Origin of the sequence: Candidatus Tisiphia endosymbiont of Neophilaenus lineatus (genome assembly GCF_964264975.1) — a bacterium.
In the GTDB taxonomy this organism is placed as follows: Bacteria; Pseudomonadota; Alphaproteobacteria; order Rickettsiales; family Rickettsiaceae; genus Tisiphia.
Map to the genome: position 1 here is coordinate 859636 of NZ_OZ183649.1, position 56681 is coordinate 916316.

Below are 56681 nucleotides of genomic sequence, written 5' to 3' on the forward strand. Positions count from 1 at the left end.
CGAGTTCTAAGAAGTTCATAAAATTCTAATGGAATTCTCATAAACTTAAAATAAAGGTGAATATGATTGTAGAGAAGCAGTAGCTAAGAGGTATTAATAAATTATCGTTTATTGATAACTCTTTTGAGTAGAATTCACTAATAGTAGCAACTATAGAACTAATGATGATAACAGTAAAACTAGTGTGATAGCCGATGAAAAAATACACTAATATGCTAATAAAAATTGCAGAAATTAGAAAGGCAATAGAACCTTCCAATGACTTGCCATTTTTTAGAGGCGTACCTATTTTTGTACCCACTAGTGCAGCAAGACAATCAGCTATTATCAATATAAGCCAAGATGAAATTGCTAAACCTTTTGAAAATAAAAGAGCAGTTAAGAAAAATCCAACTACCATAAAACTGCTACCACTTAGTCTGAATAAACCACTCTGTTCTTCAGGTCTCATAAACTTTCCAAGAAATTTATCTGTAAATTTCTTAACATATAAATTATAATGCCTTGTAATATCTATATATAATACACATATTATAAGTAGAAATAATAGTGTAGTAACAACTAATTTAGATGAAAATAAATAAAAAAGTGGTATAATCAAGCTGTATAAGTGGAAAGTTTTACGTTGTATTTCAAAATTAAAGAGTTTAGTTTGCATAATAACCTAAAAGGCCTATTTGACAAAGTTTGACACAACAAATATACTAGAAAACTTAACTTAGACAAGACATATTATTATGGCAGATTTTCCTATTACACATAAAGGGTTTGATAGTTTAGAAAAAGAAATTAAACATCTTAAACACATAGAACGACCAAAAGTAATTGAAGCTATAGCAACAGCTAGAGATTTTGGAGATTTATCTGAGAATGCAGAATACCATGCAGCCCGGGAAAAACAAAGTTTTATTGAAGGTCGCATTGTGGATCTTGAAGATAAAATAGCAAGAGCTAAAATTATTGATACCTCAAAACTCTCTGGTGATACCATAAAATTTGGGGCATTAGTTAAGTTGATCGATGATGAAACAGAGGAAATAGTTATATATCATATTGTTGGAGAGTATGAAGCAGATATAACCAAAAAGAGGGTATCCATAGTATCGCCAATTGCTAAGGCTCTCATCGGTAAAGGGGTCGGAGATATAGTAGAAGTCACCACTCCTAAAGGTTCAAAATCTTATGAGGTTTTAGAAGTGTCCTATCAAGAATTAGTAGATATTTAAGATAATAACTATTAGTGCTAGCTTATACCAATTGCAATAATTAACACGGTGTTAATTATTGCAATTAGTATAAATTCTTAGAAGAGCTTTCTTGCAGTATTCAAGGCAACCGACATATAGCTTTACTAACGGATAATGCAGGTTGGCACACAGCCAAAAAACTAACTGTGCCAAGCAATATCACTTTGATACCGCTTCCGCCCTATGCACCGGAACTTAATGCAATGGAACAAGTTTGGGAATGGATTAAAAATCATTTCTTGTCTAACCAATGTTATGGTGTATATGAAGATATCGTTACTATGGCTTGTTACGCTTGGAATCAACTTGCTCATAATGTAGATTTAGTAAAATCAATTATGTATAGAGATTGGATAAATACACCGTGTTAATTATTGCAATTGGTATTATTTATATGTTATAACCTGAATTCGATGTAACAAGTTACATCGAATTCAGTATTGTATATAGAAACAATCAGGTTTGAAGCGGTTCTACTCGATAATCAAGTTTTTTAGAATTATTAAAAAATACGTCATTGCGAGGAGGCACTTTGGTGGCAACGAAGCAATCCACAAAAAATATAATAAGTAATTTGGATTGCAGTGTCGCCACTAAAGTGGCTTCTCGCAATGACGTTTGACTAAAAGTTGTATACATCTTACTAATTTTGTGTACATTGCCTAGGTTAACGGGGTGTTACCCCTATGGAAACTTTTTAAGAGCTTAAAAAAAATGATTAAAAATGAAATATTATCTTACCCAGAAGTAAAAAGTTTGAATGGCCAATGTAAAAAGCTTGTTGTGTTGTTACATGGGCTTGGTTCAGATGGGCATGACTTAATAAGCTTAGTTCCCTTTATATCTAAGGAATTGCTAGATTGTCATTTTATTGCGCCGCATGGAGTTGAAGAATTTGATAATGCACCGTATGGTAGACAATGGTTTAGTCTAAATGATCGTACTCCTCATGTAATAGGGGAATTAGTTGCTAAAAATAGTGGTTTAGTTACAAAGATAATTCAAAAAAAACAAGCAGAACTAAATTTAACTAATAAAGATACTATCATAATTGGTTTTTCACAAGGCACTATGATGGGACTATATTTAAATTTGGTACAAAAAGAGCCTTTTGCTTGTGTGGTAGGCTTTTCTGGTAAATTAATCGCCCCACTAGAATGTATCAATAAAACTACGCCAGTTTGCGTAATACATGGCGAATTAGATGATGTGGTTGATGTAAATAGCATGGACGAGATAATAGAATATTTACAGAAATATAATATTGCTTATAGTAACTACAAGATACCAAATCTTATGCATTCTATTGATGATAGGGGACTACAATTTGCCGTCAAGTTTATAAATACTAAAGCACAGTAAATTGTAATACGACGTTTTTTTAAGTACTTAATCCCAAGGAGTTTAGCAGATGTTTTACTCTTAGGTAAGTAGCTTAAAACTTCAAATCATTTGAGTATATATGATTAGCTTATTATTGAATTTTTTATATATATTAAGAGTGGTAAGCAAGCAGCAAATACTTACTTATTCTGGTACAATAAGATTACCATCTAAGTTAAAAATTCTTGGCTGGATGATAACCATAGTAGTGTATCCAATTGGTTTATTTAAAACACCAAAAGATGATTTTGGTATAAGGTTAACCGATTGTTTTAAAAAATTAGGTCCTGTCTATATAAAATTTGGTCAAACTCTTTCCACAAGACCGGATCTTATAGGAGTTAAGATTGCCCATTATTTGCAGTCTCTTCAAGATAAGTTGCCACCTTTTAGTAGTAGTATAGCACGAAAGATTATTGATGAGTCTTTTGGTCAAAGTACCGATGAGTTATTCTCCGTCTTTGAGGATATACCAATTGCAGCAGCTTCGATTTCTCAAGTACACAGAGCTAAGTTGAAGTCTGGTGAATTCGTTGCAGTAAAAATATTACGTCCGAGAATTCATCATATATATAATAAGGATATTAAGCTTTTATATATTTTTGCTAAACTAGTAGCAAGAATATTTATAAAATTTAAAAGATTGCGACCAGTAGCGGTAATAGATGTATTTAATACTACTATGAAATTTGAGCTTGATCTACGTTTAGAAGCAGCAGCAGCTTCAGAACTCTCTGATAATCTGCAAAATGATGTTGATATATATATTCCTAAAGTTTATTGGCAACTGACTCATGAATATATAATAACCACAGAATGGGTAGATGGAATATCAATTTATGCTCGAGATAAGCTTATAGAGCAGGGCTTAGATCTAACTAAAATAGCTCAAAGATTTGCTACAATATTTTTTAATCAAGTATATAGAGATGGTTTCTTTCATGCAGATTTACATCCTGGCAATATTTTAGTTAGGTCGGATGGTAACATAGTGTTACTAGATTTTGGTATTATGGGTAGGTTATCTGATAAAGATAGAATGGCAATTGCTGAAAGCCTGTTTGGTTTTTTAAGTAGGAACTATAAGTTAGTAGCACTTGTCCATCTTAGGGCTGGTTATATTCCTCAGAATACCGATCTTGATCTTTTTGCTCAGGCGTGCAGAGCAGTGAGTGAACCGATTATAGGATATGCCGTTAAAAATATTTCCATAGGTAGGTTACTTGCACAATTATTTAAAATTACCGAAGATTTTGGCATGGAGGTACAACCACAATTGCTATTATTACAGAAAACTATAGTAGTAGTAGAAGGAGTAGGACAACAGCTTGATCCAGAAATTAACGTATGGCAGCTGATAGAACCATGGATCAAGAAATGGGCGGCTAAGAATCTTAGCCCAGAGGCAAAAATTCTTAGAATTCTAAAGCATGTTGTAGTGGAAATATTGGAGAGATTTAATAAATGAAAATAGTAACCTGGAATATTAATTCGGTACGCTTGCGACTTAGTTTGCTCAAAAAGCTAATTGATGAACATCAGCCTGATATTATATCTCTGCAGGAGATTAAAACAATTAATGAACTATTTCCTTACCAAGCTATTAATGATATGGGTTACCAGCATATATATTGTTCAGGAGAGAAGTCTTATAATGGAGTAGCAATTTTATCAAAATTTCCTTTTACCAATAAATTCATTCTTGAATTATATAATAGTGATAAAAGGCATTTAGCAGTAGAAGTTTTAGGTATTGAGATCCATAATTTTTATGTACCGGCTGGTGGTGATATAGCTGATGTGAATGTTAATGAAAAATTTAAACATAAATTGGCATACGTAAAATTAATACAAGAATGGTTAACCAATAATCGGAGTAAAGATAGTAAGATTATCATAACGGGAGACCTAAATATTGCCCCTCATGAGCATGATGTATGGTCTAGCCGTCAATTGCGTAATGTTGTCAGCCATACAGACATAGAGCGTTCAACTCTGTTGGAATTACAGGCTTCCTTAGGTTTTATCGATAGTAGCCGCTATTTCATACCGTATAATGAAAAATGTTATACTTGGTGGAGTTATAGAAATATAGACTGGCAAAAATCTAATCGGGGACGTAGATTAGATCATATTTGGACTAGTTCTAACTTACAAGATAAGATGCTATCTGTTAGCTCCTTATCAGAAGCTAGGAATTGGCTTATGCCCTCTGATCATGTACCTTATTTTTTAACATTGGGTAGTTGTGTGGGGGTAAAAACGGCACCGTCAAGTTAAGAGAAATGTAAATTAAGTATTGAGCAAATGTAGGGAATAATTTATAGATTATCAGTGACAATTGTTACCTAAATTTCAGTGCTATGTGTATTATTCAATCCCCAAAGAGACATCGTTTTCCAGTAATCATTATTAGCCATGCAGTATGGTTATATCATCGATTCAATAATAGTTACAGAGATGTACAAGAACAGATGGCCTATCGAGGTATTATTTTAAGTCATGAGACAGTAAGATTTTGGTGCAATAAATTTGCGGTTTATTTTCAAGATGTTATCAGAAAGCGAGAGAGGAAACCAACTGATAAATGGCATTTAGATGAGATGAATATTAAGATTCAAGTCGAGGTATTGATATTATGGAGAGCTGTTGACTCTGAGGGGCATGAATTAGAAGTATTACTGCAGAAGCGTCGTAACAAAAAATCAGCTATTCGTTTTTTATCAAAATTATTGGGTCATTATCCAGCTCCAAGAGTAATTGTTACTGATAAGCTCAGAAGTTACATTAAGCCGATTAAGCTTATGTGCCCTAAAACTGAGCATCGCACTCATAAAAGACTAAATAATCGTGTTGAGAATGCTCATCAACCAACTAGGCGCAACGAGAAGATATTAATTAAATTTAAGCATCCTAATTCAGCCCACTGTAAATTATCACTGATGGGAAAAGTCAGAAATATATTTGCCGTAAATGTTGGAAGATATAGTAAAACAGCAATTGAGCAAAGAATTGCATTTGCATCAGCTAAATCCATTTGGGACGAAGCCACTCAAAGACTTCTTGCTGCCTGAAATCTAAAAATATAGCTCTTTTTGATACTATTTTACTTAACTTGACGGTGCCTGTAGATTTAGTAAAATCAATTATGTATAGAGATTGGATAAATACACCGTGTTAATTATTACAATTGGTATTATTTTATAGTCCCATTATATTATCTATTCTTTCCCAAGGAAAATCTTGATCTTCCCGTCCAAAATGCCCATATGATGCTGTTTTAAGATAAATTGGATTATATAAAGATAGTTTTTTTATAATACCGCCTAGGCTCAAATCAAAATTATTCTTTATTAATTCAATTATTGCTGATTCACTCATGTTGCTAGTCCCAAACGTTTCAATACTTATAGAAACTGGCTGGGCAACTCCAATAGCATAAGAAATTTGAATCTCACAACGCTGTGCAACACCTGCTGCTACAATATTTTTTGCTAGATATCTTGCTGCATAAGATGCAGATCTATCGATTTTTGTTGGATCCTTACCAGAAAAACATCCGCCACCGTGGCGTGCTATTCCACCGTAAGTGTCAACTATTATTTTTCTTCCTGTAAGTCCACAGTCTCCCAAAGGTCCTCCAATTACAAACCTTCCTGTTGGGTTCACAAGATATTTAGTATTTTTATCAATCCATTCATCTGGTAACACAGGCTTAATGATTTCTTCAATTACTGCTTCTACTAAATCAGCATGAGAGATATTAGGGTGATGCTGCGTAGAAAGCACAACGGTGTCTATACCAACTGGTTTATTCTCAACATATTTAAAAGTGACTTGGCTTTTAGCATCTGGTCTTAACCAAGGCAAGATGCCCTTTTTTCTGAGTTCAGCTTGTCTCATAACTAATTTATGAGCATAGATAATTGGTGCAGGCATAAATGTAGGAGTCTCATTCGTTGCGTACCCAAACACCAAACCTTGATCACCAGTACCTATTTCATGATCTTCACGATTATCTACACCTAATGCAATATCCGGAGATTGATTACTTATTGAAGTAATCACACTACAAGAGTCTGCGTCAAAACCTATATCAGAGCTAGTATAGCCTATCTCTCTTATAATATTGCGTACTATTTGATCAATGTTAACCCAAGCATCTGTTGTGATTTCTCCAGCTATAAATACTAGTCCAGTCTTTATAAGTGTTTCGCATGCTACCCGACTCTTTTTTGGATACTCCTTAAGAATTGCATCCAGTATAGCATCTGAAATTTGGTCAGCCATTTTATCTGGATGTCCCTCAGAGACAGACTCAGAAGTAAATAAATGATAATTTGTCATAATATTATTTCCTAAAAGTTAGTATTGAACATTAAGATTGAATATTAAGGAGTTATAGAGTAAGTATTACAAATTGTGAAGTTTAAGTATATAATGGACTAGGTTCTGTTGACAAAAATTTTAACGTAACCATATTAAAGTTCCTTTACTGCTATCAGAGTACTATGAGTCAGTCCGACTTCCATTGTATCATCCTTTAATTCTTGCTCTTAACAGCTTGTTTTAAAGTACTCACTTGCGTAAGAATACAATGGATCTCCTAGGTTCAGGTAAATTCCATCTTGTAGCGTGTCATGGTCTGTGACTCCGGTAGAGCAATAGTTGCTCGCCTTATCGCAACTACACATCCTGTTTTCCATGAAATGAAGCATGTCAACCTCTACGATATCGCATATTTCGGAGCTTATATCCTTCACTTACGTTACAACCCACTACATCCCTCCTCTCAGCTTCACATAATTCGTTACCTCCATATATGTGAAATTTGGTTCTACGCTGTTGGCTAAACTTTACGTAGGTTGGATTTTCACCAACTGTAATACCAATTGCAATAATTAACACGGTGTATTTATCCAATCTCTATACATAATTGATTTTACTAAATCTACATTATGAGCAAGTTGATTCCAAGCGTAACAAGCCATAGTAACGATATCTTCATATACACCATAACATTGGTTAGACAAGAAATGATTTTTAATCCATTCCCAAACTTGTTCCATTGCATTAAGTTCCGGTGCATAGGGCGGAAGCGGTATCAAAGTGATATTGCTTGGCACAGTTAGTTTTTTGGCTGTGTGCCAACCTGCATTATCCGTTAGTAAAGCTATATGTCGGTTGCCTTGAATACTGCGAGAAAGCTCTTCTAAGAATTTATTCATTGCCTGTGTGTTTGCATATGGTAAAATTAATGCACAAGCTTCTCCTGTCTCATGGCAAGCAGCTCCGTAAATATATGTTGAAATAAATTGCTGTTGCCGAACTTTACGGGGTCTAGTGCCACGCTTAGCCCATATACGAGTTAAGCTACCTTGTTGCCCAACTCTAGTTTCATCCTGAGACCATATATCAACTTTACATCTATCGATATTTTTTGCTAATAATTTTGTTAACATGTCTGGAAAGTTTTTTTATATCTATTTTGAGTCTCTTGATTTGACTTTGGATGCATTGAACGAGAAGTAATCCAGCTAAAACCAAGGCGGTGCATAGTATTGTAGACTGTTTTTAAAGCACATTTAGCACCATATTCCTCAACTAACATGATATGTAGCTCCTTTCCAGTTATATACCCACCAGTTTTACTTTCACTGAGCGTATTGATTTTATCAAAAATAGCAGACTCTTGTATACTGTTAATCTTCCTAGGGGCACCGCTTCTTTGTGATTCAAATAATCCTTCAAAACCATGATTCCTAAATCTTCTGAGCCATGATTGCACAGTTTTCCAGTGTGACTTCACTATTTCAGATATGGCTTTAAAAGATTTGCCTAATTGAAGGTGATACATCGCCAATAAACGTATACGATTTCGACCATGCGGCTCATGTTTCATCATTTTTATAAAATCATGACCTTCAAAACCTTGCGGTAATATTAACCTAGCTATTTGAGTACCTATTTATCAGTTAAAAACCCATTTTATAACACCGTGTTCATTATTGCAATTAGTATAAATTATTCGAGTATACTGCAAAAACTTGAAGAGTTGGTAAACCAATTTTCAAGTTTTTGGGTAAAAAATAACCTAAATTTCTCTAGCACTAACCCATTGATAGGAGCTGCGATCACTAAACACTTGTCGTAAGAATTGGTTATTCAGAGCATGACTAGTTTTATAACCCGTGATGTCAGCTATTAGATGACCTCCTGTAGTATATAAATCTCCGAACAGATCGAGCAGTTTGTGCCGTACAAATTCATCTTTATATCTAAGTCCATCGTGGTTTATTATAATATCTTGATCTATACCTATAGCGTTATCGAGAGATGCACCACGTGCTAAGCCCTTGCTTTTTAAATATTCAAGTTCATGGATAAATCCAAAAGTTCTAGCATCAGCAATGTTATTCTTGAAAGACTCATTCTCTAAGAAGACTAAATTTTGCTTGCCAATAGCTTTGCTAGCAAAATCTATTGTCATATCAACTGTCATGCTATGAGCAGGGTTAGCTACTAACTCGCAATCTCTGTGAATTGCCCTAATTTCTTTTAAGATTTTTAGGTATTTCTTTGGAGCATTTTGTAATTGTCTACCAGCACATTCTATCATAAAGACGAATGGTTTACTGCTACCATCCATTATCGGGATTTCAGGACCATCGATTTCAATTATTAAATTATCGATTCCACATCCCCAAAGAGCTGCCATTAAATGTTCTATAGTTGAAACATAAATATTATGTTCATTTTTTATGGTAGTAGATAAAGAAGTTTCTGAAACATTTAAACAACTAGCTTGAATAAAATTTATCTCTTGCCTTACATCAGTTCTGACAAAAACAATACCGGTATTTTCTACAGCTGGTCTTAAAGTCATCTGAGTAATGTTACCGGAATGAACGCCTACACCATAACAACTTACTGGGTTTAGTATTGATACTTGCATTGGTTAATTTTGCTAACATTTTAGAAATTCAACTTATTTTAATGCCTTAAACAATTACATGCAAGTTACATTATGTTACAAAATATTTCATCAATCTATATACTGCTCGTAAATGAAGAGTTGATAGACGATAGAATTAAAATCATGGTAGTAGTGTGACTAGTTGTACGTGAGCATGCGAATCCGTGATATTTTCAAAAAACAATTCGTAGGAACAGAAGAGTATACCTTACTCTGTTGAATCTGGAAGTCTGTTCTTCAGTATAAAAGGTAGTTGTAGTAAAAAGAAAATGATCGTTATAGGTATTGCTCCAAATATTTTAAATATAACCCATGTAGATTCTGCAAAATTACGCCATATTATTTCATTTAACACTGCCATAAACAGTAAAAAACCAGCAGATCTATAGCTTAAAATATTCCAGTTCTTATCTTCAAGTTGGACAAAATGATTAAACATATATTTCAAAAAGGCCTTATTTCTTATGGCACTGATAAAAAATGTACTACTAAAAATTACATATAGAATAGTTGGTTTGATTTTGATATACATAGAGTTACCACTAATCAAAACTATACTAGCTGAGACTAACAACACTCCAGAAGATACTAAGGAGGATTTGGAAACTTTGCCTTCTATAAGATAACACAGACTAATACAAATAATTGAAGTAATAAGTATATATAACGTCGCACTTTGTATACTACCGCCATAAAAATAGCCAATAAAAAAAGCTATAAGCGGAGCAACTTCTGATAAAAAATTAATCATAAATAGTTTTATTTCTCTGTTACTACTTTTGTGTGTCTGATTTTTATTTGTATTAAGATATTAATTAAACCTAGAGTGCAAACATAAAAAACAACTTGTAATCCGTTAGGTCTAGCAATATATCCAGTAATCATTTTTAGGAATTTACCATAGATACTTCTGTCAGAAATGAGCCAAGAGCTATCCCAAAGCTGGTCGGATAAAATAGTAATAATCCCTGAAGAACTCAATATACCAGCAGCTTCTGCTGCAAAACCACTAGCAACAAGCATTAATAAAATGGAAGATATACGAAATATATATTGTTGGTTTACTATTTTTATTAAACCTAAATAGATAATGACACCCAAAGTTAGACCACTGACTATACCAATAATTAATCCTAATAGATAGCTATTACTGTCAATAATTTCGACTGAAGAAATACTATAAACTAATATAATAATTTCCATTCCTTCTCGAAGAATAGTTGCCGCAACAATCAGTACGAGCATTATATAACTACTATCACCGCTACTAATTTTTACAGACAAATCATTAAGATTTTGTTTTATCTTAATACCATAACCTTGCATCCATACTATAGTCCAACCAATTAATGCAACTGTTAACAAAATAACTCCAGAGTTAAATATCTCATCACCTAGACCACTAAATGCTACGGTTATACTACGAGTAAAGAAAGCGAATAATGCAGCAGAAACTGTACCAAGCATGACTCCAGCAATTATATAAATTCTAGATTTTTCTAATTGTTTTGTCACAGCAAGTATTACACCAAGCAACAAAGCTATTTCTAGGAATTCCCTGAATACCACTAATGCTATTTTAAACATCTAAACCTAAATAAATTTAATTAACAATAAGAGCCCCTTGTGCTGTCTCTTGATGAAAGTCTCCAAAAAAATCATATTTACCCGGGGCTAAAGGGGCAAGGATGATATTTATAGAGTCATTTGGCATAACAATCTTTTCGCGGTGCAGATCATGACTCTCAAACTCTTCTACTGTACTATCTTGGTTGTGGATAGTAAAACGAATCTTCTTACCACTTTCTACTCTAATAATATTTGGCTCAAATCTATGATTCTTTATAACCGTTACAATTTCTACTATATTAGTATCTACATCATTCTTAGATGTGCTTTTATGATTAATTGCAAAAATTATTACACCCACCACTAGAATAATACCTCCAAAAAATTGAAGTATAGTTTTTTTTTCCATAGTTTTAACTTGAAAGCTTTATTAAAGTTACAAAATACACCAATACAATCATAGCTACAAGCACATATAACAGAGTGTAGTTTTTTTGTTTTTTATGATCCTTCATTTTTTTGGGTAAATTCATAAGCACCCTCCCTATATTATACAAATTATACAATATATTAGATTTCCACTAAGTCATCAAGAATCAAATATTTTTTATAACAATACTTTGTTTCTCCTCTAACCAATTAATGATTAAACTGAACAAGATTCTAGAATTAGCTAGCTAACTCTGATAGTTTGTACAATTAGTATAAAGTTGATATATGGTCTCAGGATGAAACTAGAGTTGGGCAACAAGGTAGCTTAACTCGTATATGGGCTAAGCGTGGCACTAGACCCCGTAAAGTTCGGCAACAGCAATTTATTTCAACATATATTTACGGAGCTGCTTGCCATGAGACAGGAGAAGCTTGTGCATTAATTTTTTACCATATGCAAACACACAGGCAATGAATAAATTCTTAGAAGAGCTTTCTCGCAGTATTCAAGGCAACCGACATATAGCTTTACTAACGGATAATGCAGGTTGGCACACAGCCAAAAAACTAACTGTGCCAAGCAATATCACTTTGATACCGCTTCCGCCCTATGCACCGGAACTTAATGCAATGGAACAAGTTTGGGAATGGATTAAAAATCATTTCTTGTCTAACCAATGTTATGGTGTATATGAAGATATCGTTACTATGGCTTGTTACGCTTGGAATCAACTTGCTCATAATGTAGATTTAGTAAAATCAATTATGTATAGAGATTGGATAAATACACCGTGTTCATTATTGCAATTGGTATTAGTTGATGGATATGATATTTCACAGGTAACGGAAGAGTCGCTAAGAAGCAATATTTCAGTAATCCTGCAAGATATTACAATGTTTCATCGTTCTATTTTAGAAAATTTGCAGCTAGCTAAATATGATGCTACTTTACCAGAGATTGAAGAAGCATGTAAAAAAGCTAGAATACATGATGATATTCTACGAATGCCCAATGGTTACCATTCAATAGTTGGTGAACGAGGGGTAAAAGTAAGTGGAGGACAACGGCAACGGATTACAATTGCTAGGGCTATTTTAAAAAATGCACCAATCCTTATTTTAGATGAAGCAACATCGGCACTTGATTCACCAACCGAGGCTCTAATTCAAAAATCTATTGATGAAGTTTTGGAGACCAGTAATGCTACAACTATAGTCGTTGCTCACCGTTTATCAACATTGCTGCATATGGATCGTATTTTAGTATTCAAGCATGGCAAAATTGTGGAAGACGGTACTCATGCTATGTTAATCGCTAAAGGAGGGCTATATAAAACTCTTTGGGATGCACAATATAGAGGATTTTTGCCAGATGATAAAAATAAGAAAGCATGAAAATATAGAGTAACAAATATATACTCAAATCATTTGGATATATTGTAAAACTTTTGTGTTTCAAGGGAACAAATACTATTGGAATAATTTTATGCCAAATAGTATCTGCAGGTTTTGTGGTAGAAATACAAAATATACCTGAAATAAATGCACGATAACCGTAGGCATTATCAGGTAATATTGATATACTTTTTGGCATTAGAACCATCGTTTTTTAAAATCCTAATGCATTGTTTGTATTTGGAATTAATAAATTTGATTTTACAGGAATTTCTTTCAATAACACCCCAGAAGGAAAAGGAGTTCTTAGTAGTAATGTACCAACATGTGGTATTTGGCCTTTTATTTTTAAATCATAATTTTCATCAGAATCATTAACTAATTGTGTAATAAGATGTGTATAAGGAAAATCTTTTTCTTTACACTCTTTAAAGTCTTCAATATATATTGTACCAATAATATTTTTCTCTTCTTTCCCATGAGTAGCAATTACATTTGCAACCAACATATAGAGTCGTTCTACTAGTTTTTCTTCATCTGCTTCTCCTAACTGTATTAATTTTTTCCTAGCAATCTCCCTAGACCACATCAAGTCAGGAATGTCATCTATAGAGTCAGGAAAGCCTGTACTTTGCATGTCATACTTATATACAAAGAACCAAAAAGCCTCTGCAGCAAGTTGTTCTATCAACATAGTGTTAATAATCATATTATTTCTCTATATTTGTTTATCAGAACCTGTTTACTTATGTTATAGACTTAACATAGATAGTGCAAGAAGAAATCATATCAATAGTAGAAAAAACAAATACAGCTACGTATTTGACTCATAGTTAACAACTTAATTTGTCCTATAGTTCCTAATAGAATTCGCTCCTTCTAGGAAACAAATCACTCAATCCTGTTTCTTCAATTGTGAACTTGATAGCAGTGCTTCAAGTGTAAGTTCCTAAGAAACTTATTATTAATCAATTCTTAAAAACATAACAATTGTTATTGTATTCCTATTCATTATTTTTTATAGTCTACATATTTCAGCGGATCAACAGCTATCTTTCCCTCGCGAATAGCAAAATGTAGCTGAGGATATTTAGCATCTCCAGTACTCCCTACATGTCCTATTATCTTGCCTTGTGAAATTGTTGCTCCCTTTTGAATAAGTAGGTCTTGCAAATGAGCATAAGCAACATAAAGGTCGCTATTATCTAACTTTATTATTAATAAATTACCAAACTTTGTATCATTACCTGCAAACACTACTTGACCTGTTGCAATAGATTCTACAGCAGTTCCTTCGTCTGCAGCAATATTAATCCCCTTGCTTTTTCCCTTAGATGTTTGCTCACCAAATTTGATAGTAATTTTACCATCGATTGGTTTGATAAATTTGGGGGTATTAATTGGTACAGCATTTTCTGCTTCTCTTATAGCACTTTTTCTTATGGATATTTCTTGGTTTTTTTTATTTAATAGCTCAGTACTAACTTTTATCATGATAATTTGAGATTTGTTAAGATGATATGGTTCAGACATGTTATTTAGCTCAGCTAATTCTTCAACCTTCTGACCATAATCATTTGCTATTGATACTAATGTTTCTCCTTGTTGCACCTCGTGGTAGATTAGCTTACTATCATTTGGTTTCACTTTTGGAACTATTATTACATCGTCTCGATTTTCAGTTTCTACGGCATTACGATCTTTTAAGAAAGCAGTTGGAGCGTCAAAATCTTTTTCTTTCTCATCAATTTCTCTACTTATTATTTCATCTTCATCGCTTTCTAATATGTTCTTATTCTCGGAATATGCTGTAGTTAGTGAATTGATGGTTGTAGACTTTTTGGTAAAATCCTTTCCATGATTATACTCAATAGGGGCTGGAGGTTGTGTGCTACATCCAGAAATCAAAAAGACTATAAAATAGACAAAAACTATATTACTCTTCATAACTTACCAAAAAATTTGCAACTTTATTATGCAATAAACTAACTGTAATATAGAATCAAGTCTAGTATTTTTTTATCAAAATTAAGTAATTATGAAAACTTACGATCTTATAATAGCCAGTGATCACTCTGGATGGCACCGTCAAGTTAAGTAAAATAGTATCAAAAAGAGCTATATTTTTAGATTTCAGGCAGCAAGAAGTCTTTGAGTGGCTTCGTCCAAAATGGATTTAGCTGATGCAAATGCAATTCTTTGCTCAATTGCTGTTTTACTATATCTTCCAACATTTACGGCAAATATATTTCTGACTTTTCCCATCAGTGATAATTTACAGTGGGCTGAATTAGGATGCTTAAATTTAATTAATATCTTCTCGTTGCGCCTAGTTGGTTGATGAGCATTCTCAACACGATTATTTAGTCTTTTATGAGTGCGATGCTCAGTTTTAGGGCACATAAGCTTAATCGGCTTAATGTAACTTCTGAGCTTATCAGTAACAATTACTCTTGGAGCTGGATAATGACCCAATAATTTTGATAAAAAACGAATAGCTGATTTTTTGTTACGACGCTTCTGCAGTAATACTTCTAATTCATGCCCCTCAGAGTCAACAGCTCTCCATAATATAAATACCTCGACTTGAATCTTAATATTCATCTCATCTAAATGCCATTTATCAGTTGGTTTCCTCTCTCGCTTTCTGATAACATCTTGAAAATAAACCGCAAATTTATTGCACCAAAATCTTACTGTCTCATGACTTAAAATAATACCTCGATAGGCCATCTGTTCTTGTACATCTCTGTAACTATTATTGAATCGATGATATAACCATACTGCATGGCTAATAATGCTTACTGGAAAACGATGTCTCTTTGGGGATTGAATAATACACATAGCACTGAAATTTAGGTAACAATTGTCACTGATAATAATCTATAAATTATTCCCTACATTTGCTCAATACTTAATTTACATTTCTCTTAACTTGACGGTGCCGTAAATACTACTAATATAAGTAAAAATATCATGACATTTTTCTTAATAACCTAAGAACATTTAATTTATCAAATTTAATTTATAAAAAGTTAAGACTTAATTTTATAGACACTATAAAATACATATTTTGTCATCAAGATAATTCAGGTTACCCCAGCATTCAGGATAAGAATTAACTAACTCTTATCCCAAATTCGCGTAGGTTATATTATTCTATATTTTTATTGCCCTGACCATCAAGGCCTTTAGTTCCATTCAGCTTTGCATTAACTAAAGATAGTTTACTAACAAAGGCTTTAATGAAATTAACATTTGTTAAATCAGTATCATTAAAATTTGTATTATAAAGTTTGGCAGATTCTAATTTGCTACCGATAAGCGATGATTTACTAAAATCTGTGTTATTTAGATTTGCCATAGTTAAGTCAGTATTTTGTAATATACAACTCTGAAGCTTAGAATTAGATAAATCTACCCTTTTAAGAACAGAACCTGAAAAAATAGTTTGATTAAATACAAGATCTAGTAAATTTAAATCTTGTAAATTCATATTTGATAAGTCTTTTACCTGCTCTAAATCTTTTACAGAATATATAATATTTGTTAACTTAAGCTTATCAAAGTCTTGACTATTTAATACAATATTTCTATTAAAATCTGAATTAACAAAATTACTATCTTTATATCTCACATTATTTAGTTGAGAATTTATAATTGATGAATTATCAAAGGTTACTTCTGACAACTCTGAATTTATGATAGCCATTTGATAAAAATTACTATCAACAAATTTGGTACTATTTAAAACAGTATTCTGCATAAGCACTTTAGTAAAATTCACCTTATTAAATTGAGTATTAGAGAAATTAGAGTTTATTAACTCACTATTAGTCAAATCAGAATTAATAATAGTTGCTTGTTTGACATAGCTATTATTCAGTAATATACCAGTAAGATTACTATTCTCAATATCGCTATTAACAATGTTAATTTTATTTAACTTAAGCAAAATGCTACTGCAATTCTTTATTGATAGATCCTTTATGCTAGTGTTATTAAAGTGAGTATTATCCATAATACTCTTTTGAATTTGCACTTGCTGCAATTGTGCATTATTAAAATTGGTATTTTCAAAATTACAACTTTCAATAATTGCATTGGTAAAATTTACAGACTGGAAAGAAGAAAAAGAGAATAACGAGTTAGTAAGTTTTATATTTTTTAATTGAGCCTGATTAATAATACCATGAGTAAAATCTGAATTATTAATAATCGCTCCAGTAAAATCCACCCCTGTTAGATCTACAGATTTACAATAACAATTAGTGATACTAGCGTAATTAGCTAATATTTGCCGCAAATCTGTACCATAAAAAATAGAGTTTGATATAACTGCATTTTTGAAACTACTTTTTCCTAAATTGCTTTTCTGAAAATTAGATTTACTTATAATACTACCATCAAATACAACTTTAATAAGATTGGTATTTTCAAAATTAACATTTTCTAAATTAGCTTTGATAAAATCAGTGTCCTCAAAATTTGATTGAATAAAATTACTATTTTCCAAATTGGCATTTTCAAATATAGATGCTTGAAAATCTGAGCCATAAGCTGATATATTTTTTAATCTAGTATTAGAGAGATCACTTTCTTGAATTACAGATTTTGTTAGAACTGCATTCTCAAAATTTGCTCCCGAGAAATCCACACGTGATATTTCACAGAAACTTAAATCAACACTAGAAAGGTCTTCATCTTTCAGTTTAACACCTAATAATTTTAATCCCCTTAAATTTGAACCAAATTTACTTTTAATATTTACTCGTACCTTATTTTTATTCTGCTCTATTATATAATTCCTAATAACAAGACTTTGACTATTAGATAATAAACCATCTGCATCTCTCGGAGAATCCGAACATCCGGTAAGGAATAAAAGTAAAGCTAGAATAAAGAATTTTAGTTTAAAATACTCGCCAACAAAAGAGATGCTAATCTTGCTTCCTTTAACGTCATTTCCGCCGTAGCTCGAATGACACCGAGGCTGCTTAAAGATATTACAGAACATTCTTTCTGTTTACATCTGTTATATAATGATATAAAGAAGAAAATATTAATATCTTCACTAAACCAGTTGGTATAAATACTATAAACCCACTATAAATAGCTTGTTTAATTCCTATAATTGTTGTCAACCAGCTAACTCCCAAAAAGTAAATTATAACGTGACCAATAAGACAGCTAAAAAACCCTGCTAAAAATCTCTTAGTAAATTTTTCAGACAACCTACTATTAATTATACCCATAACAGGAGCTGCCAATAACATTCCTATAAGATAACCACTTGTTGTACCAAGAAGAAAATATAAACCACTGGATAATTTTGTAAACATTGGCAGCCCTACTATTCCGGCTGTAAGATAAGTTAAAATCGTAGCAAAACTAAGTCGAGGGCTATAAGTAAAAGCAATAATACTAACCACCACAGTTTGCATAGATACTGGTACTGGCTGGGTAGGAATAATAATCTGAGCTCCAGCAAAGAGAGCTATTACCCCCATCATCACTTTAATAACAACTACGGCATGCTTATTAGCTATAAAATTTGCTAGAGTTTTCTTATTCGTAACTGTCATAAATTTCCTCTTCGTTAAATTTATTATTAGGAATATGTAAATTGAGCAATTTCAATTTACGATGTAAAGCCGAACGTTCCATACCTACAAAGGATGAGGTCTTAGAAATATTATTATTAAACCTATACATTTGAACGGCTAAATATTGCCTTTCAAAAATCTCTCTTGCCTCTCGAAGTGGCATGGTCATCATATCAACATTATCTTCCTGCTTTGCAGAACTAGCACTATTAACTAGAATTTCTGGTGGTATCATAGATGGTTTTATTACTTCATTATTATTTGAAGATAGTGGATTCATAATTAAAGTCCATTCTATCACATTGCGTAATTGCCTTATATTACTTGGCCAATTATAAACTTGCAGAGCTGCAATAGTTTCATCAGAAAATTCACGTGCTTTTAAACCAGAAAACTTAGCAAGTTGTTTAACAAAATATTTGACTAATACAGACATGTCATCTTTTCTATCATATAAAGATGGTACTTTTAAGGAAATAACATTGAGGCGATGATATAAATCTTCCAATAGTTCACCTTTACTTATTTCTTCTTGTATAACCTTAGAAGTTGCAGCAATAATCCTTATATCTAATTTTATTGCTTTGCTGCCCCCCTTATGAAACATTTGATCTTGCACAAATTTAAGCAATTTTACTTGTACCGAAACTGGCAAACCACTAATTTCATCTATGTATAAAGTACCATTATTTACTATTTCTAATATCGAAGGACGTATAACGCCTTGGTTCTCTATCCCTTCAAATAATTCTTGATGGACTCGGTCAGGATTCATGCATACTGGACTAAAGATTACGAAAGGAGCATTAGCCCTTTTTGATTTTTTATGAATTAACCGAGCAGCTAGTTCTTTACCACTACCAATTTTACCTTGAATCAATACTCTACTAGTAGCTAAAGCAGCTTTTTCAATATCAGACTTAAGCTTAGCTGTAATGTGAGAGTTACCTATAAGCTCAGTTTTATCAATAACCTTTGATTTCAGATCAAGATTTTCACGCTTTAACTTAGCTGCTTCACAGGCTCTTTTTAATAAAATCACTAACTTATCATGACTAAATGGCTTTTCTAGATAGTCATATGCACCCATTTTGATAGCATTTACTGCAGTTTCAATAGTACCATGTCCACTAATAACTATCACGGGCATTAGTGGATAGCGTTTTTTTACTATTTCCAAAATCCCAAGTCCATCAAGTTCACTACCCTGGAGCCAAATATCTAGAATAATTGCCGAGGGGGTTCTTTCCTGGAGTATTTTAAAAGTTTGAATACTATTAGCAGCGGTCTTGGTAGTAAATCCTTCCTCTTTTAAAATATCTGAGACTAAATCTCTAATATCTGCTTCATCATCAACAACAAGAACATCTATAGACATTGATTTTTCCTAAAACTAATTATTGAAATTATACGTTAATAGCTTACATAAAAGAAATCAACTAATTTTTATAACATTTTTACCACATAATCAAAATTATACATATTAAGCCCACACCACGGCATGCGAATTCGTGATAAGACTATACTATTTAAGAACTTGTTTTATAAGAGGAACAGTAATAGCTCGTTTATGAACTAATGCAAAATGCGTTATTATCCCTAATAATTTTATCATTTGATCAAATTGCCTCGGCAAATTAATTAATAAATATTCAATTACACAGTCAGATACCTTAAGCGATTGATCAGAAAAATACTTAAAGATTAACTTGGTCATTAATTCATCATCAGGCTGGTTTATTTCTAATCTTACAACAGCATTAATTCTTGAGGATAAATCCTGTAACACAAAATTACTAGCTAAACTTCCTGTAGTCATCAACAAATATTTACGATACTCACTTATTAAATTAAAACAATGGAGCACTTTCCTTTCATCCCAAAATTCTATATCTTCCATAATAAAAGCATTATACTGCATTATATCTTCTGCACTAAGTATATCTAAGTCTTTTTTTATAAAAAATGCATTCGACAAATTTTGCCATATTTTACTAAGATAGGTCTTACCAGAGGATGGTGGTCCGTAAATCAAAACTGTAAACTCATACGGTTTACTTCCCCAAGATACAGACCAGTTTTTGATTGAATTGTATGCAACTTGATTAGAAAGTGAATTAATAAAATTATCTAGAGCATATAGATTATTACTAAATAATGGTAATATATATTGCTGGGAGTTTGGCATAATTAATGTTTAAGTTTTATAAAACTTACTGGATTTATAAAAGTCGATAGCGGCTAAAAACAAAACTTTTATTATACTAGCAATTGGCACAGCAAAAAATATACCAATAAAGCCAAATAGGTTACCCAGTGCTAGAACCGCAAATATTATCCAAAGAGGATGTAATCCTATTTTATCACCTATGATTTTCGGTGATAAAATATACCCCTCAACTATTAGACCAATCAGATAGATAATTATTATATAAAATAATTTATTGACCATACCAAAAGTAAAATAACTAACAATCATGGTAAGAGAAAAGGATATAAAAACTCCAACGAATGGTATAATTATTGAGAAACCAGATAATATCCCTAATAATACACCTAGATCTACGCCAAGAATCGATAAAGAGATTCCATAGTAAACTGATAATAACAAACAAACATTTAGTTGCCCTCTTATATAAGCAGATAAGGAACAATTAATTGCTGATAATATTTCTTGAATTTTCTTTTTACCTTTTAAAGGTAGCAAGAGGTCTATATTCTTTGCCATTGTTAGCCACTCCCGTAAAAAATAAAACAATATAAGCGGTATTAATAAAATTAACACAAATAAATTGATTGTTACCTTCGTCACATGCCAAATATTATTAACAAGACCTGTGATAAGCAAAAATATGCCATTAACAAAATTACTAATAGAATCTTTTATCTTATCGGCAATATTTGGATCTATCGAATAAACTTTTGCCGTAATAACCGGTATTAATTCAGTTTGTAAGTAATCTTTATAAGCAGGAATTTTACTAATAAGTAGAGTTGTTTGTTGATATATGATAGGCAACACTACCACAACCACTATAGTAAAAATACTGAAAAACAGCAAAGAAATTACCGAAACTATTATAGTTCTAGATAGTTTATATCGTAATGAGAGATTATCAACTATAGGATGTAATATATATGATATTACCCCAGCTATAAGAAATGGCATCAATACATCAGAGATCAAAGTCAAAGTTACTATAACAGTCCCAATAACAATAACCCAAAAAATAACTTTATCCAAGATTATGCCTTTTCTTTATTCATGTTTTTTTCGATACTTGCACTATAGCAGGTCTAACTAACCTATCTTTTATCTTGTAGCCTGATTGCATAATACCTATAATACTATCTTGATCATATTCATCTGATACTACTTGTGAAATTGCGTGATGTATATTGTAATCAAACTTTTCCCCTAATAATGGCTCTATTGATTCTAAACCGTGCTTTTTTAGTATGCTAGTCAATTCACTTTTAGTCATTTCTACCCCGGTAATAATACTAGCTAGATCACCTTCCGTATTTTGTGGCTTATGCTCCAAAGCTCTAGCAAGATTGTCGTTAACACTTAGCAGATCTTTAGCAAAAGAGAAAATTGCATAGTCTTTTGCATCTTCAATTAATTTTTCTAAACGTTTTCTAGTATTGTCAGATTCGGCTATTGTCCTTAGCAATTTATCCTGTAAAACTTCAATTTGATTTTTCAAACTAGCAATCTCTTGCAAACTATCTTGTAATGTTAGAGAATCGGAAGGTTGGTTTTCTACTGCATTTAGCAGTTGAGCGTCAGTGTCAATTTCCTGATTATTACTATTATTATCTTGTTGTTTTTCCATATTTACAGCCTTTTTTCTTGCAAAAATCTATTTTCTTAAAATATAGTGTAAATCTTTGTATTTTCAAGTCAATTTTAATTTAAGTAATAATCCATGAGAGCTTTTAATAGAAAGAATAATCAATTACGCAATATTTCAATTGAACCTTCAGTTCTGCTTAACTCTGATGGTTCGTGTCTTGTTAAGTTCGGCAATACCCATGTAATATGTAGTGCAACATATGAAACAAATGTTCCGCCATTCCTACGAGGGCAAAATCAAGGTTGGATAACTGCTGAGTATGGTATGTTACCTCGCTCAACCCACCAACGTATGAAGCGTGAATCAACGCAAGGAAAACAGTCTGGTAGGACACAAGAGATTCAAAGACTAATTGGCAGATCGATGCGTACGGCAATTGATCTAAAAGCCTTGGGAGAAAAGCAAATTATCATTGATTGTGATGTAATTAATGCCGATGGTGGAACTAGAACAGCGGCAATTACTGGTAGCTATATTGCACTTCATTTAGCGATTAGATCATTAATTGCTAGAAAAATACTTAAAACTAATCCTTTAATTAGCCAAGTAGCCGCTATTTCATGCGGTATATATAAAGGACAGCCCATAGTTGATCTGGATTATTTAGAGGATAGCAACGCGGAAGTAGATGCCAATTTTGTTTTCTCAGGCAATGGAAATATAATAGAAATTCAAAGCACAGCAGAAAAAACCCCCTTTTCCAAAGAGCAATTTTATGATATGCTAAAATTGGCGAGTTTTGCTTCCTCTGATCTATTCAAGCTACAAAACCAAATATTATTAAATAGCACAATTTAATATTGTTACATGGAATATTTATGACTATAAAAGAATTTTTTACTAGATATTCAGAATTAAATGTTGAAGATTGAAAAAATCTTTTAGTTGATCGTGTTAAGGGTCTTAACATAAATCCAGCAGACAGTAAAGAAAAACTTATACATAAATATAATCAAAACACCTGAAAAATCTATAGATCCAAAGGGTAGCCTTGAAAAAGCTGGTGTAATAATAGATATAATGGAAAAAGTTGTATTGCAGCATGCGGGTGATTTTCTAAAAGGAGCTCATGTAATGGTTGAGGACAATGGAGATATGTATGATACCTTAAAAGATTTAGGATTAGTTAAAGAACGAATCTCTTCACATCATAGAGGTAATAAAGCTGAGCCAGATGCATCAGTGCAAGCTGGAGAAATATTTAGGGAATTTTTAGTTGGAAAAACGAAAGACGGGAAAACATGGTTTCAGCTAGAAGCTCATTCTATAGGAGGGCTTAGCAATTTTATAAAACATATGATAGATTATGTGACTTATGTATTAACCGGCAAGAATGTTGGGCAATATGACCTTTCAGAACATGTGGACAGCAAACCTATTACACTTAAGACTAAAGAAGTTAAGGAAAAAACACAAAAGAAAACTCCTACTACAACTGCCAAATTTGTACAAAGAATAGGAGATGAAAAGAGAAAAACACAACTTATTGAACGTTAATATCATCGCTCGTAGTTAATATACTCGGTGAACTTCAAGAATTGGCGTTGTCGTGTCTAAAGATCTCCGCTGCTCACGTACTAATGTACGCTCCGCTGCTCGACTTTGACACTCCTAGCTCTTCTTGAAGTTGACCTTCGTCTACCAACTCTTCATTTACGAGCAGTATACTTACTACATATTAACTATTGGCTGCGCAAATTTCCCTGTAAATATACATTTTAGCCTTGCTTAGCTTTAAATCTTTTGATTTTCTTGTTTATTACAAGGATTTTACCTTTTCTTTTTACAACCTGACAATCTTTATCTCTTTTCTTTAAAGATTTTAATGAACTTACAACTTTCATATAAAACTATCCTTGGTATTACTTGCAAAAACCTAGAAAGTGATAAATCAACCTTCACACTTTCACTAGCTTAAGTTTAAAAAAGTAATAATAATATTTTTTATCAATTCAGTCAACCTAAAAACTTCTTTAGAGTAATTTAAAAGTCGGGATGTACTGCGATGTAGAGAAATCTAGCTTGTATAAAAAAATTATTACGGTATTCTAACTTTTTTCCAATATTAATTTTATGTTAACTCCTTTAAAATTATTCGTTATTTGGTTATTTGGACTAACTAGCGGGTTTACCTTAATGATTACAGGTAATACTTTAAACTACTGGTTGGCCAAGGAAAATATTGACTTACAATCTATTGGTATGTTTGCTTTTATCATAATGCCCTATTCTATTAACTTTTTATGGACTCCTATTTTTGACACTATACATTTAGGTCAATTAAGCAAACTGCTTGGTCATAGATTATCTTGGATTTGTCTAATCCAGATTTTGTTGGCATTTACTATTTTTCTTTTAAGTACCATGAATCCTCACCACAGTCTAATATTGTTTGCACTAGTAGGCTTGATAATATCATTTTTAAGTTCAGCTAAAGATAGTATCCTAGGGGCTTTCAGAACCGAAATTATTGCAAAAGAATCTCAAGGAGCAGCTTCTGGAATTTATATTTTTGGCTACCGTATTGGTATGCTAATTTCAAGTTCTGGAGCTATCTATCTGTCAAGCTATTTAGGATGGAATAATATATATAAAATTTTTGCCATTTCTGTACTTGTTTGTTCTGCTATTTTGGTTACAAGTATCTTGCGGTTAGAACACGACTTAGCCTCAAAAACTTATCTAGATCATAAAATAAATATTTCAAACTTTGTACAAAATATCTTAAAACCTGTAGGGTCTTTTTCCTTAGTCTTTTTAATAGCAGTTTTCCTTATTTTATATAGATTACCAGATGATTTTATTACTATGATGATGAATCCCTTCTTAAGACATCTTGGTTATAACGAATTTGAAATAGCCAGTGCAGGAAAATTTTTTGGTATAATATCTACAATAATTGGCGGACTAATAGCCAGCTTAGTGATGAAAAAAAAGAATATCTTAGATAGTTTGCTGATATTTGGCGTAATTCATGCAATCGCACATACCTTACTTATTGTGCATGAGATTTATGGCAAAAATCTACCATTATTCTTTATTACTACAGTCTGTGAAGGTATAACTTGCGGGATGGCTATGACAGCTTACATTGCTTTTATAGCTTCAATATGCACAGGCAAATTTCGTGCCACTCAGTATTCATTTTTTTCTTCTATGATGGGATTTTCAAGATCGATTTTTCCAGCTCTTTCAGGATATATTGTTGTACAATTTGGATGGAAAAGCTTTTTTACATTTATTATTATAATCACAATTCCTTCTCTACTTCTGCTACTAAAAATCAGCTCACTATTAAAAGCAAAAATGAAATATTAAATGTAACCATGAGTTCTATTACGTTGTTGGTGTCGGGATAATGTCTTTTGTTTTGTTGATACTACTGTGTTTGTTTCAGGTGGAGTGTTGTTCACATGATGTTTTAAGCTACTCTGAATCTGCGTTAATTCACCTATAGAGTCGCTTGCCTCAAGGGGAATAATAGCTTGTGACATATTGATATTACATTCTTTATTTTTTGCTACTTCTTGTACCATTGCTTCATATTGCCCTTTGGTTACAGGGATAGTGTAGATATTATTCCCTCTTTGTATATATCCTATAGCATCTTTATCATCCCCAGCAAACTTTAGTGATAATGGGTTGGTTATTTCTACTAGTTTTCCTTGCTCGTTATAGTGAGCAGTACAATAAAGTGCCTTCGAGCTTGCAATATTTTCACCTTTCTCGTTTTGTACCGGGAATGAAAGATGGACAGCTGTACTAGATGGCTTGATTGTTAATGGTAGATTAATATTTCGATAATTACTAATCTCTCTCTCTGTTACGCCATCTTCTAACATTACTTTCTTAGAGGTCTTTATATTAGTTTCTATTAATTTAAATAATTCTTCATCTTTGACTTTAATAGCCCTTGATCTAGTAGAGCTTGTGTTTGTTACTGTTTCTTGTTCGTTCCAAGTTAAAGGTTTAAAATGATTAGCCTGAAGGACTTTAGCATAACTTTGTACTTCATCATTCATGTCTTGTGCTATATTTGCTTTTACACTGGGGGCAGCCCAAGCCTTTTGTATTAATCCGTTGTTATTTTCTACAAACTCTTTAAATTCCTGAGAATTAGTAGCAAGACCTGCAATTGCAACTCCTTTATCCGTCTGAATATTTGCTTCAGCAAGGACGTGTTGTAATAGTGCTTGTTGTTTGGCAATAATTTCTTGTCTAAAGGCTAATGTTATAGAATCCACTTTGGAGGTTGAGGATTGAACATTAGTAGTTGTTGTTTCGTGAGTCAGCATAACGTCTAGTGCTTTTCTAGATATTTGCATAGATGGTTCGAGATCGCTTGTTTTTTTGGTCAGTAGCTGTTTTTCTTCTTGTAATATTTTTACTATTTCTTTAATTAATAATACTTCTCGGGCTTTATAGCCTATAATATACTTTATTTTAGTTTCTTTTCTTAATTTTAATTTTTTGGTTTGGTTGATTATATTGTTAAAATAATCGGGATGTTCTTGGACTAATTCTCGTAATTTTGGTGTGTTAATTTTTCCTTTTGTTACTAAAAGGCCCAATTTAATTTGCAACCCATATTCTTTTAATGATTGTTGTCTCTTGTGCATAGTCTCTTTAAGAGCATCTTTCACATCAGCAATCTTTATGTTTTCTGGGGCTATGTCCTTAAATTTCTGACACATTGCCATTTTCGCCCAATTTGCTAGTGCTTTGTCACTATAATATTTCGATAATTCTGCAAAACTGTCATCGATAGTCTTATTTAAATCGACTTGGGCAGTATCAAGTAAACCTTTTACAAATGAATCATTATGACTTAATTTACTTGGGAATTCCCTAAAATGGTTAGTTGGGCCTAGTAATGGTAGATGTCTAGACCAAGAATATGGATGGATGTTATCCTCTAATTGGTCAAGACTTCCAGCAAAATCTATACGAACTAGTTTGGGAAGAATGGTAGAATCTTCGGGGTCTCTTATAACTCCTATGTTACCTGTATGAATATCAAAGTCACCTATTAATAAACTAGTTGGAGCTATTTTATCAAAAGAACTATAATGAAGTTCTTCAAAAGCTTTGCTTAAAGTATTAGATAATAATTCTCTTGTTCCCATGAAAATCGGTCTTCCCCCATCTTTTCGAAGCCAACCACTTGGTTTAGTTTTTGTAGACATGTGTTTATCCATATCTACATACATATCACCACTATAATTCTTAAAAAATTCAGACCGTACATATACCTCAGAGCCATCACTTTGAAGTCCTCCTTGCTGATGTACTTTTTCGCTAAGATGATCAGGTACAGTGAGAGAAACTTTAGCTCCATGATTTGGATTTGTTGCTTGAAAAATTTGCGAACCCAAAAACTCTGATATATTTTTTCGAGAATCCCCTTCGCTTTTAATCATGGATAGAAGGTCATCAGAACTTTTGTATATTCCTCCTAATTCTCCACCATCATTAGCTCCAAGTGATTTCTTTGCCAAATAATTCCAACCGATAAATTTTGATATCAATGGTGTTGTCATATTATCCTCTTGGACTTTTTTGCTTCAGTTCAATATCGAACTAATGGTTATATTGATTATACACTCAAATAATTTCAAGAAAATTTAAGAAATCTCGTAATTCTTGTCGAGCAGCTACGTGAGATATACTAAGTGTTTTTCCATGATTAGCTGTTGTTAAGTCGAGTAATGTTAATCCTTGTAAAAATAATTCCCGAAAAATTACTCTTTCACTAAAGCCTGGGGCAATTTTAAAGCTAATTCTTTTTGCTAATTGTTCAAGAGAAGTAGCAACATTCCTTTTGTTTACTGCATCCAAGTTGCTTAATCTATTACGCATTACAATCCAATTAATTGTTTCGCCATTACGGTTAGCCTTCTGCATTTTTTGTTCCCAAACCATTTGGCTATAGATTGACGGAGTAATAATTGACAAATTGTTAGCATTAACTTTACCTAGTACATCAAAATCAAGGAAACTGTCATTAATTGGCGTAATTATAGTATCAGCATAAGAGTGAGCTAATCTTGATAAAAAAGAGTAGCTTCCTGGTGTATCGATTACTACATAATCTGCTTTTTTTGCCTGTTCAAATATTTGTGCAAACCTAGTTTTTTCGTCCTCTTCTTTAAGGTTAATGACTTGTTCTTGGCTTTCAGTTAAATGAACATGCTGAGGAACGGCAACCGTTTTATCCGGATTTTTTAGATTATAATCAGCCCTATTCTTTAAATAATTTGTTAAAGAACCCTGACGTGAATCAGTATCAATACTAGCTACCGTATGACCATTATAAAGTAAGGCAGTAATAAGATGCATGGAGCAGGTAGTTTTACCTGCTCCACCTTTTTCATTACCAACTACAAAAATATGATTTGTTTGATTTACTTGATTATTTTTCATAGTGATCTTGGATAAATTGGTTAAGAAGCCTTACACCATAACCTACTGCTCCTTTGGGACCAAGAGGATTACCTGTTTTATTATAGGCAACACCAGCAATATCAAGATGAGCCCAAACCATACTTTCCTTAATAAAATTTCCTATAAATTGAGCTGCCGTACAACTACCAGCCGCTCCAGGGACATTACCAATATTGGCAAGATCAGCAATGTCAGACTTTATCATCTCATCAAAATCTTTATGCAGAGGCATACGCCATAATTTTTCATTAACTTTATTACCAACCTCTATTAGCTTATTAGCTAATTCATCATTATTAGCGAAGCATCCAGCATAAGTTTTGCCAAGAGCAACAACGATAGCTCCAGTAAGGGTAGCAAGATCGATGACACATTGAGGTTTAAATTTTTCTTGAGTATACCAAATTGCATCAGCCAGGACTAACCTACCTTCTGCATCAGTGTTATCCACCACTACTGTTTGTTTTGACATAGTGGTTACTATATCTCCTGGTCTTTGAGCGTTACCTGATGGCATATTCTCTACAAGCCCTACTATCCCAACCACGTTAACTTGGGCGTTACGGCTAGCCAAAGCCATGATTGCTCCAACTACTGCTGCTGAACCAGCCATATCATATTTCATGTCTCCCATATTTGCTGCTGGTTTAAGTGAAATACCACCACTATCAAAAGTAACTCCTTTCCCGACAAAAGCCACGGGGGGCGTATCATCATCCAAACCATTATACTGCATTATTACCAGTTTAGATTCATTCTGTGAACCTTGTCCAACACCAAGCAAAGCCCCCATACCAAGGTTTTTCATTTCTCTTTCGCCGATAACGGTAATTTCAACTCCTAACGGTTCAAGATTCTCTAATATCTTTTCCGAGTAAGATGAAGGAGTTTTGATATTGGCTGGTTCATTAATTATATCTCTAGCAAAAAATACCGCTTTGGCTAATAATCTCTTATCATTAAATAATTCTTCTGCCTTAAAGTTGTTGTTTGTAGAAATTTCAAGAGATTCTACGACGAATTTTTCTATTTTGCTTTGTTTAGTTTTGTATTTATCAAATTTATATGAAGCAAGCAAACAGCCGCTAGCTATAAGCATCGCCACAACAGCTGGCTCATATTGTCCAATATTATGAGAGATTTTTATACCAATAGTTCTAATTTTACAGCAAGTACTACTGGATAAAATTTTTCCTCCGATCTCCTCAATACAAGAAGTCTTTAGTTTTGTTTCATCACCAATACCCACTATAATTAAATATCTTATCTCTCCATCCTTACTGATAGAATTAACAATTTTAATTTGTCCAAATTTTCCAGCAAATACTAATTTATTCTGAATAGTTTTAGAAATTAAACCATGATGTTGTTGGTCAAGTAGCAATAACTCATTTTCTAATTTCAGTTGTTCGTTAATGAAAACTACAGTTGCTTGATTATTTGATAATTCTTTACTTATAAAGTTAATGTTATTGAGCATAAATTCCTATTTTTGAGAGGTTAATTTTATATATTCTTTTTGTAAGCGTAATAATCTGAATAATGGAAGTATATAAAAACCCACGGATTAATAAAGTAATTCTTGAAGTCTTTTAAATATTATATTCCAAAATTATTCCCCACTAAGTAGAAAAGTGATTAATTTCAATGATTTTTTTGTGTTAGAGTACATAGAATAAATATTACCAAGTGTGCAAGTTTAGGTAGGTATAATACCAATTGTAATAATTAACACGGTGTATTTATCCAATCTCTATACATAATTGATTTTACTAAATCTACATTATGAGCAAGTTGATTCCAAGCGTAACAAGCCATAGTAACGATATCTTCATATACACCATAACATTGGTTAGACAAGAAATGATTTTTAATCCATTCCCAAACTTGTTCCATTGCATTAAGTTCCGGTGCATAGGGCGGAAGCGGTATCAAAGTGATATTGCTTGGCACAGTTAGTTTTTTGGCTGTGTGCCAACCTGCATTATCCGTTAGTAAAGCTATATGTCGGTTGCCTTGAATACTGCGAGAAAGCTCTTCTAAGAATTTATTCATTGCCTGTGTGTTTGCATATGGTAAAATTAATGCACAAGCTTCTCCTGTCTCATGGCAAGCAGCTCCGTAAATATATGTTGAAATAAATTGCTGTTGCCGAACTTTACGGGGTCTAGTGCCACGCTTAGCCCATATACGAGTTAAGATACCTTGTTGCCCAACTCTAGTTTCATCCTGAGACCATATATCAACTTTACATCTATCGATATTTTTTGGTAATAATTTTGTTAACATGTCTGGAAAGTTTTTTTATATCTATTTTGAGTCTCTTGATTTGATTTTGGATGCATTGAACGAGAAGTAATCCAGCTAAAACCAAGGCGGTGCATAGTATTGTAGACTGTTTTTAAAGCACATTTAGCACCATATTCCTCAAGTAACATGATATGTAGCTCTTTTCCAGTTATATACCCACCAGTTTTACTTTTACTGAGCGTATTGATTTTATCAAAAAGAGCAGATTCTTGTATAGTGTTAATCTTCCTAGGGGCACCGCTTCTTTGTGATTCAAATAATCCTTCAAAACCATGATTCCTAAATCTTCTGAGCGATGATTGCACAGTTTTCCAGTGTGACTTCACTATTTCAGATATGGCTTTAAAAGATTTGCCTAATTGAAGGTGATACATCGCCAATAAACGTATACGATTTCGACCATGCGGCTCATGTTTCATCATTTTTATAAAATCATGACCTTCAAAACCTTGCGGTAATATTAACCTAGCTATTTGAGTACCTATTTATCAGTTAAAAACCCATTTTATAACACCGTGTTCATTATTGCAATTAGTATTAAAGGAAATTTCACGAGACCTAGGGGAAGCTTTATCTAACCCTGAAGAGCTTGAAAACTATCTAACAGCAGTGCTAATAGCCACCTAACAATTAATGATTCTCGCACAAACGACAATCCCTCTATTGATGTAGCAGCTGGCTATAATGCCTCTAGCTGTGCTTTAACGGGTGAAAATCCAACCATTAACGAGGACTGCAATTAAGTAAACATGTCCTAAATTTCACTGAATTCAGGATAGGAATTAGTTAATTCTTATCCCGAATAGAGGTAGGTTACATTAATGGGCTTGGTAAATTAGATAGATAATTCCCCTTCCAAAGCTCCTGATAAAGAGCAGGATCAATGTTTCCACCTGATATAAGTACTAAAACTCTCTTAGGTTTTGATTGTCTCTTTAACCAATCAACTACTCCAACCATATTTAAAGCACATGATGGTTCACAAGCAATTTTTAGTAAATGCGTTAACCAAGCGGTCCAGTAATATATAGAATATTCATCAGCAAGAAAGAAATCATCAAGTTTATTTAGATAATTAAATGTACGTGGTGAAACTGCTAAAGTACGTAAACCATCGGCTACAGTATTTGGTGAATCAGTAAATCTATATATTGAACCTTGTTTAATAGATAAAAAAGCATCATTCGCATTAACCGGCTCTGAACCTATAAGCAAGCTGGATGGAGACAGTAATTTTTTTGCTAAATATGATCCAGAAAGTAATCCACCTCCTCCACAAGAAGCAAAAATAGCATCTGGGCTAAACTCTAGCTGTTGCAAGGCTTCATAACACATAGTACCAGCCCCAGCTATACTCGAATCGCTATCAGAAGGATGCAAATAGTAGAAACCATTTTCTATATCACCTTTTGCCCTATCTTCTGCCACTTGCCTAGTATCGGTCAGTATAACCTCTGCTCCGTAATATCTTGCTGCTTGTTGCTTAATTGGAGAAGTATCTTTGGGCAAATAAATTCTTGCATTTAGATTAAGAATTTTTGCTACCCAAGCAAGACCAATTCCATGATTACCTGTACTATATGCAACAATTTTATCTAGTAAACGATTTCGTTCTTGTAACTCTAATAAATGGTTTAATACCCCTCTAACCTTGAATGCTCCAGTTTTTTGCAACGATTCTATTTTAAAGAAAATTTTATGTCCCAGCATTTCATTTAAAGTTTCAGACTGGACTATTGGAGTCAAATGAAGATATTGTTTTACCCTAATACTTGCTATTGATATTATATTTGGAGATTGAGGTGATAAATGCATATACAAAATAAATGTAGCTTGAAATCCCAGCACGGCAACATTATATAGTTAATAATCCCTTTAGTATATAAATTTTTCAAGGTTTTAGTATGACAAATAAAGAAAAATTACCCCTACTCGCATTAAAAGACATGGTGATATTTCCCGGCATAGTTGCTCCCATATTTGTCGGTAGGACAAAGTCTCTAAAAGCCTTACTGAATACTAAATCTACAGATACTAATAGATATATATTATTGGTGTTACAAAAACAACAAGATCAAGACACTCCAGATATTCAAGATCTTCATTCTACAGGAGTAATTGCTAAAATTATACAAACAGTAAGATTACAAAATAATGCAAAAATTCTTGTTGAAGCAATGCAGAAGGTTAAACTTCATAACATAACTAATAAAGAAATGTTTGAAGCTGAATATAGCATACTACAAGATGAAGAGGTAATTGATATAGAAGCTTTAAAAGTTTCTACGTCAATTGTCATTGAGTTATTTATGAAATATACCAAGAATCATAAAAAAATTAATCCAGAAATAATAGAGACAATCGCTGATGAAATAACCAAAGATCCGACAAATTTTAGTTATATTACTAATGTGCTAGCCTCTTATCTGACTGCACCATTACTAATAAAACAAACCTTATTAGAAGAAACAAAACCTCAAAAACGAATTAAAACTATAATAGATACATTAACATCTAGTATGGCTCAAATGGAAGCAGAACAAGCTTTACAACTACGAGTAAAAAAACAAATTGAAAAAACTCAGCGTGATTATTACTTGCACGAACAAATGAAAGCTATACAAAAAGAACTCGAGCAGGATAAATCTGACTTTTCTGATATAGAAAAAAAGATTAAGACCTTAAAACTTTCAAAAGAAGCAAAAGAAAAAGCCGAATCAGAACTGAAAAAGCTAAAGCTTATGAATCAAATGTCAGGTGAATCCTCAGTTGTTCGTAACTATCTTGATACAATATTAGCTATGCCATGGGGAAAATTTGATAATAGTAAAACTGATATAAATAAAACTAGAGAAATTTTGGATCGGGATCATTTTAGTCTTGAGAAAGTCAAGGATCGCATCATTGAATATTTAGCAGTATTACAACGCTCTAAAAAAATTAAAGGACCTATACTATGCTTAATTGGTCCTCCAGGAGTGGGGAAAACATCACTGGTCAAGTCAATTGCTGAAGCAATGGGTAGGAAATATACTAAATTTGCTCTTGGCGGCATTAGAGATGAATCGGAAATTAGAGGTCATAGAAAAACATATCTTGGTTCTATGCCAGGAAAAATCATAAACTTAATTAAAAAAGTTAAAACTAATAACCCTGTTATGTTATTAGATGAAATTGATAAAATGGGTTCTGATTTCCGAGGCGATCCAGCATCTGCTTTACTTGAAGTTTTGGATTCTGAACAAAACAGCCATTTCGTTGATCATTATTTAGAAGTAGAATATGATTTATCAGAAGTAATGTTTATTGCAACAGCCAATTCTTATAATTTGCCAAGAGCTTTACTAGATCGTATGGAGATCATTAATGTTTCTGGTTATATTGAAGAAGAAAAATCACAAATTGCTAAAAACTATTTAATACCAAAGCAATTGAAACTACATCAAATGAAGAAAAATGAGCTAATTATTGATGATGGAGCAATCTTAGAGTTAATCAGATATTATACCAAAGAATCAGGGGTAAGATCGCTTGAAAGAGAAATTAGCTCTGTTACAAGAAAAGTATTGCAAAGGATTCTGAGTAACAAAGAAGTAAAAAGCATATCAATATCATCTGAAAATCTTGAAGAATATTTAGGTGCTAGAAAACATAATTTTGGTTTAGCTGAGAAAGAAGACCAAATAGGCAGTACTACGGGGCTTGCTTATACAGAAGTTGGCGGAGAACTATTAACCATTGAAGCATTGTCATTCCCTGGAAAGGGAGATATTAAAACTACAGGTAAGCTTGGGGATGTAATGAAAGAATCCGCTCAAGCAGCTTATAGTTGTTTCCGCTCTAGAGCTAATAATTTTGGACTGAAGTACGAAGATTACAAAGACCTTGATATCCATTTACATGTACCGGCTGGTGCAATTCCAAAAGATGGACCATCTGCTGGATGTGCAATATTTACCACTATTGTTTCACTTATGACCAAAATACCAGTCAAAAGAACTGTGGCAATGACTGGAGAAATTACCCTAAGGGGTACAGTGTTACCAATTGGAGGACTAAAAGAAAAATTATTGGCTGCTAGCCGAGGTGGTATACAAACAGTATTAATACCTGAAGAGAATATCAAGGACTTAAAAGATATTCCACCGAATATAAAGAATAGCTTGGAAATTTTATCAGTGTCAAATATAGATCAAGTACTAAAATTAGCTTTAGTGAATAATAATTTTACAGTTGCTAGGTTCTGTTGACAAAGATTTTAACGTAACCATATTATACTAATTGCAATAATTAACACGGTGTTATAAAATGGGTTTTTAACTGATAAATAGGTACTCAAATGGCTAGGTTAATATTACCACAAGGTTTTCATGGTCATGATTTTATAAAAATGATGAAACATGAGCCGCATGGTCGAAATCGTATACGTTTATTGGCGATGTATCACCTTCAATTAGGCAAATCTTTTAAAGCCATATCTGAAATAGTGAAGTCACACTGGAAAACCGTGCAATCATCGCTCAGAAGATTTAGGAATCATGGTTTTGAAGGATTATTTGAATCACAAAGAAGCGGTGCCCCTAGGAAGATTAACAGTATACAAGAGTCTGCTATTTTTGATAAAATCAATACGCTCAGTGAAAGTAAAACTGGTGGGTATATAACTGGAAAGGAGCTACATATCATGTTAGTTGAGGAATATGGTGCTAAATGTGCTTTAAAAACAGTCTACAATACTATGCACCGCCTTGGTTTTAGCTGGATTACTTCTCGTTCAATGCATCCAAAATCAAATCAAGAGACTCAAAATAGATATAAAAAAACTTTCCAGACATGTTAACAAAATTATTAGCAAAAAATATCGATAGATGTAAAGTTGATATATGGTCTCAGGATGAAACTAGAGTTGGGCAACAAGGTAGCTTAACTCGTATATGGGCTAAGCGTGGCACTAGACCCCGTAAAGTTCGGCAACAGCAATTTATTTCAACATATATTTACGGAGCTGCTTGCCATGAGACAGGAGAAGCTTGTGCATTAATTTTACCATATGCAAACACACAGGCAATGAATAAATTCTTAGAAGAGCTTTCTCGCAGTATTCAAGGCAACCGACATATAGCTTTACTAACGGATAATGCAGGTTGGCACACAGCCAAAAAACTAACTGTGCCAAGCAATATCACTTTGATACCGCTTCCGCCCTATGCACCGGAACTTAATGCAATGGAACAAGTTTGGGAATGGATTAAAAATCATTTCTTGTCTAACCAATGTTATGGTGTATATGAAGATATCGTTACTATGGCTTGTTACGCTTGGAATCAACTTGCTCATAATGTAGATTTAGTAAAATCAATTATGTATAGAGATTGGATAAATACACCGTGTTAATTATTGCAATTGGTATTACTTTCACTGAGCGTATTGATTTTATCAAAAATAGCAGACTCTTGTATACTGTTAATCTTCCTAGGGGCACCGCTTCTTTGTGATTCAAATAATCCTTCAAAACCATGATTCCTAAATCTTCTGAGCGATGATTGCACAGTTTTCCAGTGTGACTTCACTATTTCAGATATGGCTTTAAAAGATTTGCCTAATTGAAGGTGATACATCGCCAATAAACGTATACGATTTCGACCATGCGGCTCATGTTTCATCATTTTTATAAAATCATGACCTTCAAAACCTTGCGGTAATATTAACCTAGCTATTTGAGTACCTATTTATCAGTTAAAAACCCATTTTATAACACCGTGTTAATTATTGCAATTAGTATAAGATGCAGGAATATTTAGGCATTACTCCACAGAACGATAAAGACGGATGCTTACAAGATATACATTGGCCAATGGGCAGTTTTGGTTATTTTCCATCCTATACTAATGGAGCAATTATTACTTCAATGGTCATGAAAAAAGCACAGGAAGTTAATCACAATATAAAAAAGGAAATAACAAGAGAAGAATTCAATGGTGTAAACCAATTCTTAGATAATAATATTAGAAGCTATGGCTCATTAAAAAATACCAGTGAATTAATTAAAGAGGCTACGGGTGAAGATCGCATTCAATCGGAAATATTTTTAAAATATCTCCAACAAAAATATTTATAACTTATTTAACCTCAAGTATCTGTAACAAGTTAATATTAGGCTCAGTATTATCGCCACCCCTGCTTTCGCAGGGGTCTAAAAAAATAGCCAAGAAGACTAATTTTTAGACCCCGAATCCGTCATTCGCACCGAAGGCTCTCACTGGTCTAGGATGACATCACCGACTTAAACCGGATACCAACACGCCTTCACAGGGATGACGACATTGTAAATAACTACAAATGTAGTACTAAGCTAAAACTTTTACTTGAATAATCATGAGAGTAATATCAAGAAAAACTCTTAGGATCTATATCCACTTTTAAATGACAAAAAGCAGGGATTTTGATTAAACTTAACCATGTTTGTAAAAATTTTTGTAAATTAAATTTCCTATCCACTATGATTAGAATACGGTAACGAAACTTTCCTGCTAATTTAAACATCAATGCACTAGATGGTCCGAGTATTCTAGCTGAACTTTTTGGTGCAATTGCAACTAGAGTTTTGGATATTTCAAGCACTTTATGCTCATTTTTCCCAGACAAAATTATTGATGCCATTTTGGTGAAAGGAGGCATATTCTCTGCTTGCCTTGTTTTAAGTTCATATTGTAAAAACTGATCTCCTCCATTTTTTATATAACTAAATATAGCATTATCTGGATAATAAGTTTGCATTAATACTAGACCTTTTTTATCTTCTCTTCCTGCCCTACCTCCTACTTGGTGAAGTAGTTGATAATTGCGTTCACTTGACCGCAAGTCTCCACTACTAATAGCCCCAAGATCAGCATCAACAACACCTACTAAAGTAAGGTTAGGAAAGTGATAACCTTTAGTAATCATCTGAGTACCAATTAGAATATTAACCTCAGAATGCTCCATTTTATATAGTAATTCGCAGATCTTTTCAGGTTTTTGGGCATAATCTTTGCTAATTACCGCAATTTTACTATCGGGAAAAAGATGCCTAGTTTCTTCTTCAATTCTTTCAATCCCAGGACCACAAACAGTTAAAGAGTCTTCTTCCCGACAATCAGGACAAAAAATATGAATCCTACTTTGATAACCACAATGGTGACATTCAAGTTTTTTGCTAGATTTATGTACCACTAACCAAGCAGAGCAAGAATTACAAGTAAAACGATAACCGCAAAGTTTACATAACATCAAAGGGGCATAACCCCTACGATTCAAAAATAATAACACCTGCTCTTTGCTTGCTAGCTTTTTACCAATTAATGCTATTAACTCCTTAGATAAGTAAGAATTTTTTAATAATTTCTCCTTTTTCATATCAATTATTTGAATTTCTGGCAAAGTTGCCTCCTGGTAACGATTTGACAATTCAATTAATTGATATTTATTGGTACTTACGTTATAAATTGTTTCAATAGACGGAGTAGCCGAGCATAATACTACTTTTATTTTGGATAAGCTGCCCCGCAATACCGCCACATCGCGAGCATTATATAATATACCATCATCTTGCTTATAAGAACTATCATGCTCTTCATCAATAATAATTAATCCAAGATTACTATACGGTAGAAATAGACTACTTCTAGCACCAATTATAACTTTAATTTCATTGTTGAGCAAACCTCTTAAAATCATCTTTTTCTGAGCTTTAGTAATCGCAGAATTCCATATTACTGGCTGAAAGCCAAAGCGTGCTGTAAAACGATTTATAATTTGCTGACTTAAAGCAATTTCTGGTAACATGATCAATATTTGGTTACCTTGCTTCAAATAATCAGCCAATAGATGAAAGTAAATTTCTGTTTTACCTGATCCGGTTACTCCCTTAATAATTGATGGTTTATCCGATTGACTTAATAGAGAAAGTGCTGCTTGTTGCTCTAGTGAAAGAGTTGGCAAAATAAAATCTTTGTTTAATTCTTGATGCTTTATTTTTATAGGTTGCTGGGCAATATCTATCGGCAAAGTCAACTTAGCAACTGAACCAAGTGAAGTCATATAATAATTAGCAGTCCATTTAATTAAATCTAATATTTCCTGATTAAACCTAAATTCAAGTGGCACTTTTTGTTTAATAGATTTGATTTTACTAGTTCCCTCTGAAACTTCAGTATCTAATTGCCAAACTATACCCGTTAATTCTTTATTCCTAAATGGGACAACTACTAAATCTCCTATAGCTAATTTTAATCCATTTGGAATTAAATAATCCAACGGGAAAAGCTTAGCTAATGGCAATAATATTTTTGCAACTTGCATTGAAATTCATTTTCAGGTCATTTGAGTATACTACTATATACTAATTATCAGAAGCACTAATAGATAAACAATAAAAAAATGCAAAAATATTCATCTTTTTCAAAAAAAATATAATAAATTAGGTTCTTATATCTTACAAATGTGTTATAAGTAATTAAAGAGGGTGACTTGAATAGACCTTGACTAAAATAGTCGCTAAGAGAATAAGTACCCTCTTTTTGGTAGTTTACCTTGAACAAATTGCAGAAGGTGGTCTTAAAAAGAGCAGCCTTGCACAATAAGAAGAAGGAGATTATATCATGAATAAAATAATAGGTCTAGACGTAAGTAAAAACTGGCTTGATATATGTGTATATAATACAAGAGATAAACCTAAATATCATCGTTTTGCCAATGATGCAGCTGGTCATGAAGAGATGATTAAATTAGCAAAAGAGCAAGAGATTAAGCTAATAATATGTGAACCTACTGGAGGATACAAAGCTGAGATTTGTCAAAAGCTGGATAATAATAACCAACAAGGTCAATACATATAGTTTTAATTCTTTTAGTAAATCGGTGAATTTGTGTAAAACTGATAGGAAGGATGCATTTAAATTAGCATATTATGCGGATAAGATGCAGCTTTCAGAGAATTATATATATCAAGTTGAATCAGAGACTTTGAAGAGATGTCAACAAAGACGAGAAGATTTAGTATTATACCAATTGCAATAATTAACACGGTGTATTTATCCAATCTCTATACATAATTGATTTTACTAAATCTACATTATGAGCAAGTTGATTCCAAGCGTAACAAGCCATAGTAACGATATCTTCATATACACCATAACATTGGTTAGACAAGAAATGATTTTTAATCCATTCCCAAACTTGTTCCATTGCATTAAGTTCCGGTGCATAGGGCGGAAGCGGTATCAAAGTGATATTTGCTTGGCACAGTTAGTTTTTTGGCTGTGTGCCAACCTGCATTATCCGTTAGTAAAGCTATATGTCGGTTGCCTTGAATACTGCGAGAAAGCTCTTCTAAGAATTTATTCATTGCCTGTGTGTTTGCATATGGTAAAATTAATGCACAAGCTTCTCCTGTCTCATGGCAAGCAGCTCCGTAAATATATGTTGAAATAAATTGCTGTTGCCGAACTTTACGGGGTCTAGTGCCACGCTTAGCCCATATACGAGTTAAGCTACCTTGTTGCCCAACTCTAGTTTCATCCTGAGACCATATATCAACTTTACATCTATCGATATTTTGTGGTAATAATGTTGTTAACATGTCTGGAAAGTTTTCTTATATCTATTTTGAGTCTCTTGATTTGATTTTGGATGCATTGAACGAGAAGTAATCCAGCTAAAACCAAGGCGGTGCATAGTATTGTAGACTGTTTTTAAAGCACATTTAGCACCATATTCCTCAACTAACATGATATGTAGCTCCTTTCCAGTTATATACCCACCAGTTTTACTTTCACTGAGCGTATTGATTTTATCAAAAATAGCAGACTCTTGTATACTGTTAATCTTCCTAGGGGCACCGCTTCTTTGTGATTCAAATAATCCTTCAAAACCATGATTCCTAAATCTTCTGAGCGATGATTGCACAGTTTTCCAGTGTGACTTCACTATTTCAGATATGGCTTTAAAAGATTTGCCTAATTGAAGGTGATACATCGCCAATAAACGTATACGATTTCGACCATGCGGCTCATGTTTCATCATTTTTATAAAATCATGACCTTCAAAACCTTGCGGTAATATTAACCTAGCTATTTGAGTACCTATTTATCAGTTAAAAACCCATTTTATAACACCGTGTTAATTATTGCAATTAGTATAAAAGCTAATTTTAAAGAGACGCAAATTGCAAAATTGCAACCAAAGCAAAAAGTTAAATTACAGTTTGATTCTTTACCAAAAAAGATCATATACGGCAGAATACGTAATATATCACCAGCTACCGGCTCAAAATTTAGTCTAATTCCGACTGATAATGCAACTGGTAATTTTACTAAGATTGTTCAACGAATTCCTGTGCTAATAGATTTTGAGACTCCTAAAGATATTCCTAGTAATTTGATACCAGGAATGTCTGCTATAGTTTCGCTCAGAACTAATTAACCCAAATTCGCAGAATCATTCGAGTATACCTCAATTAATTAATTTTTTGCTCGACGACTAAACCATCTTTGCAAATAAGTTGCTGCAATATCGCTATTCTCTATTAATAATACGTTTTCGGCATTTCTATTATCAGCTGCATTGGTAAAATTAAAGCTACCGGTAATCACCTTACTTTTATCAATGATCATAACTTTGTTGTGAGCAATACCTGGTACTTTATCTATTGAAACATCAATACCAGCCCGTTTTAATTCATGTATTTTAGAATATCTATCGTGTAAGTTACTACGATCCAATAATACCCTTATTTGAACACCGTTTTGCTTAGCTTTAATTAGTTGTTCCACTATATTTTGCGAAGTTAAACCAAATGCTTGAACATAAATACTATCCTTAGCCTTGGATATTTCTTTTGCTATTAATGATCCGCAGCCGGATGGCGGGGTAAAACAAACATTTAAATTATCAGTTTCGGTATGAAAACTGTGCCAAGAAGCTGTTTCTCGTACCTCATTATATCCTATCCCTATAGTAATGCCGAGTAAGAACGATATTATTATGTGTAAATTAAGCTTTTTAGGTAGTTTTTTCATTTTCTTATACTATGCAGAAACCAAGGCCTTAGCCCCCTTTAATTTTTGGAAATCATCACCAGCATGATAAGAAGAACGGGTTAATGGACTGGCGGAAACCATCAAAAACCCTTTAACCCTTGCTACTCTTTCAAAATATTTAAATTCTTCTAGGGGAACATATCTAGCAACTGCTGCATGGTTTTTGGTTGGCTGTAAATATTGTCCTATAGTTAAAAAATCAACTTTAGCTTCCATTAAATCATCCATTACTTGTATAATTTCATCGTTTGTTTCTCCGAGACCAACCATCATACCTGATTTAGTAAAAATCTCAGAGTCTAATTTTTTTACATTATGCAAAAGACTTAATGAATTATAGTATCTCGCTCCTGGTCTGATAGTTTTGTATAGAGAAGGCACTGTCTCTACATTATGATTATAAACGTCAGGTTTTGCTAATACCACTATTTCAGCTGCCCCATCTTTCTTAAGAAAATCTGGGGTTAGAACTTCAATTGTGGTATTAGGAGCAACTAGTCTTATTTCCTTTATACAATTGGCAAAATGCTCAGCCCCACCATCATCTAAGTCATCTCGATCAACTGAAGTAATTACTACATGTTCAAGCCCTAATTTCATCACAGCTTGAGCTAATCTTTGTGGCTCATGCGGATCGAGTAAATCGGTACGACCAGTTTTAACATTACAAAATCTACAAGCACGAGTACAGACAGATCCCAAAATCATAACTGTAGCATGTTTTTTTGCCCAACATTCCCCTATATTAGGGCAAGCAGCTTCTTGACACACTGTATTTAATTTTAAACTCTCAATTAGTTTTCTTGTATCATGATATTGATATGAATTTGGTGCTTTAACCTTTATCCAATCAGGTCTTTTAAGGGGTTGAGCTTCTTCTATCTTGATTATGTTTGACATATAATCCTGCTTTATTTATGGCCTGCTTTTTTATGAATTTTATATTCAAATCATTTTAGTATATCATTAAACAAATTGTTTTATTGGTAGTTTAACTATATCTGTAAGGCTAGTGCTGTTATCACAGTTGTAAGATAATTTGGGTTCAATAGGAATCTTACAGATTAAAGGTATATTATATTCTTTGGCAAAATTTTCTCCACTATTACCGTTAAATATCTGAATTTTCTTTCCCGAACTTGGTTCAACTAAATAGCTCATATTTTCTATAATACCTAAAATTGGTAGGCTAAATTTTCTGTATAAATCAATCGATCTAACGACATCTATTGCAGCCATTTTTTGTGGAGTAGTTACTATTATTACTCCATCTAGTTGGTAATTTTCTAAAATACTTAAGTGAATATCACCAGTACCAGGAGGCATGTCAATAATTAAATAATCTAACTCCTGCCAATGGGTGAGAGATAATAGTTGATAAATGGTCTTGCTGGCCATTGGACCACGCCAAACAATAGCTGAATTATCCTTAATAAGAAATCCAATAGAAATAATTTCAATGCCCCGCGATTTTAAAGGGGTCACTTTATTATATACTATTTCAGGTACACCACTAATACCAAATATTTGCGGAATTGACGGACCATAAATATCAGCATCCACTATTCCTACCTTGTATCCTTCAAGATTTAATTGCTCCGCTATCAATGCTGTTATAGTAGATTTACCAACTCCCCCTTTACCGGATGCCACCAATATTATCTTCTTTACTCCGTCAATGAAATGCTTAACTTTTGGATTAGTTGATTTTTTAGCTACACCTTTGCTACTAGTTAAAACTATAGTTAGTTTCCCAATATTAGGTATTTCATTTAATTTATTAATAGCTTTAATTTTTATTTCATCGATTTCCTTGGAATCTTTACCAAGAATATCAATGGCAAACCCAATATTTTTATCCTTAATTATAATATTAGATATAATACTGACTAATTTTGTATTGTCACTAAAAGTGATATCTGAAATTTTATTTAGTATTTGTTGTTGGTTTATATCAATCATCGTTTTTAAGTAAAATGAAGCTCTTACCGTTAATAATCTTATTTTTCAACGCACATTAATCCATTTACCGGATCATGATTGCACGCTTTTTAACCCACCCATTTCACCGATTTTAATAATGGACCATATAAATCTTCTTCCATACTAGGTTCTGTTAACAAAAATTATAGTTAGGCAAGAGGAATAAAAAGTTGCCATAGTAAGAAGAAATGGTAGTTTCTAGTTATCAAAAAAAGGAACTACCAATGTGAAGTATTACATAGAAGAACAAGCATGGGAAGTAATTTTATCATTTTTTAATGAAAGAAATGGTATACACAACAAGAATGAAGAAAAAATGAGATATTTTATTGAAGCAATATGGTTTATTGTTAGAACAGGTTGCCAATGGCGTCTTCTAGCTGATGATTATGGTTGTTGGTACAGTATTTATCGCAGATTTAAGAGATGGGTTGACAAAGGTATATGGGAGGATTTAATAGATTATGTTAAAGTAGATGCAGATATAATCAATTATGATTGATGCAACTATTGTGAGAGCACATGCTTGCTCATCTGGATATATCAAAGGTAATCAAGAAGAAGCGGCTTTAGGTAGAAGCAGAGGTGGTTTTAGTACTAAAATGCATGCCCTTGTTGATGCCCTTGGTAATCCATTAAAGTTTATACTAACTGCTGGGCAAAGAAATGATGGCGCTAGGCAAAGCGGGTAAATTACAATTGGTGAACATCCAACCTATGTAAAGTTTAGCCAACAGCATAGAACCAAATTTCACATATATGGAGGTAACGAATTATGTGAAGCTGAGAGGAGGGATGTAGTGGGTTGTAACGTAAGTGAAGGATATAAGCTCCGAAATATGCGATATCGTAGAGGTTGACATGCTTCATTTCATGGAAAACAGGATGTGTAGTTGCGATAAGGCGAGCAATTATTGCTCTACCGGAGTCACAGACCATGACACGCTTACAAGATGGAATTTACCTGAACCTAGGAGATCCATTGTATTCTTACGCAAGTGAGTACTTTAAAACAAGCTGTTAAGAGCAAGAATTACAGGATGATACAATGGAAGTCGGACTGACTCATAGTACTCTGAGCATGGGAAAGCCATGTACATGGGGAAGGGGTCAGCAATATAGCGTTAGTGTAATACCAATTGCAATAATGAACACGGTGTATTTATCCAATCTCTATACATAATTGATTTTACTAAATCTACATTATGAGCAAGTTGATTCCAAGCGTAACAAGCCATAGTAACGATATCTTCATATACACCATAACATTGGTTAGACAAGAAATGATTTTTAATCCATTCCCAAACTTGTTCCATTGCATTAAGTTCCGGTGCATAGGGCGGAAGCGGTATCAAAGTGATATTGCTTGGCACAGTTAGTTTTTTGGCTGTGTGCCAACCTGCATTATCCATTAGTAAAGCTATATGTCGGTTGCCTTGAATACTGCGAGAAAGCTCTTCTAAGAATTTATTCATTGCCTGTGTGTTTGCATATGGTAAAATTAATGCACAAGCTTCTCCTGTCTCATGGCAAGCAGCTCCGTAAATATATGTTGAAATAAATTGCTGTTGCCGAACTTTACGGGGTCTAGTGCCACGCTTAGCCCATATACGAGTTAAGCTACCTTGTTGCCCAACTCTAGTTTCATCCTGAGACCATATATCAACTTTACATCTATCGATATTTTTTGGTAATAATTTTGTTAACATGTCTGGAAAGTTTTTTTATATCTATTTTGAGTCTCTTGATTTGATTTTGGATGCATTGAACGAGAAGTAATCCAGCTAAAACCAAGGCGGTGCATAGTATTGTAGACTGTTTTTAAAGCACATTTAGCACCATATTCCTCAAGTAACATGATATGTAGCTCTTTTCCAGTTATATACCCACCAGTTTTACTTTTACTGAGCGTATTGATTTTATCAAAAAGAGCAGATTCTTGTATAGTGTTAATCTTCCTAGGGGCACCGCTTCTTTGTGATTCAAATAATCCTTCAAAACCATGATTCCTAAATCTTCTGAGCCATGATTGCACGGTTTTCCAGTGTGACTTCACTATTTCAGATATGGCTTTAAAAGATTTGCCTAATTGAAGGTGATACATCGCCAATAAACGTATACGATTTCGACCATGCGGCTCATGTTTCATCATTTTTATAAAATCATGACCATGAAAACCTTGTGGTAATATTAACCTAGCCATTTGAGTACCTTTTATCAGTTAAAAACCCATCTTAGACCACTGCGTTAATTATTGCAATTGGTATGAGTACCTATTTATCAGTTAAAAACCCATTTTATAACACCGTGTTCATTATTGCAATTAGTATTATTAGGGGGAGTAAACTGTAAGACTAAGTTATTAGCTTTGCAAGTAGTGTAGTGGTCGAGAGTCTTGCTCTCGTATAGGAAACGCGTCATATATAATTGTCCTTTATTAATTTTTAAAAGTATATTATACACATAATATCAACTGTTAATTGGGAAATGATAAATTCTTTATTAGACTTTCTGCATCTTCGATGTTATACCAATTGCAATAATTAACGCAGTGGTCTAAGATGGGTTTTTAACTGATAAAAGGTACTCCAATGGCTAGGTTAATATTACCACAAGGTTTTCATGGTCATGATTTTATAAAAATGATGAAACATGAGCCGCATGGTCGAAATCGTATACGTTTATTGGCGATGTATCACCTTCAATTAGGCAAATCTTTTAAAGCCATATCTGAAATAGTGAACTCACACTGGAAAACCGTGCAATCATCGCTCAGAAGATTTAGGAATCATGGTTTTGAAGGATTATTTGAATCACAAAGAAGCGGTGCCCCTAGGAAGATTAACACTATACAAGAATCTGCTCTTTTTGATAAAATCAATACGCTCAGTAAAAGTAAAACTGGTGGGTATATAACTGGAAAGGAGCTACATATCATGTTAGTTGAGGAATATGGTGCTAAATGTGCTTTAAAAACAGTCTACAATACTATGCACCGCCTTGGTTTTAGCTGGATTACTTCTCGTTCAATGCATCCAAAATCAAATCAAGAGACTCAAAATAGATATAAAAAAACTTTCCAGACATGTTAACAAAATTATTAGCAAAAAATATCGATAGATGTAAAGTTGATATATGGTCTCAGGATGAAACTAGAGTTGGGCAACAAGGTAGCTTAACTCGTATATGGGCTAAGCGTGGCACTAGACCCCGTAAAGTTCGGCAACAGCAATTTATTTCAACATATATTTATGGAGCTGCTTGCCATGAGACAGGAGAAGCTTGTGCATTAATTTTACCATATGCAAACACACAGGCAATGAATAAATTCTTAGAAGAGCTTTCTCGCAGTATTCAAGGCAACCGACATATAGCTTTACTAACGGATAATGCAGGTTGGCACACAGCCAAAAAACTAACTGTGCCAAGCAATATCACTTTGATACCGCTTCCGCCCTATGCACCGGAACTTAATGCAATGGAACAAGTTTGGGAATGGATTAAAAATCATTTCTTGTCTAACCAATGTTATGGTGTATATGAAGATATCGTTACTATGGCTTGTTACGCTTGGAATCAACTTGCTCATAATGTAGATTTAGTAAAATCAATTATGTATAGAGATTGGATAAATACACCGTGTTCATTATTGCAATTGGTATTACCCCACAACTGTTGAAAGTTTACAAATACCTATACCACAGCGTCATTGCGAGCGTAAGCGAAGCAATTATAATTTCACCGAATTTGAGTATATAAGAATTGACAAATTCTTATCCTAAATTCGCGTGTCTTGAAAATATATTAGACTTACCTAAATAACTTATCTATATTAGATGTATATAAGCTATATTAAACTCATAAATTAAATAAAGTGGAATCATGTCAGGGGAAGTTGGAAAAAAAGAATTAAACTGTTCTTTTTGTGGTAAAAATCAATATGAAGTAATAAAATTAATTGCTGGACCAACAGTATTTATTTGTAATGAATGTATTGAACTGTGCCGTGATATTATAAAAGAAGAGACTAAAGTAACTCTTAAACAAGTTGCCTCTTTAATTCCAACACCACACAGAATTTTTTCTACTCTTAATGATTACGTAATTGGTCAAGATCAGGCAAAAAAAGTTTTATCAGTTGCGGTATATAATCACTATAAACGATTAGAATATATCGAGTCAGGTAATAATGATGTCGAATTAAATAAATCAAATATCCTAATTATTGGTTCTACTGGCTCTGGTAAAACCCTTTTGGCACAAACCTTAGCAAAGATTCTTGATGTACCTTTCACTATGGCAGATGCCACTTCTTTAACCGAAGCTGGCTATGTTGGTGAAGATGTTGAAAATATCTTGCTAAGATTATTACAAGCAGCAGACTTTAATATAGCCAAAGCCCAACGAGGCATTGTTTATATAGATGAAGTAGATAAAATCGCTAGAAAATCTGAAAACCCTTCCATAACAAGAGATGTATCGGGTGAAGGAGTCCAACAAGCATTACTTAAAATCATGGAAGGAACTATTGCTTCTGTTCCTCCCCAAGGTGGCAGAAAACACCCACAGCAAGATTTTGTTCAAGTAGATACTTCCAATATTTTGTTCATATGCGGTGGAGCTTTCATGGGGATAGATAATATCATTAATGCCCGTACTGCTCAAAGTTCAATTGGTTTTGTAGCAAATGTCCAATCAAAACAAGAAAAAAACCACAGCGAAATACTCAAATCATTAGAAATTGAAGATCTAGTAAAGTTTGGGTTAATTCCAGAATTCATCGGTAGGCTTCCAGTAGTAGCAACTTTAGATGACCTAGACAAAGCATCTTTGGTGGCAATTTTAACTCAACCCAAAAATGCTGTTATCAAGCAATATCATAAATTATTTGAGTTAGACGATGTTGAACTATCAATTGATAATGATGCTTTAGAAGGAATAGCCGAGAAAGCGCTGGCACGAAAAACCGGAGCTAGAGGTCTTAGATCAATAATTGAGACACTGCTACTTGACAGCATGTATAATGTTACCAATCTGGAAAAAATGCATGTACATATTTCAAAAGATGTTATAGATGGCAAAGCTATCCCCTTAGTTACACCAAGAAACTACGGAAAAGCTACTAAAAAGCGTATAGCGGTTTAGGGTAAATTCTATGAATTTATTAATCTATTCTAGATTTATATAATTAATAGTTGATATCCTTTCTATAGATAGTTATAATTTCCTTTATATTTCAAATTAATAGAGGGCTATATATGATAAATAATGATTCAAAGAATAATTAACCGGAATTGTCTACATCCTAAGCATGTAGCAGCTTTAAAAACCGCCCTTATAAATTATTTCAGAAACAACGACTTGCTTTTTAAGCTGCTTAATAATAGGTCGTCCTAAATACCCCTTATCAACAAATAGCCAACCTTGCAATTTTTCATTAACTTTGCTACAGGAAAACGATCATTAACATTTGCAGATGTCATTTTACAAGCCATTAACTCACCTTCATTATTAATTATCAAGTAAAGTTTTAAGCCAAAAAATATCCCATTGAGTTTTTGCCTTTTGTTGCTATGCCCTTAAAGACCTTGTGCCTTTTTTCTCTTTTTATATGATTATATGACAAACATCTAGGTTCTGTTGACAAAAATTATAGTTAGGCAAGAGGAATAAAAAGTTGCCATAGTAAGAAGAAATGGTAGTTTCTAGTTATCAAAAAAAGGAACTACCAATATGAAGTATTATACTAATTGCAATAATTAATACGGTGTTATAAAATGGGTTTTTAACTGATAAATAGGTACTCAAATAGCTAGGTTAATATTACCGCAAGGTTTTGAAGGTCATGATTTTATAAAAATGATGAAACATGAGCCGCATGGTCGAAATCGTATACGTTTATTGGCGATGTATCACCTTCAATTAGGCAAATCTTTTAAAGCCATATCTGATACCAATTGCAATAATTAACACGGTGTATTTATCCAATCTCTATACATAATTGATTTTACTAAATCTACATTATGAGCAAGTTGATTCCAAGCGTAACAAGCCATAGTAACGATATCTTCATATACACCATAACATTGGTTAGACAAGAAATGATTTTTAATCCATTCCCAAACTTGTTCCATTGCATTAAGTTCCGGTGCATAGGGCGGAAGCGGTATCAAAGTGATATTGCTTGGCACAGTTAGTTTTTTGGCTGTGTGCCAACCTGCATTATCCGTTAGTAAAGCTATATGTCGGTTGCCTTGAATACTGCGAGAAAGCTCTTCTAAGAATTTATTCATTGCCTGTGTGTTTGCATATGGTAAAATTAATGCACAAGCTTCTCCTGTCTCATGGCAAGCAGCTCCGTAAATATATGTTGAAATAAATTGCTGTTGCCGAACTTTACGGGGTCTAGTGCCACGCTTAGCCCATATACGAGTTAAGCTACCTTGTTGCCCAACTCTAGTTTCATCCTGAGACCATATATCAACTTTACATCTATCGATATTTTTTGGTAATAATTTTGTTAACATGTCTGGAAAGTTTTTTTATATCTATTTTGAGTCTCTTGATTTGATTTTGGATGCATTGAACGAGAAGTAATCCAGCTAAAACCAAGGCGGTGCATAGTATTGTAGACTGTTTTTAAAGCACATTTAGCACCATATTCCTCAAGTAACATGATATGTAGCTCTTTTCCAGTTATATACCCACCAGTTTTACTTTCACTGAGCGTATTGATTTTATCAAAAATAGCAGACTCTTGTATAGTGTTAATCTTCCTAGGGGCACCGCTTCTTTGTGATTCAAATAATCCTTCAAAACCATGATTCCTAAATCTTCTGAGCGATGATTGCACAGTTTTCCAGTGTGACTTCACTATTTCAGATATGGCTTTAAAAGATTTGCCTAATTGAAGGTGATACATCGCCAATAAACGTATACGATTTCGACCATGCGGCTCATGTTTCATCATTTTTATAAAATCATGACCTTCAAAACCTTGCGGTAATATTAACCTAGCTATTTGAGTACCTATTTATCAGTTAAAAACCCATTTTATAACACCGTGTTCATTATTGCAATTAGTATAAATTCCATCTTGTAGCGTGTCATGGTCTGTAACTCCGGTAGAGCAATAGTTGCTCGCCTTATCGCAACTACACATCCTGTTTTCCATGAAATGAAGCATGTCAACCTCTACGATATCGCATATTTCGGAGCTTATATCCTTCACTTACGTTACAACCCACTACATCCCTCCTCTCAGCTTCACATAATTCGTTACCTCCATATATATGAAATTTGGTTCTACGCTGTTGGCTAAACTTTACGTAGGTTGGATTTTCACCAACTGTAATTTACCCGCTTTGCCTAGCACCATCATTTCTTTGCCCAGCAGTTAGTATAAACTTTAATGGATTACCAAGGGCATCAACAAGGGCATGAATTGTAGTACTAAAACCACCTCTACTGCTACCTAAAGCCTCTTCTTCTTGATTACCTTTGGATATATCCAGATGAGCAAGCATGTGCTCTCACAATAGTTGCATCAATCATAATTGATTCCATATCTGCATCTACTTTAACATAATCCATTAAATCCTCCCATATACCTTTGTCAACCCATCTCTTAAATCTGCGATAAATACTGTACCAACAACCATAATTATCAGCTAGAAGACGCCACTGGCAACCTGTTCTAACAATAAACCATATTGCTTCAATAAAATGTCTCATTTTTTCTTCATTCTTGTTGTGTATACCATTTCTTTATGTAATACTTCATATTGGTAGTTCCTTTTTTTGATAACTAGAAACTACCATTTCTTCTTACTATGGCAACTTTTTATTCCTCTTGCCTAACTATAATTTTAGTCAACAGAACCTAGGATTAATACCTATTATTTAATTATATATCATACTTTTTATGCTACACTAAGTTACTATTATATCAATAATTTTATTTTTTATTATAATGAATAATTGCTCTTAGATGGTACAATTTAAATCAATAGTGATATTTTGGCTTAGGGACTAATTTGCTCAAAAATATTTACTACAGGCCTTCAAATATGAATATCCGGTTACTACAGTTAAAAGTGCAGCAATCCATAAAGCTATTTGGCCTATTAAATCCATATAAATTATACCTGAACCTTTAGAACCAAGAATTAACGCTGACAAAGCAAACATTTGGGTAAATGTTTTAATCTTAGCTAATCTAGACACAGGAATACTTACTTGAATTAAAGCTAGAAATTCACGTAACCCGGCCACTAAAAATTCACGAGCCAAAATTAATAAGCACGGTATTTCTCCCGCTGCTCCTTTTTGTACCAACATTATAATTACACAACCTACTAATAATTTATCAGCTATTGGATCGAACATTTTACCAAACCCTGATACTAAATCAAATTTTCTAGCAAGATAACCATCAAAAAAATCAGTAATACTAGCTATAATAAATAATAACGCTGCAATTATATGAGCGAGTTTGGAGTTATCTAGATAACAGGTTATTACAATAATTGGAATAACCACAATACGAGCTATCGTCAGATAATTTGGTATATTTTTATCAATATTCATTTATTATATATTTTTACTTCTTGATTTCTTGAGGAAATGACAACGACGGATTATGACCTAAATCCAAGAAAATAGGAACAAATTTTTATAGAATAACTTAAAAGAACTAACCTAGGTTGCCGTAACTTAAATGCTAGTATCATACTAATTGCAATAATGAACACGGTGTTATAAAATGGGTTTTTAACTGATAAATAGGTACTCAAATAGCTAGGTTAATATTACCGCAAGGTTTTGAAGGTCATGATTTTATAAAAATGATGAAACATGAGCCGCATGGTCGAAATCGTATACGTTTATTGGCGATGTATCACCTTCAATTAGGCAAATCTTTTAAAGCCATATCTGAAATAGTGAAGTCACACTGGAAAACCGTGCAATCATGGCTCAGAAGATTTAGGAATCATGGTTTTGAAGGATTATTTGAATCACAAAGAAGCGGTGCCCCTAGGAAGATTAACACTATACAAGAATCTGCTCTTTTTGATAAAATCAATACGCTCAGTAAAAGTAAAACTGGTGGGTATATAACTGGAAAAGAGCTACATATCATGTTACTTGAGGAATATGGTGCTAAATGTGCTTTAAAAACAGTCTACAATACTATGCACCGCCTTGGTTTTAGCTGGATTACTTCTCGTTCAATGCATCCAAAATCAAATCAAGAGACTCAAAATAGATATAAAAAAACTTTCCAGACATGTTAACAAAATTATTACCAAAAAATATCGATAGATGTAAAGTTGATATATGGTCTCAGGATGAAACTAGAGTTGGGCAACAAGGTAGCTTAACTCGTATATGGGCTAAGCGTGGCACTAGACCCCGTAAAGTTCGGCAACAGCAATTTATTTCAACATATATTTACGGAGCTGCTTGCCATGAGACAGGAGAAGCTTGTGCATTAATTTTACCATATGCAAACACACAGGCAATGAATAAATTCTTAGAAGAGCTTTCTCGCAGTATTCAAGGCAACCGACATATAGCTTTACTAATGGATAATGCAGGTTGGCACACAGCCAAAAAACTAACTGTGCCAAGCAATATCACTTTGATACCGCTTCCGCCCTATGCACCGGAACTTAATGCAATGGAACAAGTTTGGGAATGGATTAAAAATCATTTCTTGTCTAACCAATGTTATGGTGTATATGAAGATATCGTTACTATGGCTTGTTACGCTTGGAATCAACTTGCTCATAATGTAGATTTAGTAAAATCAATTATGTATAGAGATTGGATAAATACACCGTGTTCATTATTGCAATTGGTATTATTCCTCTTGCCTAACTATAATTTTTGTCAACAGAACCTAGTATCAGTATTATGCAATCCAAATTATTTCCAACTTAACTTACGCGAATTTGGGTAACTTGATGCTAGCTGAATAAGGGCTGGATTCCGCATCAAGGCTAGGATGATATTTTTTACACGAATGATAACTTTTGATTGCAGGAGGTGATTTATGCAGTAAGGATTACACCTGTGAAACTATCTTGTATAGTTCACTTAATAAAGTTGCAAATTCAATTTGCTCAAAACCTTTCCTAGGGATGACTATCATTGCCCAACTATTTTGTTTGAATTTTGATTCCTTGCTTAGCAGTCTAACTAAATGCCTGATACGTCTTTTGATTTTATTACGAATAACAGCATTTCCTAACTTTTTTCCGACTTTCATGCCAAAAAGTAATGTATTTGACGAATTATATAAAATCTCACTAGATTTCTTACATAGGTTGTCAATATTACCTTTTACATTTTGCTTTGCAAAGAGCTTAGTAGAATTATTTGCTATTATTGTGATAAAATAAGGACTATGGAACTTTTTTCCTAACTTATTAACTAGGTCAAATTCTTTCTGATTTTTTAGGGATGAGATAAGCACTTACTACGCTGATAATTTTTTTCTGCCTTTTGCTCGGCGTTTCCTTAAAATTTCTCTACCGCCGACAGTTGCCATCCTTGCCCTAAATCCATGTCTTCTTTTTCTTACTAAATTGCTAGGTTGAAATGTACGTTTCATAAATTCATATCCAATACGAAATAATATATTTCTTTATAGTCAGATAATGTTAAACTGTCAACTTAAATAACATTATTTAAACTAGGGTATAGCTATATTTCTCTCTTATTATCTTTAGTCTTTAAAAGATCTTGTTCTAATTTTATATTATTATTTCTATTGATAATAGATCGATAAACTTGCAGATTTTCCAAAACACGTTGAGTATAGTTCCTAGTTTCTGCATATGGTATTAGTTCAATCCAATCAATTATTTGTCGTAAATTCTTAAAGTCACGAGGATCACCAAACAGATTAATCCATCTTGTGATTCTACAAGGACCAGCATTATAAGCTGCAATGGCTAAAAGATAATTACCATTATATAGTTGTAAGTATTCTTTAAAATGATTAGTACCAAGCATGATATTATATTTAGGGTCAAGAGTTAGCTTTTTAATATGACATTTACAGCCAACAGATTTAGCCGTATCATAAGTAGCTGTATCTGTAAGTTGCATTAGACCCTTAGCTTTAGCTGTACTAATTGCATGCTGATTAAAAACTGACTCCTGTCTTATAATACTGTATGTTAAAGCTGGTTCTAGGGGGGTATTTTTTACTGCCTTAGTATAAGGGGTAGGGAAAGCATAATCCTTAATAAAAGTATGATGTTGACAAGCAGTTTTTGCTACATCTACTGTATGATAAATATTACCCTTTGTGCTAATGATATCGGTAATTAATACAATTTTAGATGGGGTTGATGATTTTTCAATAGCCGTTTTAGCATATAACAGAGCTAAATCATGCTTACCATATTTAGTCAAATATTTTATGGCTCTAATAATTTCACTATTTTCATTATTATGCTTAGTGGAGGTAGGCTTTTGTGGTAAAATGAAGTGCCGTTTGTTAAGTTCGATATTAGCTAACTGTCCATAGAAACTATGGGAATACTTGCTGGCCATATGATAAAATTTATTCGCTTGCTCTTTATCCCCTTTGGCTTCATAAGTTCTAGCTAGCCAATATTGCCCCCTTGATACGCTTAATGGTTTAGCTGCAACTTTCATAAATTTGTTAAAATGACTTAAAGCAATATCAGGCTTATACAAAAATCTAAGGGCAAGCCAACCACTAAGCCATTCTGCTTCTCTTACATGTTCGGGATCAACAGTAATTGGCATGCTAATTATCTTATAACTACTAGCAAAATCTTTCTGTTCAATAAATTCTCTAGCATAATAAGATTGTACACGAGCCCAATAGGCGGAATGTCTTTTATCTTGCTTTACTTTTTTAAATAGAGCGATACTTTGGCTGGTAGGAATCTCTGTTTTCTTGGAATCCAAATAGTTAAATAATAAAGCTGGGGTATAATATTTTTCTGATACCTGTTGAAAAAGTTTTTCACTATCATTAGATTTATTTAAGATAGCAATTTGGGCAATAAAATTTTGTTTATAGCCATTACTGACATAATGCATATATTTTTTTGCACTACGCATATCCCCTGCCCATAAATATTCATCAATTTTTTTTACATGATCTTCTTCACATAATATATTTTTGAAATTACTCAAATAATTGCTTTCTTCTGCTTGCGTAAAAACCCCATAAATCCAACCATTTTTCATAATCTTCGCTAATTTTTGTGGATCTTTTATTAATTTTCTACTAGCTAAAGCATAAAATTTATAGCCTAAAGCAGTAATTGGTTCGTTTTCACTAAACCAGTTTACAATTAAAGCTTGGTCTGTGTTATAGTTTAAATATTGTTCTGCCATCTCTTTTAGTT

At 33.1% G+C, this 56681-nt stretch carries 64 protein-coding genes and 4 pseudogenes (2 of these 68 only partly in view); 25 read left to right on the forward strand and 43 right to left on the reverse strand.

What is annotated here, in order from left to right; genetic code table 11:
- Together dnaG and ACFE3K_RS05100 are read right to left on the reverse strand one after the other, a co-directional pair.
- Window positions 1-41 carry the 5' portion of a DNA primase gene (gene dnaG, locus ACFE3K_RS05095; protein WP_375358513.1) on the reverse strand. 1732 nt of this gene lie to the left of the window's left edge, so the window shows 41 of its 1773 coding nt (coding positions 1-41); its start codon is at window positions 39-41; its stop codon lies off the left edge, out of view.
- Window positions 38-658 (reverse strand): diacylglycerol/polyprenol kinase family protein, encoded by a 621-nt coding sequence (locus ACFE3K_RS05100; RefSeq protein ID WP_341752167.1) that lies wholly within the window; start codon window positions 656-658, stop codon window positions 38-40. The genes dnaG and ACFE3K_RS05100 overlap by 4 nt, the downstream gene beginning before the upstream one ends.
- 76 nt (window positions 659-734) lie before the next feature.
- On the opposite strand from ACFE3K_RS05100, the gene greA reads away from it, so the two are divergent.
- From greA to ACFE3K_RS05135, 7 genes and pseudogenes are all read left to right on the forward strand, one after another.
- Window positions 735-1226, forward strand: coding sequence for a transcription elongation factor GreA (greA, locus tag ACFE3K_RS05105; RefSeq protein ID WP_341752303.1), 492 nt, complete (start codon window positions 735-737; stop codon window positions 1224-1226).
- A gap of 83 nt (window positions 1227-1309) precedes the next feature.
- Window positions 1310-1618, forward strand: a pseudogene (locus ACFE3K_RS05110) (transposase); the annotation flags it as partial.
- 343 nt (window positions 1619-1961) lie between these two features.
- Window positions 1962-2609, forward strand: a complete 648-nt coding sequence (locus ACFE3K_RS05115; RefSeq protein WP_375358514.1) for a dienelactone hydrolase family protein — start codon at window positions 1962-1964, stop codon at window positions 2607-2609.
- Window positions 2610-2709: 100 nt separating this feature from the next.
- The gene (ubiB, locus tag ACFE3K_RS05120; RefSeq protein WP_375358515.1) at window positions 2710-4098 is read left to right on the forward strand and encodes a 2-polyprenylphenol 6-hydroxylase; all 1389 of its coding nucleotides are present in this window, start codon (window positions 2710-2712) and stop codon (window positions 4096-4098) included.
- Window positions 4095-4910, forward strand: a complete 816-nt coding sequence (gene xth / locus ACFE3K_RS05125) for an exodeoxyribonuclease III (RefSeq protein ID WP_375358516.1) — start codon at window positions 4095-4097, stop codon at window positions 4908-4910. The genes ubiB and xth overlap by 4 nt, the downstream gene beginning before the upstream one ends.
- 83 nt (window positions 4911-4993) lie before the next feature.
- Window positions 4994-5704 (forward strand): IS6 family transposase, encoded by a 711-nt coding sequence (locus ACFE3K_RS05130; protein WP_375358336.1) that lies wholly within the window; start codon window positions 4994-4996, stop codon window positions 5702-5704.
- Window positions 5668-5811, forward strand: coding sequence for a hypothetical protein (locus tag ACFE3K_RS05135; RefSeq protein WP_375358517.1), 144 nt, complete (start codon window positions 5668-5670; stop codon window positions 5809-5811). Before ACFE3K_RS05130 ends, ACFE3K_RS05135 begins: the two co-directional genes overlap by 37 nt.
- A 20-nt stretch (window positions 5812-5831) precedes the next feature.
- Here ACFE3K_RS05135 and metK read toward each other — a convergent pair whose 3' ends face one another.
- The 7 genes from metK to ACFE3K_RS05170 form a co-directional block, all read right to left on the reverse strand.
- A complete protein-coding gene (gene metK, locus ACFE3K_RS05140) occupies window positions 5832-6977 on the reverse strand; it encodes a methionine adenosyltransferase (protein WP_375358518.1) in 1146 nt (381 codons plus the stop codon).
- 554 nt (window positions 6978-7531) lie between these two features.
- Window positions 7532-8092, reverse strand: coding sequence for an IS630 family transposase (locus ACFE3K_RS05145; RefSeq protein ID WP_375358342.1), 561 nt, complete (start codon window positions 8090-8092; stop codon window positions 7532-7534).
- Window positions 8086-8535, reverse strand: coding sequence for a helix-turn-helix domain-containing protein (locus ACFE3K_RS05150; protein ID WP_375358519.1), 450 nt, complete (start codon window positions 8533-8535; stop codon window positions 8086-8088). Before ACFE3K_RS05150 ends, ACFE3K_RS05145 begins: the two co-directional genes overlap by 7 nt.
- 189 nt (window positions 8536-8724) lie before the next feature.
- Complete coding sequence (lpxC, locus tag ACFE3K_RS05155) at window positions 8725-9585, reverse strand: UDP-3-O-acyl-N-acetylglucosamine deacetylase (protein WP_375358520.1); 861 nt, start codon at window positions 9583-9585, stop codon at window positions 8725-8727.
- Between the two features lie 229 nt (window positions 9586-9814).
- On the reverse strand, window positions 9815-10357 hold the full coding sequence (locus ACFE3K_RS05160; RefSeq protein WP_341751322.1) for a septation protein A: 543 nt from the start codon (window positions 10355-10357) through the stop codon (window positions 9815-9817).
- Window positions 10358-10365: 8 nt separating this feature from the next.
- A complete protein-coding gene (locus tag ACFE3K_RS05165; RefSeq protein ID WP_375358521.1) occupies window positions 10366-11193 on the reverse strand; it encodes an FTR1 family protein in 828 nt (275 codons plus the stop codon).
- A 16-nt stretch (window positions 11194-11209) separates the two neighbouring features.
- On the reverse strand, window positions 11210-11584 hold the full coding sequence (locus tag ACFE3K_RS05170; protein ID WP_375358522.1) for a cupredoxin domain-containing protein: 375 nt from the start codon (window positions 11582-11584) through the stop codon (window positions 11210-11212).
- Window positions 11585-12039: 455 nt separating this feature from the next.
- Between ACFE3K_RS05170 and ACFE3K_RS05175 the strand changes: the two genes are divergently transcribed.
- Window positions 12040-13002 (forward strand): transposase, encoded by a 963-nt coding sequence (locus ACFE3K_RS05175; protein WP_375358523.1) that lies wholly within the window; start codon window positions 12040-12042, stop codon window positions 13000-13002.
- Window positions 13003-13216: 214 nt separating this feature from the next.
- On the opposite strand, the gene ACFE3K_RS05180 is transcribed toward ACFE3K_RS05175, so the two are convergent.
- The 9 genes from ACFE3K_RS05180 to grpE all read right to left on the reverse strand — a co-directional run bounded on the left by ACFE3K_RS05180 (window position 13217) and on the right by grpE (window position 22447).
- Window positions 13217-13711 carry a hypothetical protein gene (locus ACFE3K_RS05180; protein WP_375358524.1) on the reverse strand — a complete coding sequence of 165 codons (495 nt, stop codon included), beginning with the start codon at window positions 13709-13711 and terminating at the stop codon, window positions 13217-13219.
- A gap of 302 nt (window positions 13712-14013) precedes the next feature.
- Window positions 14014-14949, reverse strand: coding sequence for a peptidoglycan DD-metalloendopeptidase family protein (locus tag ACFE3K_RS05185; RefSeq protein WP_375358525.1), 936 nt, complete (start codon window positions 14947-14949; stop codon window positions 14014-14016).
- A 186-nt stretch (window positions 14950-15135) separates the two neighbouring features.
- The gene (locus ACFE3K_RS05190) at window positions 15136-15846 is read right to left on the reverse strand and encodes an IS6 family transposase (RefSeq protein WP_375358526.1); all 711 of its coding nucleotides are present in this window, start codon (window positions 15844-15846) and stop codon (window positions 15136-15138) included.
- Window positions 15847-16156: 310 nt separating this feature from the next.
- A complete protein-coding gene (locus ACFE3K_RS05195) occupies window positions 16157-18019 on the reverse strand; it encodes a pentapeptide repeat-containing protein (RefSeq protein WP_375358527.1) in 1863 nt (620 codons plus the stop codon).
- Complete coding sequence (locus ACFE3K_RS05200; RefSeq protein WP_375358528.1) at window positions 18009-18587, reverse strand: biotin transporter BioY; 579 nt, start codon at window positions 18585-18587, stop codon at window positions 18009-18011. The genes ACFE3K_RS05195 and ACFE3K_RS05200 overlap by 11 nt, the downstream gene beginning before the upstream one ends.
- Entirely contained in the window at window positions 18571-19986 is a 1416-nt protein-coding gene (locus ACFE3K_RS05205; protein WP_375358529.1) for a sigma-54-dependent transcriptional regulator, read from the reverse strand. Before ACFE3K_RS05205 ends, ACFE3K_RS05200 begins: the two co-directional genes overlap by 17 nt.
- A gap of 147 nt (window positions 19987-20133) precedes the next feature.
- Entirely contained in the window at window positions 20134-20796 is a 663-nt protein-coding gene (locus tag ACFE3K_RS05210) for an HdaA/DnaA family protein (RefSeq protein ID WP_375358530.1), read from the reverse strand.
- Between the two features lie 9 nt (window positions 20797-20805).
- Entirely contained in the window at window positions 20806-21852 is a 1047-nt protein-coding gene (locus ACFE3K_RS05215) for an AI-2E family transporter (RefSeq protein ID WP_375358531.1), read from the reverse strand.
- A gap of 19 nt (window positions 21853-21871) precedes the next feature.
- Window positions 21872-22447, reverse strand: a complete 576-nt coding sequence (grpE, locus tag ACFE3K_RS05220) for a nucleotide exchange factor GrpE (protein ID WP_375358532.1) — start codon at window positions 22445-22447, stop codon at window positions 21872-21874.
- A 93-nt stretch (window positions 22448-22540) separates the two neighbouring features.
- On the opposite strand from grpE, the gene rph reads away from it, so the two are divergent.
- Together rph and ACFE3K_RS05230 are read left to right on the forward strand one after the other, a co-directional pair.
- A complete protein-coding gene (gene rph / locus ACFE3K_RS05225) occupies window positions 22541-23266 on the forward strand; it encodes a ribonuclease PH (protein ID WP_375358533.1) in 726 nt (241 codons plus the stop codon).
- A gap of 222 nt (window positions 23267-23488) precedes the next feature.
- Window positions 23489-23965, forward strand: a complete 477-nt coding sequence (locus ACFE3K_RS05230) for a hypothetical protein (protein ID WP_375358534.1) — start codon at window positions 23489-23491, stop codon at window positions 23963-23965.
- Window positions 23966-24186: 221 nt separating this feature from the next.
- Here the strand turns inward: ACFE3K_RS05230 and ykgO are convergent, their stop codons facing one another.
- Window positions 24187-24312, reverse strand: coding sequence for a type B 50S ribosomal protein L36 (ykgO, locus tag ACFE3K_RS05235; protein ID WP_094648811.1), 126 nt, complete (start codon window positions 24310-24312; stop codon window positions 24187-24189).
- A gap of 229 nt (window positions 24313-24541) precedes the next feature.
- Here ykgO and ACFE3K_RS05240 point away from each other — a divergent pair, with 229 nt between their 5' ends.
- Window positions 24542-25786, forward strand: coding sequence for an AmpG family muropeptide MFS transporter (locus tag ACFE3K_RS05240; protein ID WP_375358535.1), 1245 nt, complete (start codon window positions 24542-24544; stop codon window positions 25784-25786).
- Here ACFE3K_RS05240 and ACFE3K_RS05245 read toward each other — a convergent pair.
- The 6 genes from ACFE3K_RS05245 to ACFE3K_RS05270 all read right to left on the reverse strand — a co-directional run bounded on the left by ACFE3K_RS05245 (window position 25783) and on the right by ACFE3K_RS05270 (window position 33037).
- Window positions 25783-28008, reverse strand: a complete 2226-nt coding sequence (locus ACFE3K_RS05245; RefSeq protein ID WP_375358536.1) for a Sca4 family protein — start codon at window positions 28006-28008, stop codon at window positions 25783-25785. The two genes, ACFE3K_RS05240 and ACFE3K_RS05245, sit on opposite strands and share 4 nt — an antisense overlap.
- A gap of 64 nt (window positions 28009-28072) precedes the next feature.
- Entirely contained in the window at window positions 28073-28891 is an 819-nt protein-coding gene (locus ACFE3K_RS05250; RefSeq protein ID WP_375358537.1) for a division plane positioning ATPase MipZ, read from the reverse strand.
- Complete coding sequence (locus ACFE3K_RS05255) at window positions 28881-30392, reverse strand: leucyl aminopeptidase (RefSeq protein WP_375358538.1); 1512 nt, start codon at window positions 30390-30392, stop codon at window positions 28881-28883. The genes ACFE3K_RS05250 and ACFE3K_RS05255 overlap by 11 nt, the downstream gene beginning before the upstream one ends.
- A gap of 248 nt (window positions 30393-30640) precedes the next feature.
- On the reverse strand, window positions 30641-31201 hold the full coding sequence (locus tag ACFE3K_RS05260; protein ID WP_375358539.1) for an IS630 family transposase: 561 nt from the start codon (window positions 31199-31201) through the stop codon (window positions 30641-30643).
- The gene (locus ACFE3K_RS05265) at window positions 31195-31644 is read right to left on the reverse strand and encodes a helix-turn-helix domain-containing protein (RefSeq protein ID WP_375358540.1); all 450 of its coding nucleotides are present in this window, start codon (window positions 31642-31644) and stop codon (window positions 31195-31197) included. Before ACFE3K_RS05265 ends, ACFE3K_RS05260 begins: the two co-directional genes overlap by 7 nt.
- Window positions 31645-32035: 391 nt before the next feature.
- Entirely contained in the window at window positions 32036-33037 is a 1002-nt protein-coding gene (locus tag ACFE3K_RS05270; protein ID WP_375358541.1) for a serine/threonine dehydratase, read from the reverse strand.
- 89 nt (window positions 33038-33126) lie between these two features.
- Between ACFE3K_RS05270 and lon the strand changes: the two genes are divergently transcribed.
- From lon to ACFE3K_RS05285, 3 genes are all read left to right on the forward strand, one after another.
- Window positions 33127-35472, forward strand: a complete 2346-nt coding sequence (gene lon, locus ACFE3K_RS05275) for an endopeptidase La (protein ID WP_375358542.1) — start codon at window positions 33127-33129, stop codon at window positions 35470-35472.
- A gap of 89 nt (window positions 35473-35561) precedes the next feature.
- Window positions 35562-36062, forward strand: a complete 501-nt coding sequence (locus ACFE3K_RS05280; protein ID WP_375358543.1) for a helix-turn-helix domain-containing protein — start codon at window positions 35562-35564, stop codon at window positions 36060-36062.
- Window positions 36056-36616: an IS630 family transposase gene (locus ACFE3K_RS05285; RefSeq protein WP_375358342.1), complete on the forward strand. Its 561-nt coding sequence runs from the start codon at window positions 36056-36058 to the stop codon at window positions 36614-36616. The genes ACFE3K_RS05280 and ACFE3K_RS05285 overlap by 7 nt, the downstream gene beginning before the upstream one ends.
- On the opposite strand, the gene ACFE3K_RS05290 is transcribed toward ACFE3K_RS05285, so the two are convergent.
- The gene (locus tag ACFE3K_RS05290; protein ID WP_375358544.1) at window positions 36613-36888 is read right to left on the reverse strand and encodes a helix-turn-helix domain-containing protein; all 276 of its coding nucleotides are present in this window, start codon (window positions 36886-36888) and stop codon (window positions 36613-36615) included. The two genes, ACFE3K_RS05285 and ACFE3K_RS05290, sit on opposite strands and share 4 nt — an antisense overlap.
- 119 nt (window positions 36889-37007) lie before the next feature.
- Here ACFE3K_RS05290 and ACFE3K_RS05295 point away from each other — a divergent pair, with 119 nt between their 5' ends.
- Window positions 37008-37340 (forward strand): hypothetical protein, encoded by a 333-nt coding sequence (locus ACFE3K_RS05295; RefSeq protein ID WP_375358545.1) that lies wholly within the window; start codon window positions 37008-37010, stop codon window positions 37338-37340.
- Between the two features lie 269 nt (window positions 37341-37609).
- On the opposite strand, the gene ACFE3K_RS05300 is transcribed toward ACFE3K_RS05295, so the two are convergent.
- Window positions 37610-39562 (reverse strand): primosomal protein N', encoded by a 1953-nt coding sequence (locus tag ACFE3K_RS05300; protein WP_375358546.1) that lies wholly within the window; start codon window positions 39560-39562, stop codon window positions 37610-37612.
- Window positions 39563-39861: 299 nt separating this feature from the next.
- Between ACFE3K_RS05300 and ACFE3K_RS05305 the strand changes: the two genes are divergently transcribed.
- Both ACFE3K_RS05305 and ACFE3K_RS05310 read left to right on the forward strand, forming a co-directional pair.
- On the forward strand, window positions 39862-40098 hold the full coding sequence (locus ACFE3K_RS05305) for an IS110 family transposase (protein WP_375358547.1): 237 nt from the start codon (window positions 39862-39864) through the stop codon (window positions 40096-40098).
- A 28-nt stretch (window positions 40099-40126) separates the two neighbouring features.
- On the forward strand, window positions 40127-40279 hold the full coding sequence (locus tag ACFE3K_RS05310; RefSeq protein ID WP_375358548.1) for a hypothetical protein: 153 nt from the start codon (window positions 40127-40129) through the stop codon (window positions 40277-40279).
- Here ACFE3K_RS05310 and ACFE3K_RS05315 read toward each other — a convergent pair whose 3' ends face one another.
- From ACFE3K_RS05315 to ACFE3K_RS05325, 3 genes are read right to left on the reverse strand one after another with little or no spacing between them, the layout of a single operon-like run.
- The gene (locus ACFE3K_RS05315; RefSeq protein WP_375358549.1) at window positions 40280-40486 is read right to left on the reverse strand and encodes a transposase; all 207 of its coding nucleotides are present in this window, start codon (window positions 40484-40486) and stop codon (window positions 40280-40282) included.
- A complete protein-coding gene (locus tag ACFE3K_RS05320) occupies window positions 40452-40841 on the reverse strand; it encodes a transposase (protein ID WP_375358550.1) in 390 nt (129 codons plus the stop codon). Before ACFE3K_RS05320 ends, ACFE3K_RS05315 begins: the two co-directional genes overlap by 35 nt.
- Window positions 40835-41284: a helix-turn-helix domain-containing protein gene (locus ACFE3K_RS05325; protein WP_375358551.1), complete on the reverse strand. Its 450-nt coding sequence runs from the start codon at window positions 41282-41284 to the stop codon at window positions 40835-40837. The genes ACFE3K_RS05320 and ACFE3K_RS05325 overlap by 7 nt, the downstream gene beginning before the upstream one ends.
- A gap of 114 nt (window positions 41285-41398) precedes the next feature.
- On the opposite strand from ACFE3K_RS05325, the pseudogene ACFE3K_RS05330 reads away from it, so the two are divergent.
- Window positions 41399-41683, forward strand: a pseudogene (locus ACFE3K_RS05330) (HlyD family secretion protein); the annotation flags it as partial.
- A gap of 38 nt (window positions 41684-41721) precedes the next feature.
- Here the strand turns inward: ACFE3K_RS05330 and ACFE3K_RS05335 are convergent.
- The 3 genes from ACFE3K_RS05335 to ACFE3K_RS05345 form a co-directional block, all read right to left on the reverse strand.
- Complete coding sequence (locus ACFE3K_RS05335) at window positions 41722-42279, reverse strand: phospholipase D family protein (RefSeq protein WP_375358552.1); 558 nt, start codon at window positions 42277-42279, stop codon at window positions 41722-41724.
- A gap of 9 nt (window positions 42280-42288) precedes the next feature.
- Entirely contained in the window at window positions 42289-43200 is a 912-nt protein-coding gene (lipA, locus tag ACFE3K_RS05340; protein WP_375358553.1) for a lipoyl synthase, read from the reverse strand.
- 66 nt (window positions 43201-43266) lie between these two features.
- Window positions 43267-44262 carry an Mrp/NBP35 family ATP-binding protein gene (locus ACFE3K_RS05345; RefSeq protein ID WP_375358554.1) on the reverse strand — a complete coding sequence of 332 codons (996 nt, stop codon included), beginning with the start codon at window positions 44260-44262 and terminating at the stop codon, window positions 43267-43269.
- A gap of 247 nt (window positions 44263-44509) precedes the next feature.
- Here ACFE3K_RS05345 and ACFE3K_RS05350 point away from each other — a divergent pair, with 247 nt between their 5' ends.
- Both ACFE3K_RS05350 and ACFE3K_RS05355 read left to right on the forward strand, forming a co-directional pair.
- Entirely contained in the window at window positions 44510-44785 is a 276-nt protein-coding gene (locus ACFE3K_RS05350) for a transposase (protein ID WP_375358555.1), read from the forward strand.
- Entirely contained in the window at window positions 44778-44975 is a 198-nt protein-coding gene (locus tag ACFE3K_RS05355) for a hypothetical protein (RefSeq protein WP_375358556.1), read from the forward strand. Before ACFE3K_RS05350 ends, ACFE3K_RS05355 begins: the two co-directional genes overlap by 8 nt.
- A gap of 432 nt (window positions 44976-45407) precedes the next feature.
- On the opposite strand, the gene ACFE3K_RS05360 is transcribed toward ACFE3K_RS05355, so the two are convergent.
- Window positions 45408-45992 (reverse strand): IS630 family transposase, encoded by a 585-nt coding sequence (locus ACFE3K_RS05360; protein ID WP_375358557.1) that lies wholly within the window; start codon window positions 45990-45992, stop codon window positions 45408-45410.
- Window positions 45986-46486 (reverse strand): helix-turn-helix domain-containing protein, encoded by a 501-nt coding sequence (locus ACFE3K_RS05365; RefSeq protein ID WP_375358453.1) that lies wholly within the window; start codon window positions 46484-46486, stop codon window positions 45986-45988. The genes ACFE3K_RS05360 and ACFE3K_RS05365 overlap by 7 nt, the downstream gene beginning before the upstream one ends.
- Window positions 46487-46874: 388 nt before the next feature.
- On the opposite strand from ACFE3K_RS05365, the gene ACFE3K_RS05370 reads away from it, so the two are divergent.
- The 3 genes from ACFE3K_RS05370 to clpX all read left to right on the forward strand — a co-directional run bounded on the left by ACFE3K_RS05370 (window position 46875) and on the right by clpX (window position 49428).
- A complete protein-coding gene (locus ACFE3K_RS05370) occupies window positions 46875-47375 on the forward strand; it encodes a helix-turn-helix domain-containing protein (protein ID WP_375358558.1) in 501 nt (166 codons plus the stop codon).
- The gene (locus ACFE3K_RS05375) at window positions 47369-47962 is read left to right on the forward strand and encodes an IS630 family transposase (RefSeq protein ID WP_375358559.1); all 594 of its coding nucleotides are present in this window, start codon (window positions 47369-47371) and stop codon (window positions 47960-47962) included. The genes ACFE3K_RS05370 and ACFE3K_RS05375 overlap by 7 nt, the downstream gene beginning before the upstream one ends.
- A 203-nt stretch (window positions 47963-48165) precedes the next feature.
- Window positions 48166-49428 carry an ATP-dependent Clp protease ATP-binding subunit ClpX gene (clpX, locus tag ACFE3K_RS05380; protein WP_375358560.1) on the forward strand — a complete coding sequence of 421 codons (1263 nt, stop codon included), beginning with the start codon at window positions 48166-48168 and terminating at the stop codon, window positions 49426-49428.
- A 248-nt stretch (window positions 49429-49676) separates the two neighbouring features.
- Here clpX and ACFE3K_RS05385 read toward each other — a convergent pair.
- The 5 genes and pseudogenes from ACFE3K_RS05385 to pgsA all read right to left on the reverse strand — a co-directional run bounded on the left by ACFE3K_RS05385 (window position 49677) and on the right by pgsA (window position 52872).
- Window positions 49677-49930, reverse strand: a pseudogene (locus ACFE3K_RS05385) (transposase).
- Window positions 49931-50249: 319 nt separating this feature from the next.
- Entirely contained in the window at window positions 50250-50810 is a 561-nt protein-coding gene (locus tag ACFE3K_RS05390) for an IS630 family transposase (protein ID WP_375358561.1), read from the reverse strand.
- A complete protein-coding gene (locus ACFE3K_RS05395) occupies window positions 50804-51253 on the reverse strand; it encodes a helix-turn-helix domain-containing protein (protein ID WP_375358562.1) in 450 nt (149 codons plus the stop codon). The genes ACFE3K_RS05390 and ACFE3K_RS05395 overlap by 7 nt, the downstream gene beginning before the upstream one ends.
- A 406-nt stretch (window positions 51254-51659) precedes the next feature.
- Window positions 51660-52044, reverse strand: a pseudogene (locus ACFE3K_RS05400) (IS5 family transposase); the annotation flags it as partial.
- A 279-nt stretch (window positions 52045-52323) separates the two neighbouring features.
- On the reverse strand, window positions 52324-52872 hold the full coding sequence (gene pgsA / locus ACFE3K_RS05405; RefSeq protein WP_375358563.1) for a CDP-diacylglycerol--glycerol-3-phosphate 3-phosphatidyltransferase: 549 nt from the start codon (window positions 52870-52872) through the stop codon (window positions 52324-52326).
- A gap of 257 nt (window positions 52873-53129) precedes the next feature.
- Between pgsA and ACFE3K_RS05410 the strand changes: the two genes are divergently transcribed.
- On the forward strand, window positions 53130-53579 hold the full coding sequence (locus ACFE3K_RS05410) for a helix-turn-helix domain-containing protein (protein ID WP_375358564.1): 450 nt from the start codon (window positions 53130-53132) through the stop codon (window positions 53577-53579).
- Window positions 53573-54247, forward strand: coding sequence for an IS630 family transposase (locus ACFE3K_RS05415; RefSeq protein ID WP_375358565.1), 675 nt, complete (start codon window positions 53573-53575; stop codon window positions 54245-54247). The genes ACFE3K_RS05410 and ACFE3K_RS05415 overlap by 7 nt, the downstream gene beginning before the upstream one ends.
- 105 nt (window positions 54248-54352) lie before the next feature.
- Here the strand turns inward: ACFE3K_RS05415 and rnpA are convergent, their stop codons facing one another.
- The 3 genes from rnpA to ACFE3K_RS05430 form a co-directional block, all read right to left on the reverse strand.
- Window positions 54353-54763 carry a ribonuclease P protein component gene (gene rnpA, locus ACFE3K_RS05420; protein ID WP_375358566.1) on the reverse strand — a complete coding sequence of 137 codons (411 nt, stop codon included), beginning with the start codon at window positions 54761-54763 and terminating at the stop codon, window positions 54353-54355.
- Between the two features lie 3 nt (window positions 54764-54766).
- A complete protein-coding gene (gene rpmH / locus ACFE3K_RS05425; protein ID WP_341748129.1) occupies window positions 54767-54901 on the reverse strand; it encodes a 50S ribosomal protein L34 in 135 nt (44 codons plus the stop codon).
- Window positions 54902-54993: 92 nt separating this feature from the next.
- A protein-coding gene (locus ACFE3K_RS05430) for a lytic transglycosylase domain-containing protein (RefSeq protein WP_410521674.1) crosses the window boundary here: on the reverse strand, window positions 54994-56681 show its 3' portion. The gene runs 274 nt beyond the window's last position; the window shows 1688 of its 1962 coding nt (coding positions 275-1962); its start codon lies beyond the right edge, outside the window; it ends in the stop codon at window positions 54994-54996.

Excerpts from the sequence above, each read along its gene's own strand:
- ACFE3K_RS05290 (WP_375358544.1), bottom strand. The coding sequence starts at position 36,888 with ATGATGAAACATGAGCCGCATGGTCGAAATCGTATACGTTTATTGGCG.
- ACFE3K_RS05180 (WP_375358524.1), bottom strand. The coding sequence starts at position 13,711 with ATGATTATTAACACTATGTTGATAGAACAACTTGCTGCAGAGGCTTTT.
- ACFE3K_RS05270 (WP_375358541.1), bottom strand. The coding sequence starts at position 33,037 with ATGCATTTATCACCTCAATCTCCAAATATAATATCAATAGCAAGTATT.
- ACFE3K_RS05335 (WP_375358552.1), bottom strand. The coding sequence starts at position 42,279 with ATGAAAAAACTACCTAAAAAGCTTAATTTACACATAATAATATCGTTC.
- clpX (WP_375358560.1), top strand. The coding sequence starts at position 48,166 with ATGTCAGGGGAAGTTGGAAAAAAAGAATTAAACTGTTCTTTTTGTGGT.
- ACFE3K_RS05345 (WP_375358554.1), bottom strand. The coding sequence starts at position 44,262 with ATGATTGATATAAACCAACAACAAATACTAAATAAAATTTCAGATATC.
- ACFE3K_RS05230 (WP_375358534.1), top strand. The coding sequence starts at position 23,489 with ATGGAAAAAGTTGTATTGCAGCATGCGGGTGATTTTCTAAAAGGAGCT.
- ACFE3K_RS05370 (WP_375358558.1), top strand. The coding sequence starts at position 46,875 with ATGGCTAGGTTAATATTACCACAAGGTTTTCATGGTCATGATTTTATA.
- ACFE3K_RS05160 (WP_341751322.1), bottom strand. The coding sequence starts at position 10,357 with ATGATTAATTTTTTATCAGAAGTTGCTCCGCTTATAGCTTTTTTTATT.
- ACFE3K_RS05320 (WP_375358550.1), bottom strand. The coding sequence starts at position 40,841 with ATGTTAACAACATTATTACCACAAAATATCGATAGATGTAAAGTTGAT.
- ACFE3K_RS05395 (WP_375358562.1), bottom strand. The coding sequence starts at position 51,253 with ATGATGAAACATGAGCCGCATGGTCGAAATCGTATACGTTTATTGGCG.
- ACFE3K_RS05100 (WP_341752167.1), bottom strand. The coding sequence starts at position 658 with ATGCAAACTAAACTCTTTAATTTTGAAATACAACGTAAAACTTTCCAC.
- ACFE3K_RS05295 (WP_375358545.1), top strand. The coding sequence starts at position 37,008 with ATGCAGGAATATTTAGGCATTACTCCACAGAACGATAAAGACGGATGC.
- ACFE3K_RS05240 (WP_375358535.1), top strand. The coding sequence starts at position 24,542 with ATGTTAACTCCTTTAAAATTATTCGTTATTTGGTTATTTGGACTAACT.
- ACFE3K_RS05280 (WP_375358543.1), top strand. The coding sequence starts at position 35,562 with ATGGCTAGGTTAATATTACCACAAGGTTTTCATGGTCATGATTTTATA.
- pgsA (WP_375358563.1), bottom strand. The coding sequence starts at position 52,872 with ATGAATATTGATAAAAATATACCAAATTATCTGACGATAGCTCGTATT.
- ACFE3K_RS05185 (WP_375358525.1), bottom strand. The coding sequence starts at position 14,949 with ATGAAGAGTAATATAGTTTTTGTCTATTTTATAGTCTTTTTGATTTCT.
- xth (WP_375358516.1), top strand. The coding sequence starts at position 4,095 with ATGAAAATAGTAACCTGGAATATTAATTCGGTACGCTTGCGACTTAGT.
- ACFE3K_RS05210 (WP_375358530.1), bottom strand. The coding sequence starts at position 20,796 with ATGCCAAACTCCCAGCAATATATATTACCATTATTTAGTAATAATCTA.
- ACFE3K_RS05190 (WP_375358526.1), bottom strand. The coding sequence starts at position 15,846 with ATGTGTATTATTCAATCCCCAAAGAGACATCGTTTTCCAGTAAGCATT.
- lipA (WP_375358553.1), bottom strand. The coding sequence starts at position 43,200 with ATGTCAAACATAATCAAGATAGAAGAAGCTCAACCCCTTAAAAGACCT.
- ACFE3K_RS05265 (WP_375358540.1), bottom strand. The coding sequence starts at position 31,644 with ATGATGAAACATGAGCCGCATGGTCGAAATCGTATACGTTTATTGGCG.
- ACFE3K_RS05390 (WP_375358561.1), bottom strand. The coding sequence starts at position 50,810 with ATGTTAACAAAATTATTACCAAAAAATATCGATAGATGTAAAGTTGAT.
- ACFE3K_RS05285 (WP_375358342.1), top strand. The coding sequence starts at position 36,056 with ATGTTAACAAAATTATTAGCAAAAAATATCGATAGATGTAAAGTTGAT.
- ACFE3K_RS05415 (WP_375358565.1), top strand. The coding sequence starts at position 53,573 with ATGTTAACAAAATTATTACCAAAAAATATCGATAGATGTAAAGTTGAT.
- lon (WP_375358542.1), top strand. The coding sequence starts at position 33,127 with ATGACAAATAAAGAAAAATTACCCCTACTCGCATTAAAAGACATGGTG.
- ACFE3K_RS05255 (WP_375358538.1), bottom strand. The coding sequence starts at position 30,392 with ATGCTCAATAACATTAACTTTATAAGTAAAGAATTATCAAATAATCAA.
- ACFE3K_RS05130 (WP_375358336.1), top strand. The coding sequence starts at position 4,994 with ATGTGTATTATTCAATCCCCAAAGAGACATCGTTTTCCAGTAATCATT.
- ACFE3K_RS05145 (WP_375358342.1), bottom strand. The coding sequence starts at position 8,092 with ATGTTAACAAAATTATTAGCAAAAAATATCGATAGATGTAAAGTTGAT.
- ACFE3K_RS05170 (WP_375358522.1), bottom strand. The coding sequence starts at position 11,584 with ATGGAAAAAAAAACTATACTTCAATTTTTTGGAGGTATTATTCTAGTG.
- ACFE3K_RS05245 (WP_375358536.1), bottom strand. The coding sequence starts at position 28,008 with ATGACAACACCATTGATATCAAAATTTATCGGTTGGAATTATTTGGCA.
- ACFE3K_RS05260 (WP_375358539.1), bottom strand. The coding sequence starts at position 31,201 with ATGTTAACAAAATTATTACCAAAAAATATCGATAGATGTAAAGTTGAT.
- ACFE3K_RS05115 (WP_375358514.1), top strand. The coding sequence starts at position 1,962 with ATGATTAAAAATGAAATATTATCTTACCCAGAAGTAAAAAGTTTGAAT.
- ACFE3K_RS05195 (WP_375358527.1), bottom strand. The coding sequence starts at position 18,019 with ATGTTCTGTAATATCTTTAAGCAGCCTCGGTGTCATTCGAGCTACGGC.
- lpxC (WP_375358520.1), bottom strand. The coding sequence starts at position 9,585 with ATGCAAGTATCAATACTAAACCCAGTAAGTTGTTATGGTGTAGGCGTT.
- ACFE3K_RS05375 (WP_375358559.1), top strand. The coding sequence starts at position 47,369 with ATGTTAACAAAATTATTAGCAAAAAATATCGATAGATGTAAAGTTGAT.
- rpmH (WP_341748129.1), bottom strand. The coding sequence starts at position 54,901 with ATGAAACGTACATTTCAACCTAGCAATTTAGTAAGAAAAAGAAGACAT.
- ACFE3K_RS05355 (WP_375358556.1), top strand. The coding sequence starts at position 44,778 with ATGATTGATGCAACTATTGTGAGAGCACATGCTTGCTCATCTGGATAT.
- ACFE3K_RS05150 (WP_375358519.1), bottom strand. The coding sequence starts at position 8,535 with ATGATGAAACATGAGCCGCATGGTCGAAATCGTATACGTTTATTGGCG.
- metK (WP_375358518.1), bottom strand. The coding sequence starts at position 6,977 with ATGACAAATTATCATTTATTTACTTCTGAGTCTGTCTCTGAGGGACAT.
- ACFE3K_RS05250 (WP_375358537.1), bottom strand. The coding sequence starts at position 28,891 with ATGAAAAATAATCAAGTAAATCAAACAAATCATATTTTTGTAGTTGGT.
- ubiB (WP_375358515.1), top strand. The coding sequence starts at position 2,710 with ATGATTAGCTTATTATTGAATTTTTTATATATATTAAGAGTGGTAAGC.
- ACFE3K_RS05300 (WP_375358546.1), bottom strand. The coding sequence starts at position 39,562 with ATGCAAGTTGCAAAAATATTATTGCCATTAGCTAAGCTTTTCCCGTTG.
- ACFE3K_RS05360 (WP_375358557.1), bottom strand. The coding sequence starts at position 45,992 with ATGTTAACAAAATTATTACCAAAAAATATCGATAGATGTAAAGTTGAT.
- ACFE3K_RS05205 (WP_375358529.1), bottom strand. The coding sequence starts at position 19,986 with ATGTCTATAGATGTTCTTGTTGTTGATGATGAAGCAGATATTAGAGAT.
- ACFE3K_RS05410 (WP_375358564.1), top strand. The coding sequence starts at position 53,130 with ATGATGAAACATGAGCCGCATGGTCGAAATCGTATACGTTTATTGGCG.
- ACFE3K_RS05200 (WP_375358528.1), bottom strand. The coding sequence starts at position 18,587 with ATGACAGTTACGAATAAGAAAACTCTAGCAAATTTTATAGCTAATAAG.
- ACFE3K_RS05165 (WP_375358521.1), bottom strand. The coding sequence starts at position 11,193 with ATGTTTAAAATAGCATTAGTGGTATTCAGGGAATTCCTAGAAATAGCT.
- ACFE3K_RS05325 (WP_375358551.1), bottom strand. The coding sequence starts at position 41,284 with ATGATGAAACATGAGCCGCATGGTCGAAATCGTATACGTTTATTGGCG.
- rph (WP_375358533.1), top strand. The coding sequence starts at position 22,541 with ATGAGAGCTTTTAATAGAAAGAATAATCAATTACGCAATATTTCAATT.
- ACFE3K_RS05305 (WP_375358547.1), top strand. The coding sequence starts at position 39,862 with ATGAATAAAATAATAGGTCTAGACGTAAGTAAAAACTGGCTTGATATA.
- ACFE3K_RS05365 (WP_375358453.1), bottom strand. The coding sequence starts at position 46,486 with ATGGCTAGGTTAATATTACCACAAGGTTTTCATGGTCATGATTTTATA.
- grpE (WP_375358532.1), bottom strand. The coding sequence starts at position 22,447 with ATGGAAAAACAACAAGATAATAATAGTAATAATCAGGAAATTGACACT.
- ykgO (WP_094648811.1), bottom strand. The coding sequence starts at position 24,312 with ATGAAAGTTGTAAGTTCATTAAAATCTTTAAAGAAAAGAGATAAAGAT.